Raw genomic sequence first — 57,671 nt, forward strand, 5'->3', positions numbered from 1 at the left:
AACCTCAGGATACACGCCGCTTTTCTCTTTTTCCACACTTTTTGAGGGTACCTCAACCACTCAAATGTGTATTGTAAACCATAGAAGTGGCCACATCATCACATATATTAGGCTCTGCAGGAAAATCCGTTTCAATAAAGTTGAATGAGTTATCGCAGTATTCCCAAACACCACTATAGAAAATTTCCTCTAAAATGACTACTTTATTATTGACAGGATCGTATTCAATATGTGCCGGTGATTGAATAACTTCTGGTATTATTAGATAGTCACTACCTTCACTATCGTAAAATACCATGTAATAGTTAGTTGAATTACCAAACACAAGTAAGATGATTCTCTCATTTACCGAATCATAAGTTGCATCAAGTATATTTCCACTAAGAGGACCTTTATCAATCCAATTATTATTCTCCCATTTCCCAACAATTGTGCTTCGAGTCCAATAGGGGAGGATGTAAGTAAAGATGAAGTCATAGAGTTCATTGTCAGCGTTGTGAAAAACAATATCTCCTTGCATCGTCACACCGCTTAAGCAGTTAGTTACATAATGCCAATGGCTTCCATCAAAGCGCCATGTTTGATATTCTTGATTGTCAGCATGTAAATTAACAATTACACTCTTCGTTGTTGGATCATATCCCGCTCTGAACGGTTCTGGATCTCCATCATGAATAAGCAATATTGGTGCTGAAATTGTCGGAATCTCCACCCACTTCCACCCTGCCAAGAGTGAAGTTGATATGAGTAGAAAAATGATGGTGGCAAGCTTTTTCATGATTCCACCTCGATAACCATCATTATAATCCTCTCTTCGTATCGGTGCATGCGATTCTCTTACGCAAAATCAATGCCGAGATACTTTATTACAAAATAGTCTTATAAAATAATGATATTCTCAAATCAGTGCTGATCTGCCTCCCCCTTAAACTGACCCTGGACATAAAAGTGCCCCGGGAAATCCCGGGGCGCTTTGTCAGTTTTCCTGATGGATTTTGCTTACTGGATCGTGAATTGCACCGGGCACCAGACCGGTCCGTAGACCAGGTCGCCCTGTTTCAGCTGGGTGAGAACTTTGGCAAAATCGTTATCCTTGTGGGCCAGTACCTCGAGAAACGATTTTTCCCTCGGGTAGACAACAAGTTTCACTGTTTTGTCCTCGGGGATGTCAGCCAGCTCCTTGGCTTTTTCCACGGCCGTCCAGAGCCCGCCGATTTCATCGATGAGGTTCAGATCCAGAGCCTGTTGTCCCGTCCACACGCGGCCCCGGCCGATTTCGTTAACCCGCTCTTCCGTAAGGCCCCTGGACGTGGATACCTCCTTCACGAAGCGGGCGTAGATGTCTTCCATGAATTTCGTTCGGATCGCCTTCTGCTCTTCCGTAAAGTTGTGGAGGGAGGAATACATGTCCGCATTCTTCCCTGCGTTCACTTCCCCGAAGGTGACACCGATCAGATCTCCCCAGAATTTCCGGGTGTTCATTTTTCCCACCACGACTCCGATGCTCCCGGTAATCGTACCCGGGTCTGCAATGATGGAATCGGCGGACATCGAAACCCAGTACCCGCCAGATCCGGCTACATCGGACATCGATACGACGACAGGTTTGGACTCCTTGGTCAGGACCACTTCCCGCCGGATGATTTCCGATGCGACGGCACTCCCGCCCGGGCTGTCCACCCGGAAGACAACAGCCTTGATGGAGTCGTCCTTCCGAACCTGCCGGAAGAGTTTCGCCACACTGTCGCTGCCCATCGTAGGGGAAGACTGGAAAGGACTTGTCGAACTTTCCCCGGTATGAATCGCTCCCATCCCGTAGACGACGGCAATTCGATCCCCTTTCTGGGAGACCGATGAAGCATAGGTGGGTACCGAAACCCAGTCGGCATCTTCCCCGGCCTGCTCATCGACCCACTTCTTCATCTCATCCCAGTACATCGTCCTGTCGATCAGCTTCTTTTCCAGCGCTTCTTCGGCAGAGTATGGTCCTCCGTCGATGATGTCCCTCACCACTTCGGGTTCCAGGGTCCTGGCATCGGCGATATCTTCCACCATCTGACCGTAAATGTCCTGGATCAGGCTCTCCATCATTTCCCGGTGAGCTTCGGTAAACTCCTTCTCCGTGAAGGTGTTCATCGCCGTTTTGTACTCCCGGATATGATCCATATCGGGTTCGATTTTGAGCTTGTCCAGTGTTCCGCGCAGAAAGGGAACTTCAGCGTGAAGGCCGATGAGGTTCACATCTCCAAGAGGGTTGACCGTGATGGAATCGCATGCGGATGCCAGATAATAGAGGCCATTCCCCGGAGAAAACTCTCCAATCGTATCCAGATAGGCGGCGGTCCACTTTCCCGATTCGGAGATCTCGCGAATCAGGGTTCGAAGCTCCTGGGCTTTGGCAAACCCCATGGATACGCCCTTGAAACGCAAGAGAAGCCCGTGAACCCGCTTATCTGAACGGGCATAGTGGAGAGCCGTGTTCAGCGTGTTCATCGTGAGTCGTTCTTCGCCGAACATGGCTTCGATACCGGATGTGGGCATATGCTCCGGAATGTCCCCCTGTAAATCGAGAACTAGAACGCTGTTGGATGAGATGGCTGGAGTTCGAAACATCAGCCACGCCGTGACGGAAAGAATGGCGACAATGATCAGAAAAAGAACGAGCAGAAAACGGAAAGTTTTCATCTAGACCTCCTCGTGCGTTTTACGGATGAGCGGGGGGAAAGGTTCCCGTTCTTCCGAAAGCTTCGATATACACCCCTCCAGTGGTGAAAGTGCTGGACCAGAGAAGGGTATGCCTCCAGGATGCAGTTCATCAGGTGGAGAACTTCAGGAAAGTGCTGGCGGGTGACCTGGCGTTTCAGCTTCAGGGTGTGGGGGGGATTCTGCATTCGGGCCAGTGATACCAGAATTTGCTGAAACGTATGATGAAGCCGTTTTGGAAAGACCAGAATATCCTTATGGTCAATGATTTCTTCGGAGAACTGCATCGCACTCGATGGGGTAAGAGGCTGGGTTCGATTCACCAGAACGGGCATGAAGAGAAGTGAAAAGATCAGGGTGTCGGATGGCTTGATCCGGGAGGATTGAACCAGTGAGTCCAGTTTGATAAGAGATTTCATCCAGGCGTCATTCTCATGAAGGAGAGCCTTTTGAACAGAGGGGAGAAGGTAGTGAAACACATCGTACCGGTAGAAAAGCCGGACCGTAGGTTCGCTGAACCCGTATCGAAAAACCTCGAGGATTTCCTCTGTCAATCGAGAGGGAGCTCCCCGCAATATTTCGGGCATCAACTGTTGAATGGCTTTTTCTGTTGAGGGTTCCAGGGTGAATCCAAGACGTGCGGAATAGTCAAGAGCCCGGAGGATGCGCACGGGATCTTCGACGAACCGGACATAGGGATCTCCGATCGTTCGAATGATTCCGCGGTCCAGGTCGGCAAGGCCCCCCGTATAATCAAGGATCGAAAAGGAGGAAATATCGTAAAAGAGTGCATTAATCGTAAAGTCCCGACGTGTCGCATCCTCCTCCGGGGTCCCGAAGGTGTTGTTCTCCGCAAAGGAAGCGTCACTTTCTTCGGTTGCCGGGTCGGCCTCATTTTCTATGGGTTCATCGGGGGTTTTGCGAAAGGTGGAAACTTCTATGATTGTCCCATCACGGAAAAAGACATGGACCAGGCGAAACCTTCGCCCGATGGTCCTGGAATTACGGAAGAGGCGCCTGACTTCAGAAGGATGGGCGTTCGTGGCGATATCGAAATCTTTAGGTTCCCGGCCCAGAAGAATGTCCCGGACACTTCCCCCCACAAGGTAGGCCAGGTAACCATGGTTGTGAAGACGATAAAGGACCTTGCGTGCTTCGGGATCAATCAGTTTCCGGCTCAGTCCGTGTTCGGAACGGGGGAGGACTACAGGATCCATGCAAGGATTAGGATGCCAAGTAACAGCGTCTGTGAAAAACAGCCGCCGGAGCGTTCTGTCTGGTTATGCACAGGTTTCTCGTTGAGGAATTGTTCAATATCATAGGCTTTGCTGGAAGGCGCGGGAGCAGAGATCTGGATGTCCAGCGTACCGGGTGCTCTACCTTTCCATGGGATGTCAGAACCGCAGTATTCGCAGTGAAACGTTTGATCCTCCGCCTGAGGAAAGGAAAGGCGAATGCCTCCCTTTTCCGGAAAGCCGGATCCAAGATGGTGAAGACGCAACGGAAAAGCACAGGAAGGGCAGGAGGAAATGGGAACCTCGGACAGGTCCCGGGCAGTGATCTGCCTCAGGGCCAGAGGAGCAAGGTGTTGAAGGTCTGCGGTCACGTCCCGTGTTTCCGACGGGGTTTCTGAAATGATCCGAATTGTAGTATTTGTCACCGGCTCGACACGAAGTGAGGCGGAACAGCGAAAACAGGCGGGAAAAGAGAGGGTCTCTTCGGGACCTACCGGTGCGGTGCAATGGGGACAGCGGATCATGGAGAGAGTCTTTTTATGAAATCTCGCACTGGAACGATTTTTCCCTTAAGGCTCTTAATTTTATCGGCCAGGGCTCGATCTCCGGTAACGATGGTTCGATTTCTCGGGTCAAGTTTCGTTTCTTTCAAAATGGCCGCATCTGCACTCGCCGGAAAGGCCAGGCGCACTTCAACGTTTCCAAAGGACGCCTTTTCTCTCGGGAAGTTCGAATCCGGCGATCCGTCAAAAAAAAGAACGACCCGGTTCTTTCGATTTCGGGCCCAGTTCATTACCTGCTGAAAAACCCCTTTTCTCTCCTGGGGATCATCGTAAAGATATCCGGCAAGATTGGAGCCATCAATCAGATACATTCGATAATGCCTGGGAAACCGGGACGACGGGAGGATAGGTTGATCCACGCCGAAAAATGGCCGGAACCGTATTTCGGGAAGACTCCGCCTGAGATTGAGAATTGTAGGTGCCCCAGAACACTTTGAAGCAGTCCCGTCCTTTAAAATCATAGGGAACATACCAGACATGGCTGTTTTCCGGGTCGGTGGCTTCTGCCTCCCGGATCGAATCTTCCACGCACGCAATCATGAGCTGGATGGTAAAACGGGCATCGGCCATGCCTCGCACCCTGGCCAGATGGGCTCGGGCACGATCATGGACCGTACCCGCGGGCGTTGCTTTTATCTCAGCTGGCGGGGTGGATGGCTTTGCAGGTTTCGGTGTTGACACAGGTGCCTTCTCGGGAGATCCGGCAGAGGCTTCAGGCTCTGTCTTGACCTCTCCGCCGGTATCTTCAGGGACGGGCACGGTTGGAGGTTGTTTCGGTTCTTCGATTACGGGTTTGGGCTGTTCCTGCTTTGGTTTATTCTTATGGTCGACAAAGAGGACAAACAGGACGGCAACAATGACAACCACGACGATTCCTGCCAGAGGATAAAGGACTAATCGCTGCTTATTTTTCTTCCGACGGGTGGTGGAACGCTGGATGAGCTCAGGTTCCGGCTTGATGACCTGCTTCGTGTTCGCCGAGGCAATGGGAGGGGATGGTTTGGAAACGGGAGGAGGCACGTCAATCGAACCTACATCAAGGGAGAGGTCCTCGGTTTTGGATACCGGGAGGGATACGGGGGGAGGTTCCCAGGGACCTTCCTCTTCATCATCATCCGTGGGGGGGGTGCCTTTCCAGGAGTCCGCAGCCGGGGCCGTGGTTTGAGGTCCACCACTATGAGAGGGCTCTGATGGGAATTCTCCCGGTCTGGTTCGTGCTGCCAGGCCAAGGGATAGAAAGAGAGCATAGAGACGATATACGTCAAATTCCTTCCATTTGCTCTGGGCAGCCATCTCCGCCATCGTACGCCGTCCGTCCATTAAAGCAACGAGTTCATCGGCGTCACTTCCCATTTCCAGGGACTTATACACATTGATTTTCGAATGTTCAAATGTGAGACCCACTTCAGGATTACCAAGGATGTCGATAACAAGGTCTCGATTGTCGGTCCGGGAAAAGAAATCCATGATTACCCGGGGAATGGGGTAGGTAAAGGTCAGGGTTCGAGCGGGTTTGTAGCCTTCCACCAGGCTGTAAATCGCTCCAGGACGGGAGATGATATGGGAAAAGAGGATCTGGAGCTGTTGAATAAAGGCATCCTGCATCTCCATCCGGGTCAGAAAACCCATGCCAAGGAGCTGCTCGGGAAGAGAGGCAAAGGAGCCTGATTCTTCAAGGGCCTGTCGGATATGGTCCCGGGTAATCTTTCCCTCGGATATCAGGATGTCGTCGATTTTTTCGTCAGGGTGATTGGAAGCCAGTGAGATGACTGCTCCTTCATCCACATAAATAATGCGATGGATCTCCCCTTCTTCAATCTTGACGGCCCCGGAAAAATTGGTTTTCCAGAGATGGGAGAGCAGGGTAATGGGATCCACAACACCGAATGTTCCCTCGGTTGGTAGTCCTTGCATGCATCTATTATGCGCAGGAGGGAACGCCTTGTCAACGCAGAATAGAGGAATACTCCTTCAGATGTTCAATCCGGCAGGTCCGGATGTCGGCTGCCGCCCCGTCAGGGGCTGCGAATCCGGCACGGGAAGTATTATCGAGATTTTTTCAGGAGGGAAAGATTTCTCACGAACATATCGAAGGTCATCCGACCCCGGCAGGTCCCCATGACCCACTGTCTGAATGCTTCTCTGTCAAGGTTTTCCAGCTGTGACAGCCGAGTCAGAGGAGGGGATGGACGATAATCCCAGGCGGGATCCTCACTCAGCCGGGTCGATTGATTATGGGGACAGACTTCCTGACAGATATCACATCCGAAGAGCCAGCCGCATCGGGCTCGGGTAGCTCCGGGGTCCGGGCTTCGATGCTCGATCGTCAGATATGAAATGCATCGACGGGCATCGATAGAATAGGGTTTTTGCAGGGCTCCGGTCGGGCAGGCGCGAATGCAGCGCGTACAGTTCCCGCATTGATTTTCGACGATGGAGGCAGGAAACGATAGATCGAGACTGAGGAGTGCACCTGCAAGAAAGAGATACGATCCGTATTCCGGATGAATAAGGCATGTATTTTTCCCTATCCATCCCAGCCCGCCCATGAGGGCTAGGTCCCTTTCCAGAACCGGGGCCGTATCGACAAAGATCCGATACTGGAAATCTCCATATCCGGGCTTCAGTTCTTCCAGGACCCGTGTAATCCGCTTTTTCAATACACGGTGGTAATCCCTTCCCCATGCATAGGAAGATACCAGTACTTCGTCTCCGCTCGCAGAAGACACCCAGTGACTCCTTCGATATGCAGTTCCGGTAATCAGGATACTGCGTGTTCCCTCCATCAGACGGTCCGGTTCCGTGTACAGCGGCAGACGTTCCTTCATGTAGGCCATGGAGCCATGATTCCCGGACTCGATCCATCTCCCCAGCGCTTCAATGTGGGGGAGGGAAGCAGGCGTAATGATTGCCCATGTGGAAAATCCGTTGGATGAAAAAAGCCCATGCATGGAGTTTTATTATACCGTTGCGCGCTGATTCCGGCTGTGATATAGTTTCCCTGCTGCCGAAGTGGCGGAATTTGGTAGACGCGCACGGTTGAGGGCCGTGTGGAGCAATCCGTACCGGTTCGAGTCCGGTCTTCGGCACCAACTTCTTCCTTACAATCAATTCCCCAGCGTGAACATTTTCAATAAATGATCCAGTGCCGGACTCGTCCTTAGAAGTGGATTTCGTGGGTAGACACGGATCGAGTCCGGTCTTCGGCACCAACTTCTTCCTTACAATCAATTCCCCAGCGTGAACATTTTCAATAAATGATCCAGTGCCGGACTCGTCCTTAGAAGTGGATTTCGTGGGTAGACACGGATCGAGTCCGGTCTTCGGCACCAACTTCTTCCTTACAATCAATTCCCCAGCGTGAACATTTTCAATAAATGATCCAGTGCCGGACTCGTCCTTAGAAGTGGATTTCGTGGGTAGACACGGATCGAGTCCGGTCTTCGGCACCAACTTCTTCCTTACAATCAATTCCCCAGCGTGAACATTTTCAATAAATGATCCAGCGCCGGACTCGCCTGCCATGCCGAAGCTGCCTGGGTTGCGAAGGCAGGTCCTTAGAAGTGGATTTCGCGGGTAAATGCGGATCGAGTCCGGTCTTCGGGAGCAAAGCCCTTGATTCTGCCCCATTTTCTTGACAATTTTGAGGATTTTAGGCATGATGTTCGGGTGACTCAGAAGGTGCTGATCGTTCTAACCTCTGCTGGCACGGAAGAACAGGCCGTTGCGATTGGAGAAGAGCTTGTATCCAGACGACATGCGCAATGTGTCAACATTCTTCCTGTTCCTCGTTCCATCTATCGGTGGAAAGGAAATATCTGCCACGATTCAGAATATCTTCTTGTAATCAAGACTTCTGAAAACCGCTTTGAGGAAGTGAAGGGAACGATCCAGGAACTGCATGTATACGAACTTCCCGAAATCATTTCCTTTCTTACCCATGAAGTGGAGGAAGAGTTCCGAAAGTGGGTAATCCAGGGCGTATCCCGTCCCGTCAAACTATCTTCAAAGTAACCTGACCGTCCCGGTTTCCATTGCCGCGTGTCCCTGGGTGTGAATCGGGACAGCGGTTTCCGTGTATATTCGGAACGTTGTCTTCCATGAGAATTGTCCAGACTTATCTTGTTGACACTATATATTGTATGATTTATGGCAATCTGCATCTCATATTGTGGTATAATGCATATGGGATGGATGAAGTTGCCGATCCATAACGATTGCCCCTTTCATAATCTCACTCTGAAACCTTGTCAGCCTTGACAAAGTAAACCGGTATCGATACACTGAACCGGTGGACAAAAGAAGTCAAAATAAGTAAAATGTGGCTTAAATGGGGTGAGGTAAAATGAATCGTCTCAGAGGCAATATCCCCGCTACGATTGATGTTAAGGGTCGGTTAAAGATGCCAACGGCCTTTAAGAGACATCTGGAGGAGCAGTTCGGGCGGGATGTCTTTGTGACTTCCCTCACGGGTTCCAGTGTCCTTGTCTATCCTCTTCCTGTTTGGACCGAAATCGAAACGAAAATATCGACACTTGCGCAATCTCATCCAAGCGTTCAGAAATACCGGAGGAACACGAGCTATTTCGGCCAGGAATGTTCGATGGATCCTCAGGGACGGGTTCTTATTCCGACGGTGCTTCGAGACTTTCACGGTGATCTTTCCGGTGAGGTCTGTGTATTGGGTAATTACGACCATCTCGTGATCTGGCGACGGGATCAGATTGAACGTTCAATAACTGAGGAGCCTTTCACCGACGAAGATTTTAAATCCCTGGCCGAGCTGGGGCTCTAGGATGACATGCATCACTCCGTCCTTCTCAATGAGGTCGTCGATTTTCTCCAGCCAGATGAAGGCCTCATCGTGGATGCGACTGTGGGACTCGGCGGTCATGCCGAAGCGATTCTCCGGGCATCCCCGAGAATCCACCTTCTTGGAATTGATCTTGACCCCCGTGCTCTCGAAAGCTGTTCCAAACGCCTGGCACCCTTCGGATCCCGTGTGCAGCTGGTTCAGGGCAATTATTCAACGATCAAGCAGTTCGTCGGGGAATCCGGGAGAGAGAGTGTGGAAGGTGTCCTTGCGGACCTTGGCCTCTCTTCGTTTCAGCTTTCCGAAGCGGAGCGTGGATTCAGCTTCGGGCTGGACGGTCCGCTGGACATGCGGATGGGTGAGGGAGATCTTCGCGCTGAAGACATTGTAAACACCTGGGATGTGACATCACTGGCCCGGATCTTTAGAGAATATGGGGAGGAACGCATGGCCTACAAAATTGCCAAAGCCGTTGTCGAACATCGCCCGATGCACTCAACGCGGGAACTGCGAGACCTTTTGCACAGGGTGAAGGGTGGGAGGGAGGCGAGGATCGATTCGGCAACCAGGATTTTTCAGGCATTGCGAATCGCGGTCAACCGTGAGCTGGACCATCTGGAACGATTTATCCCTTCAGCCGTTGAGGTCCTGGCGCCGGGAAGCCGATGTGCTGTTATTTCCTTTCACAGTCTCGAAGATCGAATTGTTAAAACACTCTTTCGGCACCTCTCCGGACAATGTGTATGTAACCGGGGACTCCTCTGTACCTGTGCCCCGACACAGGCTGTCTCGATCCTGACGCGGAAGCCGGTTCGACCTGCCGAAGAAGAACTTCAGAGTAATCCCCGCAGCCGCAGCGCCAAGATGAGAGTGGTCGAAAAACTGTGATCCCGCTGTATCTCCGCCCGGTGGACAATGTTTACCTCCGTCGGGAGCGGGATACTCGTGTCATCCCCTTTCTGATTGCCTCCCTTCTGGTTTTGCTTCCCGCCATTCTTCTCCTCCTCCTCCTGGTTCACTGGCAAAACGAAATTTACAAGATCGGATATGAGCTTTCGGTCCTGGAGCATAACCGTGCCAAGCTGGAAAATAGGAAACTGAGCCTTCTGGCCGAAAAAGAACATCTCTCGGCTCCTGCCCGCCTCGATCAACTGGCAATGGAACGGGGGCTGGTTCCTCCGGAACCTGAACAGGTGGTGATTCCCAGTGGACCGTAAGCGCCTTATTATCTTCCTCGCTTGTCTTTCCCTGTGGGGTGCCGTCATTCTCTGGCGGTTGGCCGATCTACAGCTCCTTTCCGGAGACCAGTACGCAAATGATGTTCTGAAGGCCCTGCAAATTGAAATTGAAGAAACTCCGCGCAGAGGGATGATCTATGACCGTGAAGGCCGGATTCTGGCCATGTCGCTTACGGTCCCGAGCATCTGTGCCTATCCTCCCTTTATTAAGGATGCCGACGATGTGGCATCCAGGCTTGCCCCTCTTTTGAAGGAGCGGCCCGAAAACATTCGAAAATCGATCCTGAGTCCGCGCCAGTTCGTCTGGCTGGCCCGCCAGGTTTCCCCTTCGACGGGGGATGCCATCTTTCGGATGAAGCTCCGGGGTGTCGGGATCCGATATGAATATAAGCGTATCTATCCCCATGGACTCCTTGCCGGAAAGGTTCTGGGAACGGTGGGTGTGGACCACCACGGACTCGGAGGGCTCGAATATGCATGGGATAAGCAACTGTCAGGTGTGCCGGGACGCCGCATCCTTCTCAAGGATGCACGCCGGAATGATATCGATCTCAACATGCTGGTCACGGCTCCCATCGAGGGACGGGATCTCCACACCTCCATTGACGCGGTAATTCAGCATCTTGCGGAAAAGGAAGCCATACTGGCTGCCGGCAACACCGGATGTATCGATATTTCTATCACGGTGATGGATCCGAGCAATGGAGAGATTCTTGCTCACGCCCTGGCACCGCCCACGGACCCATCCACCCCTGCGACTTACACGACGAACGGCCACCCCGACTGGCTGGCGAAAGGTGTGTACGAACCGGGTTCGACACTGAAACCCATGGTAGCCAGCTTTGCCTTCGAAGAGCATCGAGTGGATCCCCTCGAGTTGATCAACGGGGAAAATGGGGTCTTTGAATACAAGGGAAAAAGAATTCGAGACCATGAGCCCTACGGATTGATTACCTTTGAGGATGCCCTGATTCATTCCTCCAATGTTGTCTTTGCGAAGGTCGGGATGCGCCTTACTCCGGAGCGTTTTTACAGACGGCTCCAGGAATTGGGATTCGGGGATCGCACCGGCATTGATCTTCCAGGTGAGGAACGGGGCTTGTTCCCCCGATATGAAGACTGGCGGGAAAACACGCCGGCCTATATGGCACTCGGGCAGGAACTCGCCGTGACCAATGCCCAGCTTATTCAAGCCTACTCAGCGCTGGCAAGAGATGGGAGCAGTGTGGTTCCCCATTTCAACCGGGAGCTTGCACCGATTCAGCGAAGAATTATGGACGCGGACCATGTGGCCCGGCTCAAGATGATCCTTGTGGAAGTCACAAAGCGCGGAACGGGAATGAATGCGGCGCTCGCCTGGGCTCCTGTGGCCGGAAAGACGGGAACGGCCCAGAAACCCATTCCCGGACAGGGATATGTCCTGGGAAAGTATGTCTCTTCTTTTATCGGGTGGTTTCCGGTCGAGGAACCGAAATATCTGATACTTGTCATGTTGAACGAGCCCAGGGGCCGGTTCTACGGGGGCGATGTTGCTGCGCCGATCTTTCATCGGCTGGCCGATGCCATCTGTATTCGTGGGGAAATCCATGAAACTTGAAGCCCTCGTAAAGGGATGGAAGGTCAAAGGGTCCATACCTCAGAATCTGGAAGTTTTTTCGGTAGACGAGCGGGCATCCTCTCTGGAACAGAATTCTCTTTTTGTCGCCGTTTCGGGTACACGGAACCATGGACTCGATTTTGTCGAAGAGGCCCTGAAGCGCGGAGCCGCAGCCATCCTTTCCGATCGTGTCCCTTCGAAACCGCTTCCCGTGCCCGTTCTCCACTATTCCAATCCACGTTCCCTTATTTTACCTATGGAGCTGAGGCTGCGGAACCATCCGGAGCAATTCATGAAATTCGTTGGAATTACGGGAACGAATGGTAAGACGACGACAGCTTCTCTGGTTTCTCACGTGTTAGGCCCGGAGGCCGCGTACATCGGAACGACCCATGTTCAGGTGGGAAGAAAAACGAGGCCGGCACCCTATACGACTCCTCCTTCAAACGAGATCGCAGCGATTCTGTCTGAGGCGAAAGCGGCACCATGTTCGACCGTCGTCATGGAGGTCTCCTCCCATGCCCTTCAACAGGATCGCGTTAGGGGATTGCTCTTTGATGTGGGGGTCTTTCTGAATCTGCAGAGGGATCATCTCGACTATCACAGGACCATGGCCCGATACTTTGCTGCAAAGAAGAGGCTATTCCGGCAGATCGCTCCATCCGGACGAGCCGTCGTGAATGTGTCTGATCCATATGGGTGTCGGCTGGCAGCATCGATTCAACACGGACCGATCACGTTTGGCTGGAATCAAGGCAGTGACATTTACCCTCTCGATGTCCGATCAAGGAAGAAGGGAACCGATGTGACACTTCAGGTTCCCAATATGATCCTGAACATCGCTTCTCCATTGCATGGAGATTACAACGTCGAAAATCTGATGGCGGCCGTGGGAATCCTTTATACGCTAGGACGTGATCTGAAGGCTGATTCCAGAACCATTTCAACATTTCCCGGAGCCAGGGGAAGACTCCAGCGTGTACCGAATGAACTGGATTTAGACATCTTTGTCGACTATGCCCATACCCCGGAGGGAATCACCAAGGCTTTGACCGCAGTGAAGAAATCCCTGGGTAAGCGGATTATTTCCGTCCTGGGGGCAGGGGGAGACAGAGACCCCGGCAAGCGCGTTCTGATGGGCGCTGCCGCCGGCGAGATGAGCGATATCGTCATCATTACTACCGACAATCCCAGAAGTGAATCCCCGAGGGATATCGCGATGGAGCTGGTCCGAGGCGTGAAAAGGTCAGGGCAGGTAAAAGTGCTGACCATCCTTAATCGGTCTGAGGCCATACGGACTGCAATTCGAATGGCAAATCCAGGTTTTGTGGTCATGCTGCTGGGGAAGGGACACGAGTCCTATCAGATTGTCGGAAAGAAGCGGACACCCTTTAGCGATCATGACGAAGCCGTGCGTGCGGTACAGGAGATAGCCCATGCGGTTCACGTGTGAAGAAGTGACTCGTGTGACCCGGGGGAAACTCGTGGGGATGCCCTCCTGTGATGCACAAATGGAAGGTGTGGCCATCGATAGCCGGAATCTCCATCCCGGGCAGCTCTTTATTGCCCTGAAGGGTGAGCGTGCGGATGGCCATGATTTTCTATTGCAGGCGGAGGAGCGAGCTTCAGCGGTCATGGTGTCCCGGGGATCGACGTCCCGTCTTCCGCAAATTATCGTGGAAGACACGCACCGTGCGCTTCAGGATTTGGGAAGGCATGCGTATGCAAGGCTCAGGGGTGTTGTCATTGCCGTGACCGGGAGTGTCGGAAAAACAACGACAAAGGAACTTCTTTCCCTGGCCCTGAGCAAACCCGGAAGAACCGTGGCCGTATCGCCAGGAAATCTTAACAGTACGATAGGTCTTCCTTTGAGTCTATGCAATGTTCCGGAAGACGCCGATTATGTCATTCTGGAAATGGCAATGAGCCAACCCGGAGAACTGGATCGGCTCGGTTCGATTGCTCCGCCCCATATCCTTCTCTATACGGCAATTCGCCCGGCTCATACGGCCTTTTTTGCTTCCATGGACGAGGTGGCCCGTGCCAAGGGAGAACTTCTGCGGCACCTTATTGATTCGGGAACCCTTGTCTACAATGCAGAGGATCCGTACCTTCAAACCATTGCCGGAGAGTGGTCGGGCCCATCGGTTACCTTTGGTATAAAAAGGGGGGATCTGACTGGAACGGTGATCAACAGCCGCGGGTTTCTGGGTGCTGAATTGCAGGTGGCATCCCCCGGTTCAAGCACCGTTCTCACGTTGCCGGAAGGCCATGTTCCGGCAACAAACGTCCTTGCCGCCATGGCGGTTGGACATGCCATCGGTGAGTCCATGACCGAGTTGGCTGAAAGAATTCAAGGTTTCCGCCCCCTCCGGCATCGGGGGAACCTGATTCGTGCCGGGAATGGCATCACATTAATTGATGACTGTTACAACGCTTCTCCTTCAGCGGTTGAAGCCGCACTGGATCAGTTCAAAAGTACTCCGGTCAGGGGAAGAAAGATCTTTGTCTTTGGTGACATGAAGGAACTGGGAAAGAGGGAGGAAGAAGACCACAGGCATGTGGGAAGGCTTGCATCCTCCACCGTGCAGATCTTACTCTGCGTGGGCTCTCTTGCGCGTCTTGCAGGCGAACAATGTGGACCGGATGTTCAGACCTGCAATTTTTTGTCCGCAGAGGATGCCGCCCGTTGGGTTCGGAACCATGCTCAGCCGGAAGACTGGATCCTTGTGAAGGGATCTCGTTCCATGGGACTGGAGAGGGTCATCTCCTCATTCGAGGTGAAATCATGATCCTCCTGCTCCTTCCTCACCTGCGATCGTTTCATGGCGTCTTCAATGTCTTTCAGTACATCACATTCCGAATGGCGATGGCAGCTCTGACATCCATGGTCATTATCTTTGTCCTGGGTCCCTGGTTTATCCGTACCCTGAAATCTCTGCAGTTCGGCCAGGTAATTCGAAACGAAGGCCCCGATTCACATTTCCGTAAGGCGGGGACACCCACAATGGGCGGACTTCTTATCATGGTTTCGGCTATTGTTTCGATTCTCGTGTGGGCGGACCTGAATGTCATCTACACTCTCGTTCTTCTCATCGGAATGGCCGGCTTTTCTGCAATCGGCCTTATCGATGATGTGCTGAAACTGAGGCAGCGGCACAGCAAGGGGCTGTCCGCCAGAGGAAAGTTTCTGTTACAGATTGGATTGGCGGCTTTTCTCTGGTGGATCCTTCACGCATCCGCCATGCCTCATCTGGACACGCTTTTTCCCCCATTTTTCAAAGACTGGACGGTTGCTCTGGGAATTCTCTCGCTGCCATTTTTTGTCTTTGTCATGGTGGGAACGACCAATGCGGTGAACCTTACCGATGGACTGGATGGTCTCGCCATTGGATGCTCCATGATCGTAGCCGCAACCTATACGATCCTTGCCTATGTAAGCGGAAATGCCATTGCGGCTCATTATCTTCAGGTTGCCTCCATTCCGGGCTCGGGTGAACTCAGTGTCGTCTGCAGTGCTCTGGTGGGATCTGCTTTGGGTTTTCTCTGGTTCAACAGCCATCCCGCACAAATTTTTATGGGCGATGTCGGATCCCTGGGGCTTGGGGGAACGATAGGTCTGGCTGCTCTGATCACCAAACAGGAGCTTACCCTCGTTATCGCGGGCGGTGTCTTCGTGATGGAGGCGCTTTCTGTCATCCTGCAGGTGGGCTCTTACAAATTGTCCGGTCGCCGGGTCTTTCTCATGGCACCATTTCACCACCACTTTGAAAAGAAGGGATGGGATGAATCCAAAGTTGTCATCCGTTTCTGGATTCTTTCCATCATCTGCTCCCTTCTCGCTCTGAGTACGTTGAAACTGCGATGAGATATCTGGTACTTGGTTACGGAACAAGCGGCCGCTCTGTATGTCAGGCTCTCATACGGATGGGGGAAATTCCTGTGGTCGCGGATGACCGAGGCTCCTCCCTGGACCAGGCCAGAAAGGATGGATGCCTGGTTGCCCCGTTTGAAGATGCTTTGGCTCAAATTGACGGATTGATCGTTTCCCCGGGTGTTCCGCCCGGTCACCCCCTTGTCCGCGAAGCGGAGACCCGACGGGTTCCCATCGATACAGAGCTGAGCTGGGCCTGCCGGCACCTGAGCGGAGAATTCTGGGGTGTGACGGGGACCAACGGAAAGAGCACGACGGTTCACGTTCTGGCGTCTCTCCTGCGACACGCAGGCCGAAGAGCCGTCGCCGCGGGAAACATAGGAACTCCTCTTGCGGAATTTGTTGCACAACTCAACGTTCCTGAGATCTTTGTCTGCGAGTTGTCCAGCTTTCAGATTCATTACATGTCTTCCTTTCCGCTTACGACGGCAATCGTTTTGAACGTGACACCGGATCACATCAGCTGGCATGGAACTTTTGATGCGTACCGGGCTGCGAAGTTGAAGATCTTTCGCCTGGTCACACCGGAGGGGTATCGGATCTCGCACGCCTCTGTAAGCGTGGATGGCGTACTGACCTACGGACGTGATCCGCGATGCGATCTCTATGTAGGTGAGGATGAAATGATCTGGAACAAGACCGTCATGGCCCGGCGGGAAGATTTGCCGCTTCTGGGAGACCATAATTGGGAAAATACCGGTGCAGCCATGCTGGCCTGTTTTGTGAACGGTATCGACCCGGGTCTCGTTCGAGAAGGGCTCATGACCCTTTCCCCCCTGCCGCACCGGCTGGAAACCGTCGCCAGGAAGGCCGGGCGTATCTTTATCAATGATTCAAAAGCAACCAATGTGGATGCGGTATGTAAAGCTCTAACCGCATTTCAACAGAATAATGTCTGGCTGATCATGGGAGGGAAGGGGAAAGACGCGCCGTATGATCCTCTCCGAACTTCTGTTCAGAGGGTAGTTTGCGGCCTGATCGTCCTCGGAGAGGACGCCCCCCGTATCGTTCAGGAACTTGGAAGCGCCGCACCGGCCTGTATCCGGGTCCATACCCTGGATGAGGCCATGGATGCACTCATGCGGGAATCTTCTCCCGGGGATATTGTTTTACTCTCGCCCGGATGCGCTTCGTTTGATCAGTATCGGTCCTTTGAAGAACGTGGAAATCACTTTCGGGATCTGGTGGAGAAATGGCCAGAAAGCTAAAGACCAACCGGACCCTTATCGTTGTTATCTTTTTGCTCCTGGGCATTGGTCTCCTGACCGTGGCCTCTTCGGGGGCCCTGCTGAAGGGTACGGATCGAAATGTATTTTTCATCAAACAGGGTGCCGTTGCTCTTCTGGGGTTAATTCTTCTCTTTGCCGCGATGCGCATTCCCTACGACGCATATCTTCGCCCGCTGCCGGTTCGGATTCTGGGCGGTGCCAGTGTTGCGCTGCTTCTTTTGCTCTTTTTCCTTCCCAAATATAAGGATGCCTACCGCTGGATCGTTTTTCCGGGTTTCACGCTTCAGCCTTCAGAATTTGTAAAAATTTTCCTGCTCATCTACCTGGCCTACCGTCTGCCCCGGATCGATTTTTCTGGGGCGTGGTGGAAGGACGCAATCCTTCCCGCCGTGTTTACCGGTCTGATTGTAATGGAACCTGATCTTGGCACGGCCTTTATTATTCTGTCCATCACCGGTGTGATGTTTTTTGTGGCGGGGCTCCCAAGGCGATATGTGCTCCTCGCCTTTACGATGCTTTTACTCTTCCTTACTGCCGCGATCTTTTCCAAAGGGTACCGCTATGCGCGACTGACCGCATTCCTGAACATGGAGGCTCACGCAGATAAGGAGGCCTACCAGACGCTGCAGGCCATGAAGGCCATCGGAAGCGGGAAACTTATGGGTAAGGGGGTGGGGGGAAGTACACAGAAACTCTATTATCTGCCCCAACCCCATACAGATTTTGCCTTTGCGATTGTGGGGGAAGAACTGGGATTTGTCGGTGCCGTCAGTGTTTTGCTGCTTTTTGGCATCTTTCTCTGGCAGGGCCTCAAGGTGTCACGGGCTCACCCCAGACTCGAGGGAAGTTATCTGGCATTCGGGATTACGATCATTGTCGTGTTTCAGGCTCTGATTCATATCAGCGTGAATCTCGCCCTGATGCCTACCAAGGGGTTGGCTCTGCCTTTTATCAGTTATGGGGGATCTTCTCTATTGGCGACGTGCCTGATGGCGGGCATTCTGCTCAACATATCGGAGGAACGGGCATGAGTCGCCTCGTGCTGACCGGAGGAGGAACCGGCGGACACATCATGCCCCTTCTGGATGTGGGCGATGTCCTTTGCCAGAAAGGATGGAAGGTTCGTTTCATTGGAAGCCGGTATGGACTGGAAGGCAAACTCGTTCCCCAACGGGGTTACTCTTTGACACGGCTTCCGGTGAGGGGAATGATGGGCAGGGGGTTTGTATCACGAGCGGGCAGAGGTGTTCTTGTACCGATTGCGACAGCGATGGCGATTCTTGCCCTCGTCTTGTTCAGGCCGGACGCTGTCTTTTCTACGGGAGGGTATGCCGCCTTTCCCGTGCTGGCAGCCTGCAGAATCTGCGGAATTCCATACGTCCTGCTGGAACAAAACGCCTATCCCGGAAAGGTGAATGAGATTTTTGCAAAACATGCCCGTAAGGTATTTGTGGGATTTGAACCTGCAATCCGGTACCTGAATGGGGATGTGGAAATCACGGGGAATCCGGTATCTCCGGAATTTTTTCAGATTCCTCCCGCCGCTTTCCCGGATGGCCCGGTTCAGATGGTCATCCTGGGAGGTTCTCAGGGTTCCCGGGTTTTGAACCGTCTCATGGTTCAGAGTCTTTCGGCTATCCAAAGCTTGGGAATTTCCATCACTCACCAGACTGGCCCCGCTGAGCATGCAGGTGTGTCTTCAGCATACAGAGATCTGCAAATTCCCTCCAGGGTGGAAGCCTTTATTTACGGCATTCCCGAGCTTCTATCCCGTACCCATCTCGTCCTTTCCCGTGCAGGCGCCATGAGTGTCAGCGAGATCGCCGCTTCCGGGAGATCCGGTTTCTTTATTCCCTTCGCAGGGGCGTACCACGATCACCAGACCATGAATGCCCGCGCTCTGGTGGATGAGAATGCTGCATGGCTCCTCTCTGAGAGGGAAGCACAGGATGGGGCCTTTATTAAAGTACTCAAAGAAATACTCTCCGATCCGAACGAACTGGTTCGAAGGGGGAACCGTGCCCGGGAACTCTCCAATCCTCAGGCACTCTCCCGAATCACTTCGTTTCTGCTTGGGCTCGTTCAACCCGCGGGAGGCGCCCATGCTCTTTCATAGGATCAAAAGGATTCACATGATGGGGATCGGTGGCACAGGCATGAGCGGAATGGCTGAAATTCTTCTCTACCACGGATTTTCCATCAGCGGGTGTGACTCCGCAGAGCAGGAAATACTGGACCACCTGCGGGACCGGGGAGCCGTGATTTCAATCGGGCATAACCCGGATCATGTGATTGAAAGTGACGTGGTCGTCTACTCCAGTGCCGTCCCTACAGATCATCCGGAACTCGCGTTTGCCAGGAAATCAAGAATTCCAACGATCAAGCGGGCGGAAATGCTGGGAGAGCTGTCCAGGCTTCATGTCACCGTCGCCGTCTCAGGAACTCACGGAAAGACAACGACGACCTCTCTGATCGGATTTCTTGCTGATCGGCTGGAGCTGGACCCGACTGTAATTGTTGGAGGCCGTCTGATCTCCCTTCCCGGGCATGCTCGAGTCGGTTCCGGACCCATGGTGATCGAAGCCGACGAATTTGATCGATCCCTCCGTAATATTCATCCGACGCTTGCGGTGATGACCAATGTGGATCGGGATCACCTCGACTGCTATCGTGATTTTGCGGATATCTGCGAAACCTTTCTATCCTACCTCCAGCATGTGCCCTTTTTTGGAAAGGTAATTCTGAATGTGGACGATTCGGTGCAGACGTCATTTCTCCCCCAGATTAACCGGCCTGTAATCACGTATGGGACAGGGGGTCAGGTTGATTTCAAAATTTCCGAAGTTGAGAAAACAGAGGAAGGGACGTGTTTTACGTGCAGTGTAATTCCCGCAGATCAAAAGTACAGGGTGATGATTCCTCTCTTCGGGACCCATAATGTATACAACGCAACAGCCGCGCTGGCTGCTCTATGGGATCTGACGGGAAGCAAGGATCAACTGGCCGGCGCCGTACGTTTCATGAAAGATTTTCCCGGTGTATCCAGACGTTTTGAATCGATCGGCGCCATTGAAGGTCGACCGGTTATTTCGGATTACGCCCACCATCCAAGGGAAGTGCAGGCAGCTCTCGAAGCCGCAATGCAGGCTTTCCCGGGTCGTCCGGTGATCGCACTCTTTCAGCCCCATCTGTACAGTCGTACGCGATTGTTTTCCCACGAATTCTCCAAAAGTCTTATGGTCGCGGATCATGTGATTGTCCTTCCCGTATATCCCGCGAGGGAAGAACCCATCGTTGGAGTCACGGGGGAAAGCATTGTGCATGGGTTGCGGCTGGAAGGTCATGCCGGGGCGCTCTTTTTGCCCGATGTCGTTTCTGCAGTGGCAAAGGTGAAGCAATCCCTTCCCGAGGATGCGATTGTTCTGGCACTTGGTGCAGGGAGCATCCACATTCATCTGCTGCGTGAACTGGGAGGTGTCCATGCGAAAAAAAGATAGACCCTCCATTCTTCTGGCTTCTTTTCTTGCCTTTGCCATGGTTCCCCTTATCTCTTTGTCCATCCTGGGAATGCGGGTTTCCTCCATACAGATCGAGGGAATTACGGATCCCACACGAGTGCTTCTCATGAAACATCTTGAAAGACTGAAGGGGCTCAAACTCTTTTCCATAAACAGCGAGATGATTGAGCATCAGTTTGGCCATCGATGGGTTGTGTGTGAGTCCGTACGAAAGGTCATGCCGGGAAAAGTGATCATCAAGCTCAAACCGCGCATCGCCCTTGTGGATACGGGAGGAACCTGGCTCGATCGTGAGGGTAAGACGGTCATGCCTCAGCTGAGTCCGCCTCCACCCCTGTCACTCCAGGGAACCGTCACCTATCAAACACGGGAACAGCTTGTTACCCTGGCATCCAGTTACCCGGACTTTCTGGCTCAATTCCCCGTGATTCGAGTCCTGTCTTCCAGACACTGGATTCTTAATGATGACCATGGAAGCAAAGTCCATTTCGATCCCTTTCAACCCGATATCTGTATGACACGGTGGGAGGAAGTGGTTCCCGTTCTTCGGGATCTCCCTCAGGTTACGGATATCGATCTCAGATTCGCAGGACGGGCCTATCTCCGTTCTTCGGGAGGTGAAGATGAGCACGCTGCTGTCGGGCATTGATCTCGGATCCTCTGCCATTCGTGTTGTTGTGGCAGAGGTGTCGGATGACGGTACAATCACGGTAACCGGCCGCGGAGAAGTACCGACACCGCCCTCTGCCGCTTACATGGGAACGATCAGTAACCAGGAAACTTTTTCCAGTACCTTGCGGAAGGTGATAGAAGAAGTGGAGGTCATGGCCGGATTTGAAATTGATCGAGCCTTTGTCGGTGTTTCCTCCCCTCAGTTCGAAGGATTGAGAGCGATGGGAAAGACCCATGTGCAGGGGCGGCATCGGCGGGTAACCGAAGAAGATAAGAATCGGGTGCTGGATCACTGCACCTCGGTAAAACTTCCTGAAACGCACGAGGTGTTTGCCGTCATGCCGATGGAATTCCAGGTTGACGGCCAGCAGGGAATCCTGGAGCCGGTCAATATGGTGGGTCACGATCTTTCGGTACTTGCTCATATCATAACCTGCCCCAAGGGTCTGCCTTCCAATGTGGCCGCGATATGTAATGGCATTGGAATTCAGGTCATGGCTCTCATCTATGAGCCTATCGCGGCGGTAGAGGCTGTGGTGACGCAGGATGAACAGGATATGGGGTTTCTTCTCCTCGATATTGGATATGATACGACCCATGTGCTTGTGATGCGAAGGCAGGCGGTTCTGGCGAGTAAGGTCTATCGTGTCGGGGGACGTCATTTTACGACCGATCTGGCCCAGGTGCTTGGGATTTCTCAAAAAGAAGCGGAAACGATTAAAACGGCAAGAGCTTCCCTGATCAAGGATTCCATCGGAGAAGATGAAGCCATGGAGTTAACGACTGTAGGGCAGGGAAGGACCAAAGTCGTGACTCTGGCAAACATATCGGAAATTCTTTATGACCGTGCCGAAGAACTTCTTACCATGATCCATAAGGATCTGGCAAGACAGAGCCTGGATCAGGAAATCAAAGGAGGCTGCATCCTTGTGGGAGGGGGAAGCAAACTGGATGGTATCGCAGAATTGGTGGAACGAACCATGGGAACCAGTGCCCGTGTCGGCACCCCCCAGGACCTCCTTGGACTCACGGAGCTGATCAACAAGCCGGAATGGGCGACAGTGGTTGGGGTAATGCGCTACGGATACAAGCATCAATCAACCCTATGGAAAAAAGAGGAAGGTCTCTTTAAACGCATAACAGCGAAAATATTCAAAGGAGGAAAGAGATGATCATGTTGGACGATCAACCCCCGAAACAGCTCGCAATCGAGCTGGAAGAAAATGTGTGCCCCGCAAAAATTAAGGTAATTGGGGTGGGAGGGGGAGGCGGCAATGCCATCAACCGTATGATCCGCTCAGGGATCAAGGGAGTTGAATTCATTGCCGTCAACACAGATCTTCAGGATCTGAAGAAAAACCTTGCACCGACGAAGATCCAGATTGGAGCCAAGCTCACGCAGGGATTGGGAACCGGAGGTGATCCGACCCTCGGAAGAGAAGCCGCCATGGAAGACATGGACACAATTATGGAACATATCGAAGATGCCGATATGGTCTTCCTGACGAGCGGGATGGGAGGGGGTACCGGAACGGGAGCTCTTCCTCAGATTGCGATGCAATGCCGACAGCTGGATCGTCTCCTGACCGTGGCGGTTGTCACGCTTCCCTTCTCTTTCGAACTGAAGCTGAGGGCCCGGCGGGCTCAGGACGGCCTCGGAATCCTGTCGGAGAATGTGGATACTCTCATTAACATTCCCAACGACCGGCTTCTGGAGCTCACCGACAGAAACACTCTGCTATCCGAAGCTTTTGCCATGGCCGACGATGTTCTTCGACATGCCGTTCAGGGAATTTCGGATCTGATTGTCCATACGGGTACCATCAATCTCGACTTCAATGATGTTCGGAACATTTTGAAGGGCCAGGGAAAAGCCATCATGGGCATTGGTGAAGCCGTCGGTGACGATCGGGCGGTTGTGGCAGCCAAATCAGCAATCAGTTCTCCGCTTCTCACCTCTACGACCATTGAGGGAGCAAAGAGCATTCTGATCAACTTCAGCGGCAGGGATCTCAAGCTGATGGAATGCAGCGAAGCGTGCAAACTGATCGAAGAGATGGCCCATGAGGATGCGGAAGTCATGTGGGGAGTCGTCGAGGATGAAACTCTGGCTGAATCGATCAAGATCACCGTTTTTGCAACGGGATTTGACGGTAGCGCGATGAGAATCAAACCCAAGCCCGTAGCTCAGGTCAAACCTGGACCGATCTTTGCCCCGGTTGAAAGACCCGCGGAAGACCGGGCTGTTGTGGGAGGGAACTTTCAGTTCGCTTCCGTGGCCCATAAGGAAGAAGTGGAAGAAGAAACGGTCGCTCAGGATGAACTGGACCTCGAAAAACCGACATGGATGCGAAAAGGGAAAAAGAAGCTGTTCTGAACCTTACCCGATTGATTCAGGATTCTGTCCATACTACGGTGTTGACAGGGCCGGGACTGTCTCTTGAAGCGGGTATCCCCGGATTGTGGGGGATGACGGGAGCCTGGGAAGGCCTTCCCGTATTTCGCTATGTAACGGCCCGTCGATTAATGGAAGATCCCCGGGCTCAATGGGGTCTCTTTCGCGATCTGCATCGGCAGGCAAGGTCTGCGAGACCAACACCCATGCACTATGCACTGGCCAGGCTTGAAGCTTCAGGGGATATCGACTGGATCCTGACCCTGTCCGTAGATGATCTTCTGGAGAAGGCCGGATGCCGACGTGTCGTTCATCTATTCGGACGCCTTTCCCGTTTGCGATGTTCCCTGTGCGAAAAGGTGTCGAATGAAGTCGGGGAAGAGAGGCTCTTACCGGCCCCCTGTTCGTGTGGTGGTCTGTTCCGGCCAGACATCACGCTGGGGGATGAAACTCCGGATTCCTCCATTCTTTCCCGAGCTGTTTGCATTGTAAAACATACCCAACTCCTCCTTTGTATGGGGGTGACCGGTCTCGTGCCTCCGGTCACTCTGTTGGCGCACGCCGCCGCCTCGGGAGGTGGAAGGACCCTCTATGTGGAATCGGGGGTGACCTCCTTCCCCCGGAATGTGTCGTCCTTCCACCTCCGCCTTCCTTTTCAGCCATCGAAACCATCCGGTACACGAAGTCTTTCGCCCTCTTCGGGCTATTGAACGCTTGACGGAGGAGGGTGGAGCGAGTAGCATTAAAACATGAGGCACGAACGAGACCTTCTTGATATCCGTCCCATACGTTTTGATCTGGATTTTTTAAAATACCCTGATGGTTCCGTCCAGGTGTCCATGGGCGACACAAGGGTGATATGCACGGTCATGGCCGACCCAAAGGTGCCGCCCTTTGCGCAGGAAATGGGCCGCGGATGGATTACATCGGAATACGCCATGTTACCCGGATCGACGGACACCCGATCTTCGCGGGATGTTCAAAAAGGTCGTCCGAATGGAAGGAGCGCAGAAATTCAGCGTCTTGTAGGGAGAACGCTGCGTTCCGTAACGGAATTGCGCCTCATTCCGGAACGGACACTCTGGGTCGATTGTGATGTCATTCAGGCCGACGGAGGAACGCGAACCGCAGCGATCAATGGTGCCTTTGTTGCCATGAATCTTGCCTTCCTGAAGTATATCCAGCGCGGAGATATAGTCCGATGGCCCTTTTCTTCGTGGCTTGCGGCCGTGAGTGTCGGTGTCGTGGAGGGTCAGGTCTGTGTGGATCTCGATTACCGAGAGGATTCACGGGCTGAAGTCGATTTGAATCTCGCGGTGACCTCCAGCGGTGACCTTGTCGAGATTCAGGGAACAGCCGAGTCCGAGCCCATTTCCTTTCCCACTTTTCATACCATGGTGGAAGCAGGAATTCAGGGGGCCCGAACCATTATGAAAGCACAGCGTACGGCCCTCGAAGAAGCATTTCAGGAGTTGAAACCGGAAATTCGAGCCCTGATTCCGGTGGACTACCTGTCGCTTTGATCTTTCCGTTCCAGGTCCTCCATGCCTGAATGCACTGAAATTCATCTGCCGATTCTTGCATTCGTGGTTACGGAGGATAGTGTAAATACGGTTATTAAAGAAAATCATCTTCCCTTCCGGGTTATCCTGGAGAAGGAACGATTAATTCTTGCTTATGAAGGAGAAGACCACCAGGGGGGGGCCACATTCCAGGTGTTTTTCAGTGCTCTTGAGCTTCACTATCCGGAGATACATGCGACGATTGACCGCGTTACAGCCATGCATCGTCTTCCGGTGCCCAGATCAGCTCTTCACCTTGTTACCCGCCGTTACCCCTTCCTTTCCTTCAAAGAAAACAATCTGGTAATTCACCTCGAATCTCTGATTCCTGACGGAATCTCCTGTCAATCGGGTTCTTTCGAAATAGACTGGGGTTTACTCTCCATAACGGTAACCGATCTCCGGGTATCCACACGTTTGATTCGAGCTGCTTCTTCTGAAAATCCTTAAAAAAAACGGGGGACTGAAGTCCCCCGGAGAATAGACCATCAAACTGAAAATTTACTGCAATTCCCGGTACTGTTTGATATTCTTACAGTGTTGGGTCATGATCAAAATGGAAGCGCGCAGATCATGAACCTCAACGTCAAAAGAATTACTCCTGGCATGTGGACAGCAGGGCGGGAAGAAGTAATCTGAAAGAGGCACGGGCTCAATTGCGTGTCCGTACCCGTCGTTGATTGCCTCGATGAAGGCATTGGCGGCCAGCGCATATCCCAGACCGGTTAAATGGAATCCATCGTAGGAGAAGAGCCCTCCGGTCAGAAATTCTGTGTTGAAGGTCATCCCGGCAATTTCAATGCCGTGATGCAGTGCAAGTTCGAGCAGGGCCGCAAAATCATAGACCGGGATCCCGTGGGAAGAAGCCACGGCCTGTATGGAGTTGTTGAAATCCGCAACATACTCCTGAATTGTGGCAGTTTCCGCAGGAGTAAGAACAACTTCTGCCGGAAGCGGGATTCCTGTACCTCCAAGGGTTGCGGGAATGCCGTAGCCCATCTTGATGTAATCAAGCGCCGTCAGTAATACAAAGGTGTCAGGAGTGATGAAGATTCCACCCCCGTCATTTTGACCAAGAAAGGTCATAGGGCTGCCATCGGGGCCGATAACGGCCTCTCCGGTGGATGGATTAACAAGATAGGGAGGAACCGTGGTCACAAAGGGAAGTGTCGTTACGTCGGGTATGTTGCCTGCGACGATATCGGCGCTGGACCCTGCTGTCAGCGTGTCCATCAGATCCGCGTATTGAGCGGCAAAGACATCTTTGGGTGTCAGGGTGACCCCGGGGATTGCCGTTCCCATCAGAGCAGCTCCCAGTGCATCATTGTTTCCAATCCATACCAGCAGTAAGTCCGGCTGGAGGGAGAGAGCCTGCTGGACCTGGGTTCCAAGGCCCCGAAGGATAAGGTCGTGCATGCCGCCCTCATCGGTAATTGTGTTCAGGCAGTTATTTAGAGTCGCACCGGGAACCCCGAGATTGTCGTAGGGACGGGCCAGCGTAAGGTTCAAAGGAACGCCCCATTCGGTCGGATCATCGGTAATGGCCTCAATCGTGGGAGAGAGCTGGCCTGTTTCAGAAAGAAGGCCATGGAGTTCAAGGAGCGCCGGCAGGCCCGGTTCCGAAATCAGCGGTAGTTCGAAGGGCGAAATTCCCAGTTGACGCGCGACTAGTGCCGGGTACGAATTCAGTTGATTGGTTTCAACGAGCCCACCGGACATGAAGCCGGCCGTGAGGCTGTCGCCGATGGCAACGACCTTGGAATACTGTCCGAATCCGGAAAGACTCAAGCTAAGGATTACGAAGGCGAAAAGAAGTCTCTTCATGGATGTGCCTCCTTTTTCAGAAGCTGTAGGTGAAAGCTACACCGAGCAGATGGGCTGACGATGAAAAGGTGCCGTAATATTGATCCTGGCTTACCCCTGCCGTGTCACTTTCGTCAAAGGTGAGGTACATGTATCCAAGGTCAAAGATAAAGGACCCGGATGTGTATCCAAACCCGGCACAGTAACCTGTGCGATTGGAATCGGGAAGAACGGGGCCCACATCCCACAGAGGCTGGGGAGATTCGTCATAAACAATGCCCCCGCGCCATGCCAGCGCGTCATTGGGCCGGAATTCAAACCCGAACCGATAATTGTAAACATCCTCCCAGTCGGAAACGCGAACGGTGCCGAGCTCGGGGTCGTCTGTAATCTCCAGCGCGAGCTGGTCGAAGGAACTCCATCCGGCATAGTTGACATCGACTTCAAAGGTCCAGCGATCTATGGCTGTTGTGGCCAGCCCGATGGAGGCGACCGCAGGAAATTCAATCGATGTTGCCGCGTCGTGTTTCCCCCAGGGGATCGCCTGGCTGACAATGGCGTCAAAGTCTGCAAATCCCGTTGGAATCTGGGTGAATTTGGCGGTCCCGTCGAAATCGATATCAATGGCAGAATGATAGGAAAAGCCGAAAGACCAGTTGGAATTAAACTTGTAGAGAAGGCCGAAGTCGTATCCGATCCCCGTGTCCATACCGCCATCCATGCGGACGTGTCCGACATTGGTGATCATTTGCGTATAGGGGTTGATGGAGGGAACATACTGTTCCAGGGATACTTTGGCGCCGAAATAACTGATTCCAAAGGCAATAGAAAAATTATCCTGCGGTTTGTAAGCAATGGTGGGCTGAACCTTTCCAGCCCGGATCGCAGCCAGTGTCGAAATGTATCGGCCCGTAAACTGGGATGGATCTTCCCATCGGGTTCCGAGGCCGAATGGATTGTATGACCCTACGGCAAACGTCCATCGATCATTCAGAGGGTATACGATCGTACCGTTGCTGGGAAAAAATTTCTGATCCGGCATGGATTCTGAAACGCCATACCCGGGATAGGGGCCGACGCCGTCAAAGTCTGCGCTCGGCAAAATGGCCGTGGTTCCCATATAGAGGGACCGTTTCTGAAAGGCAATTCCTGCAGGGTTGTAAAAGAGGGCGGACGGATCATCCGCCTGTGCGGTAAAGGCTCCTGCCATACCTGTGGCCTTGGCGCCGTGTTCAAAAAGCCCGAACCCGGAACCGAACAGGAGTCCAGACATGAAACATAGCCCGGCAATGACCAATACTTTGGACCTCATAGCTCCTCCTTAGAAGTTAGGTATATGCTCGTAAACCATGGAGTGCCCCTAGCGTACCCCTATCCGGTCGGAATGTCAATAAGAGCCTTTAGTTATGTGGCTTTTTTCACAATTTACGTTCATCCACCGGCACTGGAGCGGCTCTGGTATCATAGGTATACAATGGTAACAAGGCGATCCTTTCTTTCCATGAGTGGATGTGCCTGTCTCGCCACGATGGCTCCGGCACAGGCACAAGACCAGGCCCCGGTACTGGTCCGTGACCCGGATCGTGAGTTTCCACCTCAGGAAGCGCGCTGGTACAAAAAGTTACCGGGAAAGAGAGTGGAGTGCGAGCTGTGTCCGAACCGTTGCCGGGTTGCGGACCGGGAGCGCGGGACATGCGGTGTCCGGGAAAACCGTGACGGTACCTACGTTACACTCATTCATTCAAGAGTCTGTTCGGTTCATATCGATCCCATTGAGAAAAAACCGCTCTTTCATTTTCTTCCCGGTACATCTGCATTGTCCCTCGCGACACCGGGATGCAACATGTGGTGTAAATTCTGTCAAAACTGGCAAATTTCCCAGTTTCGTCCTGAGCAGATCGACTGTATTCATGCGACCCCGGAAACACTTGCCCTTTCAGCTCGAAAATCAGGGGCCCCTACCCTGGCGTACACCTATACGGAGCCGGTTGTCGGAGCGGAGTACGTGTTCGATGCTGCGTCGGCTGGAAAACATCACGGATTGCGCAGTGTGATGATTTCAAACGGATACATAGAAAAGGACCCCCTCAAGGAACTTCTCGCGGTTCTCGATGGAGTCAAGATCGATCTGAAGGCCTTTTCCCAAAAATTCTACGAAGAGATAACGGGTGGAAAACTCGAAGATATTCTCAAGACCATTCTCGCCATTAAATCCTCCAGGACCTGGCTCGAGCTGGTCGTTCTCATCATTCCCACCTTGAACGATTCGAAAGAGGAAATTCAACAGATGGCGCGCTGGATCATGAAGAACCTGGGTCCCGACACCCCCGTCCACTTTACGAGATTTCATCCCACCTATCGGATGAAAAACCTCCCTTCCACACCAATCGCGACGCTGGAGCAATGCAAATCTGTTGCAGATCGGGAAGGCCTAAACTTTGTCTATATCGGAAATGTACCGGGTCATCCTGGAGAGCACACGTTCTGCCCGAAATGCAAGAAGCCGGTGATCCGGCGGTACGGCTTCACCATCCTCAGCCAGTCAATCCGAAATGGAGCCTGTGCCCATTGCGGAAAGACTCTGCCGGGTGTCTGGTCCTGAGAGGAAAGGATGTTGCCTCAGGCCGGAGGATTTTCTCCGGTAATCGCACGATAAGCCTCGCGGTACTTATCCAGAGTGCGGGCAATGACCTCGGGAGGCAGAGGAGGAGGCGGCGACGATTTATCCCACGGGGTGGATTCGAGGAAGTCGCGAACAAACTGCTTATCGTAACTGGGCGGGGAAACCCCGGGTTGATAACTTTCTTTAGGCCAGTAGCGGCTGGAATCGGAAGTGAAGATTTCATCGATGAGAATGATTTCACCACCCGAAACGCCAAACTCAAGTTTGGTGTCCGCCAGAATGATGCCGCGGTTCAAGGCATATTCTGAAGCCTGCCGGTAAAGAGTCAGGGTCAATTCCTTTAGCCGTCCAGCGGTCTCGACCCCCACCAGCTGCTCCATTTTTTCAAAAGAGATGTTCTCGTCATGACCTTCATCTGCCTTCGTGGCGGGAGTGAAGATCGATTCCGGCAGCCGGTCGGCCAGGCGAAGACCCCCGGGAAGAGAAATACCGCAAACAGCTCCGGTCTTCTGGTAATCCTTCCACCCGCTGCCCACGAGGTATCCCCGGGCGACGCACTCGACGGGGATCACCTCTGTTTTGCGCACGAGAATCGATCGCCCATACAGCAGGTCACGATAGGGAAACAACCTTTCGGGAAACTTCTCGAAATCGGTCTCAATCAGATGGTTGTGAATTGTGGACTCAAACTGGCGAAACCAGAAGTTTGAGAGCTGGGTCAGCAGAATGCCCTTACCGGGAATCCCCGGTTCCAGGACAAAGTCAAAGGCGGAAATTCGATCCGTAGCGACAAAGAGAAGGCTGTCGCCAAGATCGTATACGTCGCGCACCTTGCCGCGCTTGAACAGAGGAAATGTAAGATCGGTGGAAGTGATGGCGTTCATGGTGTGGATTGTAGCAACAGTAAAAAAAAATGCAAGTTCACCATTGGTAGATCAAGCCGGTTCAGCCACCAATAAGAACCGCGCCTCCGTTTACGTCCAGGGTGGCTCCGTTAATATGGCGGGCCCAGTCACTGACAAGGAAAAGAATGGGGTAGGCAATGTCTTCGGCGATGGGGATGCGCCGCAGCGGGATCGTGGATGTGATTGCCTCTCTGCGTTCGGGATCACGCAGTGTCCCTTCACTCATGGGTGTGTCTACCCATCCCGGAGCCACAACGTTGGTTCGGATCCCGTGGGGTCCAAGCTCGGCGGCGAGAGACTTTGCCAGAGAAATGAGCGCCCCCTTTGTGGCTGCATAGTGGCCGTGATACGCCTCGCCGCGACGCGCTGCAGTGGAAGAAACGAAAATGATTACTCCTGAACCTCTGGCCTTCATCCCGGGGACCAGCGCATTGGTAAGGTATCCCACCGCGTCAAGGTTCAAAGACATCATCTCCCGCCAGGTTTCCCACGCCATGGCACCCATGGTGCCGTCGTTCCAGATCCCGGCATTGTGAACTACGATGTCCGGAACGACATCGGCTTCACTCAGTGCGCGTAATACCTGGTCCCATCCTGAACGGTCACGAAGATCGGCTCGAATACAGGGAGCTCCGATGTCTCGGGATAGAGCTTCGGCGCTCTCCTGATGTCGATAATACGTGAACCAGGGTGTGATCCCTTCCCTGGCAAAAATTTCAACCGTGGCTTTTCCTATGCCCAGGGATCCTCCTGTGATCAGGGCGGTCTTACCCTTAACATTCAGCATGGATACCTCCAATCAAACTGGTCAGGGATGCCAGCAGGTCCTCAGAATCGAGATGGCGGCGTGTTTCCGTATGGAGACGGCCCAGGGAGATCATGATCCGCTCCAGCTGATCCGGGGAATAGGTCTGGACTGCCGCATACAGGTAGTACATGTAGTAGGGATTGTGCCAGTTTCGGGCCAGAGCGTCATCGAGCCCTGCGACAGCTTTCCTCTTCTCTTTAAGGTTGGGATGCAGATCATGGATGAACGCATTACGGGAAAGATTTCGTTTATCGTGCGGGATGAATCGTGAGAGAATCCACAATCTCCTGATTTCGCTGGATACCTGGGCAAAGATCGCCTGATGGTTGATTCCATGTTCTAAAAGCCTTCGGATACATCGTCCCAGGTCAGAAGGATTCTTCTTTCGAAGCGCGTTCTGAAGGCCAAAATCCTCCAGGCTGTCGTCCGCAACCAGGGAGATCACATGGTCCTTCTCGATCACATTTCCATCGGCAAATGCAGCCAGTTTGTCTACTTCCTGTGTCAGTCTCCCTGTGTTATCCCCGATTCGTGAAAGGAGCTCATTTCGAGCGTCACGATCCATCGATGCATCGGCACGGGCAAGGGCAGCATCCAGAAGATTCTGGAGGGCATGTTGAGAATCATTACCTTTGCCTGTTCCCACTTCCAGGAAAGTGCCCATTTCTTTCAGTTTATCGATCAGAGGGTGCTTCCGTGCCGATGTGGCACATAAAACAAGGGTATGACGGAGATGATCCTCAGTCAGAAGAGTCCATAAACGGTCAGCGAGACAGGGCTCTCCCTCGAGAAGATTATCTTCCGTGTAAAGGTAGGTGTGCTTTGTCCCGAGCAGGGAAAGGGAGGAGAGGCGAAGTAAAAATGTCTCCCGGTCCCATGAGTCGGGGACCCTGACTACGTTTCCCGTCTCCTCGGCTTTATTGGAGGCTACGCTAAGCCCGAGCTCGCGATCCGGTGCGACCACCAGCCAGATCATCAGGCTCCTGTGAATCGAATAGGATAGGGGTTCAGGCCCAGATCAGTGGGTTGTGTCTTTTCTTCAGGATAGTCGACTTCGATGGAATTCCATGACCCGCAGCGCGGGCAACGATCCGACCAGGTTGCTGTTCGCAACTTACATTCCGTGCAAAAATACTCGGTTTTCAGTGCCCCAATTTCGGAAATCACCCGGCGAAACGCCGCTGTGGCCTTCTCCGGCTTACCGGTACGTTCCTCCAGTACACCGATCAGATAATTCAGTGTCGGAGATCGGAACACTCTGGGCTTGATAAGATTAAACTCGCGAAGTGCCTCATCATGCATTTCAAGCCGGTAGTAGAGTCGTCCGAGGAAAAAACGGGGGATCGTGTCATTTTCCGAGGAATAAACAATATCGGCCAGAGTCTCAATGGCCTTTTCCGGTTGTTCCCGGTCCAAAAAGAGATCGGTGATCCGGTGAAGGAGAATAATCGCGTGAGTTTTTAAAAATCCTTCACGCCAGATTGAAACTGCCTTTTCTGCTTCATCTTCCTTGATATAAAGATCCCCGGTCATAACCCATGCGGGAATAAAGTGCGGGTGGTCTTTCTGAAGTACTCTCAGGATTGTAAGGGCAGGACGAAGGTTGTTCCCCGCAATGAGGTCCCGAGCCTGTTCATACTGCAGACCCACAAGCATGCGCCGATGGTCTCCCTTGTCCGCAGTCCGTGCCATGATCTTCTTCTCAATGGCAATGCTGTCCTTCCAGTCCCTCCGCGCTACCGCCAGGTTTCGTCTGAGTGTCATAATGGAAGTCTCAAGACCAGGAATGACGGGAAGGGAATCGATCAGCTTCTGGGCTTCATCCAACTGGTTTCGGCTAATCAATTCCGAAGCAAGCACAAGTTTTACGCCAGTAAATTCCGGGTATTTTGCGGTAAGTTCCTGTAAGCTTTCTATCGATTGGTCCTGATCATCCGGAACTGCTCCCACACAACGGGTAAGGAAAGACAGAAGAGGATGGTCCTGAGATCCGGCCAGGATTACATTTGCGGAAGGAGGTTCTGTTCTCCTGACCAGGATAGACCACACGAGCAGGGCAATCTTATCGTGAACCGACATTTCCCTCTGAAGAGTCGCTTTCGATTTTCGAGACTCACGGTCTCTTCTCCAGGATTCGAGGAGAAAGCGCAGGCCCATCGTGACAAATCCGGCCAGAAAGGCCAGGAGAATAAAGACGCCAATCGTCGTGGTGCTGGTTCGCGATAAATAAAAAGGTTCCCGGAGACTGTCGTAATTCAGAAAGGTAACATAGACACCGTAGATGACCACCAGCAAAATGAGAGTGGTGATCACTACTTTCCAGGTTTTCACGGGATCAGACCCTTTTCCTGAAGTTCCTGGCAGCTGACGCAGTGTCTGGCCCATGGAATTGCGTTAAGACGAGCTTCCTGAATGGGCTTGGAGCATTCGACACAAAGGCCGTAATTCGAAGATTCCATGCGTTTCATGGCTTCATCGATAAGCTTCAGAAGCTTCTGTTCATTATCCGTCAGTTGATAATGAAATTCTTTTTCATAGCTGGACAGGGCCTTATCGCCTGAATCAAGAGCGTTGGCTGCTGTTCCGATCTCCTCTTCCACCCACTCTTTCTCACTGCGGATGATCTGTTCTCTCCGCTCCTCCAGCATCGCTCTATATTTCTTTAATTTCCTTGAATCCATGGCAATGATCCTCACGTCGTTATTATTCATCCGCCCGTTTCCCGCTGGGCCGTCTTATGGTACTTGATTCCATGCCGAATGGTCAATGCCCTGTAAATCTGTTCGTAGAGCATGAGCCGGCAGAGAGTGTGGGGAAAGGTAAGCCCGCTTAGGGATAAGACGTGGTCGGCCTTTGCGAGAATGTCGTTATGGAGCCCGGCGGCGCCCCCAATGAAAAAGTGCAGTTCATGAGGAGGAGTTTCCAGCCAGTGGTTGAATTGCGCAAACCATAGATCGTTTTTCAAAGATTTTCCATCTCTCGACAGAATGATCCGTTGACCGGACGGAGGCCACCGTTTCAGGATTTGACGGGCCTCTCCTGCTATGGCCTCCAGACCGTCTCCCGCTCCCTTTATCCGGTGCTCTGAAAAGGAGGACATGGTTTGGATCCGTTTCCGGTATACGGTAAGAGCTTCATCCAGTGTCGAAGATTTTGAGGTGGAAACAAAGGTTACGGAAATGGTCAATCCCATCGATCACGGTTCCGCGACAGGCTAAATTTTAATTCCATACCGTTTGCGTTTCTCGAGAAGTGTCTTGCGGGAAATCCCGAGAACTCTTGCGGCCCGGGTCTGATTGAACTGGAGCAGATGAAGTACCTGCCGGATATAGGCTTCTTCCAGTTGTTCCAGGTTCCATTGCTCCCGGGTTGCATGTTGAATCAGATCCTCCTCGACAAAGGTATCCATGGGCAGATGGTGCGGGTAGATCCGATCTTCTCCGCACATGATTACAGCGCGTTCAATTGCATTTTTCAACTCACGGATGTTTCCCCTCCATGAGTGAAAAATCAAGATGCTGTGGGTATCTTTTGTCAGCCCCTGGATCTTTCTGGAGTATCGTGCAGAAATATCTCTGGCAAATATGGAGGCAAGATAGGGAATATCGTCTCGCCGTTCTCTGAGAGGTGACAGGGTAAAGGCAAGAACGTTGAGTCGATAAAAAAGATCCTTACGAAAAAGACCTTCACGAACCATCTGCTTTAAGTCCATAATCGACGAAACAATAAATCGAACATCGATATGAATGGTTGCATGGGATCCCAGCCGGGAAAATGTTTTATCCTCGAAAACACGCAGCAGCTTCGCCTGAAGATCAAGGGAAAGGGCTCCGATGTTATCCAGATAGACCGTGCCTCCCTGGGCCAATTCCAGCTTTCCCAGTTTGGTTTCGTAGGCATCGGTAAAAGCACCTTTTTCATATCCAAATAGCTCACTTTCAAAAAGGTCTTTAGGGATGCTGCCGCAGTCAACCTTTATAAAAGGACCATGGGAACGATGGGATGAGTGATGGACCGCTTCGGCAAGATAGTCTTTTCCTGTGCCACTTTCACCCATCAGCAGGAGCGGAGTGTCGAGTGATGTTACTTTCTGAACCTGCTGGATTAGGGTGCGATACGATTGATTGCGGGTCTGGATGTAATCCAGAAGGTTCTTAGGTGAGTAACTTTTCGGTGACATCAGGTGCATCCCCCCACAGTCGTTCCAGAGCATAAAAATCCCTCTGCTCCGGTTGAAAAATATGAATAATAAAATCTACATAATCCAGCAGAACCCAGGTGCCGGATGAATATCCTTCTTCATGAAGAGGTTTGGCTCGAAAAGACTTGAGGCGTTCCTGAACCGCATCACTGACCGCTTTGGCCTGTTTGTCAGAATGAACCGTCATGATCAGAAAATAATCGGTAAAGGATGTGACATCCTGCAGCGAAAGGATCAGGAGGTCTTCCGCCAGTTTCTCCTGGGCGGTCAGGGCGGCTTCTCGGACAAGCCTGGCAGAGGAAGGAAGAGATTTAGGTTTGGGCATAAAGTCTGTACCTCATGATGTAGTTCTCCACGGATTTGGGTGTCAGTCCCGTAACCGGCTTTCCTTCAGATAGCCGGGTGCGGATGTCGGATGATGACAGGTCAATCGGGTCGTGGGGAAAAGTGCGGATTCCTGACCCGAAGGGTTCGCAGACAGAAGCAAGTTCCTCTGGAAGTTTCTCTGTTGCGGATGCAAAAGGGCAACCGGGTCGGACGAGGACCATAATCCGGCAAAGAGAGATCAACTCCATGTGTTTATGCCAGGTATTCAGAATGGCCAGATTGTCCGATCCAATGAGTAAAAAGATCTCATCGGATGTTTCAGCACGGATCTGCTTCACCGAATCAATTGTGAAGACCGGCTTTTCGGAAATTATTTCGCGATTGTCGATGCGGGCATAGGGGATGGATTGGAGCGCGAGGGCCAGCATGGCATGGCGATGCAGGGGGTCTTCCAGCTTTCTTTTGGGTTTGTGGGGTGGCTGAAAGGCAGGTATATAGATGATTTGATCGAGGTTCAAGTAGGCTCTGCATTCCGCCACCGGATAGATATGGCCGAAGTGGACCGGATCAAAACTGCCTCCGAAAATTCCGGTTCTCATTGCTGAATCTTCTCTCGCAAAAACGATAGAAATTCTTTGATTCCCGACCGAGAGACTGCCGACAGGGCAAGAAAGGGCCAATCATGATCTCGAGCATATTGCGATGCCATGAGATAGTTGGACTGATCGGTAGATGCATCCAGCTTTGTACCCACAACGATTCGGGGAATCTCATGAATATCCTCGTGATAGGCAGAGAGTTCACGGTCCAGGGTTTCAAGATCCTTCAATGGTTGACTGCCATCGCTGATATCAACCAGGTGGCAGAGGAGGGAAACTCGTTCAGTATGGCGAAGAAATTGTAATCCCAGGCCCTTGCCTTCACGGGCTCCCTCGATAATTCCCGGGATTTCTGCAACGATGAATGAGAAACCGTCTTCAAAGGCGACGACGCCAAGTTGAGGCTGAAGCGTAGTAAAGGGATAGTCGGCAATTTTTGGCCGTGCGGAGGATATGCTTGACAGGAGAGTGGATTTTCCGGCGTTGGGCAGACCTACGAGACCGGCCTGAGCCATGAGTTTTAATTCAAGGTGAAGAGATCGTATCTCTCCCGGTTGACCTTCCTCCGCATGGCGGGGGGCCTGATGGACCGGCGTGGCAAAATTCATGTTCCCCCTGCCGCCCTTCCCTCCCCGGGCCACGACAAGCTTCTGTCCCTCCTCGACAAGGTCGCCCAGCAATTCCCCTGTTTCTGCATCTGTGACTACGGTACCCCTGGGGACAAAAAGGGTTACATCATCACCATTTCGTCCCCTGCACTGGCTTCCCATCCCGTGCTGTCCGCGCTTTGCCTTATGGTGAGGATATTTTTTAAAATGAAAGAGAGTGTTGTAGTCTCGGGAGGCTTGAAGTATCACGCTTCCGCCATCTCCTCCATCTCCACCCGAGGGTCCACCCCTTGGAACGTACTTTTCTCTTCGAAACGCCACACAACCATTCCCACCATCTCCAGCCTTCACGTGGATGGTCGCCACGTCCAGGAATACCCGGGGACTCACTGGAGAGAAGGCTTCCCAAGCTGCTGAATGGCAAGTTGTTGAAACTCACCGGAACCGTCCTGAGCGACTTTTCCGTAATATTCCCTGGCATGGCCCTTGTCCCCGGAACGTTCGTAATTCTGTGCAAGAAGGTACTGAATATCAGATCTTCCAGGAATCAGGTGGTCGGCCTCGGTGAGGTGTTCGATTGCCAACCGGGATCGGGACAGATTGGTTGCCGTCACGCCTGCAACGTACCGGGAGTAGAAGAAATGAGGGTCAATTTGAATCGATTGAACAGCCAGGGACAGACCCGCGGTATCATCCCGGGAAAGCTGATGCAGGTAAGCTTCGATGGCTGGAAAGATGGCATGGCCGGGTGCCCGCCTTTTCAGCGGTTTCATCAGTTCAAGGGCCCGGGGCACATCTTTCTGCTGGACCGCTTCTATGGCACTGTCCAGCACCTTATACGATTCCATTGTCCGCTCCAGATCGGCTATCGCTTTCTTAAAAGATTCTCTTCCGACATTCCCCCGTTGCGGATATCGTGTTTCAAGAAGCTGACGGGCGTTCGAAATCCTTTCAGCTGAAAGAGGATGAGTTTCAAAGATGTTCATAAATTTCGATGAGGTACCTCCTAGAGATTGGAGGATTTCCTGAATCTGCACCATTCCATGGGGATCATATCCGGCCTTTACCATGTACTCCATGCCCAGTGAGTCGGACTCCATCTCCTGCTTCCTGGAGAAATGAAGGAGGGTCAGATTGGATCCCAGAAGCGATCCCAGCTGCCAGTATTCCTTTCCCTTGACGTCCTCAATCTCCGTATACGCCATGACCCCCAGCAGAAAGGCCTGGGCCAGAATCTGTCTGGAATATCCGATTGCACTGTGCCGAAGATTTACATGAGCCGTTTCATGGGCAAGAACTGCAGCGAGTTGAGCCTCGCTCTCCATGTGATACAAAAGCCCGCGGGTGATCGAGATTTTTCCACCGGGCAACGCGAAGGCATTGACGGCAGGCGTATTAAGAAGATTGAATTCATAAGGGAATTTAGGTCTGTGACTGACAACCGATACGTTTGTTCCGACCTGTGAAATGAAATTGCTCACGGATCGATCCGGATAGGTGCCAAAACTCTCCTGGGTATAAATCGGGTAGAGTTCTTTGCCCGTTGCGATTTCCCACGTCTCATCCACAAGGGAAAACTGATTTTTCCCCGTCACGGGGTTTGTTACACATGTCATGAACAGGACCGTCGTGATCGCAACGATAAGGATACGGACGCCGTAATGTTTCATGACAACATTGTACACGATATTCTGCACGGATGTTACATTATGAAACACGGCATTCCGGGTATTGGAGTCCCGGGTGAAACCTGTGCCCTGGAATGGTCGATCGCTTATTATGAAGAAAGTGTAAAGGAATTTTTCCTTATGAAGCCCTGACTTTCTTATAATCCTTTTTCATCAGAGTAGTTTCGTAACGTGTCTTTTTGTTTCAATCGAGATTCAAACCGGTATCAGGCATAAACACCCTGTTTACGGGATATGGTATGGGTCCAGGTTTTTATGAAACTTGAAAGATCTTCTCTGTGTTTGATTTTGGCCATGGGCAGAATATTGGTCTTGAAAGGCTGAAACCGTAAACAAATTACTGTAATTCAAACATTAATAGTCATGAAGCCTTTTTTACGTTCATTGTTGAATTGTAAACACAATATTGAACTATTTCGTATATTCATATATACTTCAATCTAGACACACAGGAGGTTGAAATGAAAAGGAAACATCGTATTACAAGTATGGAAAGAAAAAAGAAGCTTGCCGGTCGTCGGCGATCGCTTTCCAGAAGGCATAAGGAATTACCCGATGAGCTGAAATCATCTCCCAGGCCCAAGCGATCCCGGTCTGGCTTGCGGCGCAGAAAGATAAGAAAACCTCGAACTACGGTATATGGCAAGCTTGGAGATCTGATACGGGACAGGAAGGGGCCGGAAACTCTTAAAGTTTCTTTTCTTGATATCGAAGCCGTACTGGGACGCCCTCTGCCGTCATCTGCGAGGAAGTATAAAGCCTGGTGGGCAAACAATCGATCCGCCAAGGCTACATCCAGACATTCAAGAGCCTGGATGGATCAGGGATATCTGGTTTCCGATGTCGATTTTCAGAAGGGTTACGTTGTGTTTTCCAGAGTCAGGGGACAGCGGCACGCTCTTCCCTATGCGGCCATGCTTATCGAATCCGCTCGCCATCTTGAAGAGGGGGGCAGCGTACCCTTTACGCGTAAAGCACTTTTTGCCGAAGTCGCACACCGACATCCAAAGGCTCTGATTCACAATCAGGCATTGAACCCGGTCATTCAGGCAATGACAGAGAGTTCGAAGAGTTCCAGGATGGTTGCCGAGCGCTGGCGCGGTGTCTTTTCAAGGGTTTCAAGGGGACAGTATCAGTTGAGTCAAAGGGGAAAAACACTGGACCTTCAAGCAAGGCGTCCCATCAAGGTGCGTGGAAAAACCGTCCGCACGCGTCTCCGTTATTACCTTCAGGCCACGCGAGGCTGGGATCTCGATACCGGAAGGTTAAAAGCTGGAAAGAATTTTCCCGAAATCCCCTTTGACCTGGTCGCCCGGGATGGTTCTGTTGCGGTTCGGATTCTCCGAAGTCGAGTACAGCGGGGAAAAGATCAGGGTCTGGGAGCCATTATGGAGGCTCTCTTCGCCCTTGACAAGGTTCCGGCCAAGAAGAAATTGCTGGTCCTGGAAGACCGCTCCTCAAGAAACCGGGAAAGGGGAATTGATTCCTTGATTCTTTCTCTTTCCGGTCTTTGCAGAAATGTTGAAGTGATGAAATATGTGGTGGGAAGCAAACCCGACAAGGATCATCTGATTTCAATCAAATGAGGGTTCTCTGGCTCCTCTTGTTGCTCGCCGGAGGTCAATGGGGAGAGGTGGTCACCGTTCGGTATGTCATGTTTAACGTATCGGTGACGGATGCCTATGGAAAACCGCAGACTCACCTGAGAAGGGACGATTTCACCATGTGGGTGGATCTGAATCAGGTGAGGTTTGATCACTTCTCTCACGATTTTTCAGCTCCCGTTTCAACGCTCATTCTGCTGGATGATTCCGGGAGTATGGATCTGGGACGCCGTCCCAACATGGTGAAGGCCGTGATCCAGCAATTTCTTCGTCAGTGGAGAGAGGGGGATGAACACGCGCTAATCTCCTTTCAAAACCGATCCATGCATACGGAAATCCCCTTTCCGGGGAGCAAAAGGGGCTTTTTTGATTTCCTGGCTCAATCCAAACCGCGCGGGCAGACGGCATTATACGATGCGCTTCTGGCAGTTCAGGATGAAATACAGAAAGGGTCCAACGAAAGAAAACAGATCATTTTAATCACGGACAGCCATGATAATTATTCCAGTGTCCCTCCGGGTACAGCGATTCAGATTATTCAGGAGCTGGAGGTGCCCGTTCATGTGATCTGTGTCCCTCTTTCGGAACGCGAACCACTTGAAATCAAGTTTTTACTTTCCCTGGCTAAATATACGGGAGGAACGCTTCATGTTCTGAAGAGAGAATCGGAGATCGAGGAAGCCGTATCTCAAATTCTGGCCCTCGTCCACCATCAGTACCTTCTGGGATTTGCTCCGGATACTTCAAAGGAGGTACAATATCGAAGAGTTCAGATCGATGTGAAAGGCAAGCATATTATTCGCACCAGAAAAGGTTATAAGGGCTACCCGCCCCGAACACAATAATAAACAGGGAGGATGTACCATGCGGATTCGTATTGCATTGTTGTTGATCGTCGCCGTGGCGATGGTTGGATGCGCCACCAAAACCTACGTTCAACAGGAAGTGTCCAAGTTGAACCAGGACGTTTCGACCCGGGTGGATGGTGTAGAGAAGAGTGTTGAGAAGAACCAGGCGGAGATCGATCAGCTCGAACAGAAGACCACGATCCTCGACCAGAAGACCGCTCAGGCAAGCCAAACCGCCCAGGATGCGCTGGATCGTGCCCAGGATGCTCATCGTCTGGCCCAGGGTAAACTTCTCTATGAAGTCACCCTTTCCGATGATAATGTCCATTTCAAGAGCAACTCTTCCGAACTCAGCCTGGAGGCCATGGCCGCGCTTGAAGCCTTTGCTGTAACCCTGAAGAATGAAAACAAAAATGTCTTTATTGAAATCCAGGGTCACACGGACTCAGTTGGATCTGAGGAGCACAATTATGAGCTGGGTCTCGGGAGGGCTGAAGCCGTGTTGCGGTATCTCCACATCGATCAGGGGATTCCACTGAATCGAATGCAGATGATTTCGTATGGAGAAGAAAAACCTGTTGCCGATAACGATACACCAGAGGGTAGATCTCAGAACCGTAGAGTGGTTCTGGTTGTTATGGAGTAGAAACCTTACGCATTATTGAATGGTACCGGGGGGGGCATGCGCCCCCCCCCTTCTATATTCCCTGAAGGAGTACAAATGGCAAGGATATCCTGGGATCACTATTTTATGGCGATTGCACGGCAGGTTTCATCCCGGTCAACGTGCCCCCGAAGAAGTGTCGGAGCCGTAATCGTTCGGGACAGAACCATTCTGTCGACCGGATATAATGGGTCGGTTCGCGGTATGCCTCATTGTGAAGATGTAGGATGTCTTCTTGAGAATAACCACTGTGTGACAACCGTTCACGCGGAGGCAAATGCAATTCTGCAGGCTGCCTTTAATGGTGTATCGATTAAAGATGCCGATATCTACTCCACATCACAACCATGCTGGAACTGCTTTAAGCTGATCGTAAATTCAGGTATTCGAAGAGTGTTTTATATGGATGCATATGCCGATGAACGGACGTTTCGTTTTGCGGAAGCCTCCGGTATTTCCCTCATTCACCTCCCGGAGACTCCGGATTCATGAATTCGTCAAGAAAGAGTTCCGTTCCCGTGCTTACTTCATGAAATGAGCAACCAAAGCCTCCTAAGGTCTCTCGAACAATGTAAGCCTCCTGCCGAATCTGTTTGGAATTACTGTTCCGGGACAGCTGAAAATCGAGCAGGATCAGCTCACCCAGGGGCGGGCGGTACACAGCTTCCATCTGGCAGCCATGGAGGGAGAGGTCCCGGATCGTCCCGGGCCATTTCTGCTCGTTCAGATAGAAATGGGCAGGAATGTCGACGACCAGCCTGGATTCCCGGCGAATGGGAAGATGAACATGGTTTTGAACGAGGGCCAGGAATCCATCTTCATCAATGGGTTTCTGGTGAAAGTCATTGGCTCCAGCCTGTAGCGCCTCGTCGCGGACACTCAGACTGGAAATAATGACAATCGGAATCGAACGCGTCTCCGGTAAATTCTTCAGAATCCTGGTCGCTTCAATGCCGTTCATTTCGGGCATTTCTACATCCAGTAGGACGACGTCCGGCAGGACCGCCCGCGCAACCTTGATGGCTTCGAGACCTGTGGTTGCAGTCACAATCCTGCAATCTGAACGCTTTAGAAAAGAACGTTCCAGATTGAGAAAATGCTTCATGTCATCTACGAGTAAGATGGTGATCACATGCCCTCCAGGCGGTTGATGCAACAAGTCTAGCACAGGGATCCGGGAGATCTCAACGGGAACCATCGGATCGCAGGCGGTCAATCAGTAAGGATCCGCTGAAGGAGGAGATTCGCGTAATCGGGACGGGGAGGCATGCCGAGCATGAGAGCCTGCTGGTATCCGTCCCACGCTGCTTCCACGTGTCCCGTGACGAAATAGACCTGGGAGAGATTGATGTACCCGGAATAGCTTCTCGGATAAGATTGGATGGTTCGCTTGAAAACCGATTCGGCCAGCTTCCATTTCCGGTTGCTCAGAGACCATCCTCCCAGCCGGTTCAGTAAATCATTTCCTGAGGACCCCAGGAAAAAGGCATGAAGATCTTCCCTGTGAGCCTCTTGCCCCCGCTGATTTCTTCGATCGATTTCACCCTTCAGAAGGTGAAAGAAGGGTACATCCCATCGCTGATCCATTGCCTCGTTCAGATATTCTTCCGCCAGATCCATCCGGTTGAGCTTCAGTGCGGCCAGAGACTGGCCGTGCAGAAGATAGGGATCGGGCGCCCTGCGGTCGTCGGGAACCCCCAGTGAGGAAAGGGTGAAGATGATGAGGAAGGTGAGAGTTGGTTTCCACTTTCCTTCCTTCATGATCATCCCGATTTTGGATAGAAATAATCCGCCAAAGATGCAGAGAACCGGAACCAGGGGAAATCGATGCCGGGATGAGGGGTAATAGATCAGGAGAGAGAGCGTGATAGTAAGAAGCCATAAAAGAAGCGGAGCGACAGTACTTTTCGCAGATCGGAAATATAATCCGGCCATGCCCGCTGCCAGAATGAGAGCGAAGGGAACCGGAAAGAATCTGGCTGCGAGGGGGCGCGTGCGGAACCATTGCTCGTTCAGGGCATATTCCCAGGTGTCCATGAGCCGCTGGATTTTGAGAGTGAGATTTCTGAGAAAACCGAGCGGATCACTTCTTCCATAATGAATGGCCTGTCGTATCCAGTATCGGTTAACCTCTCTGGGTGTGAGGGGGGCTGTCCCGGAAAGCTGTTCTGTCTTTGCCTTGAGCTGTCTGGCCATGTCGTGAAGTGAACCCTGCAGACCCAGGTTGTTCGTGAAGAGACCGAAGGATTGAGGGTTGTTTCCCATATAAAGGGCTACACCGGCCTGACCGGACGTCGCGAAGAACTGGCCGGTTCCGGCCAGTTGAAGCAGGGGAAGGAGAATAAGGACAGGTAGAGATGAGGCAAGGACGATAAGCCAGCGCCGATCCCGTAGACGAGACCACAGAAAAAGAATGGGCAGGAACAACAGGGCGTTGGGACGCAGAAGGATGAGTTCCCCCAGAAATAGACCCGCAATCATGAGGTAAACACGGTGGCGGGAAAAAAGCCCCAGGAATAACATGGAAAGAAGGACAGGCGTTACAACAGCCTCAGATAGTGCGTGGACTTCAAAAAAGGTGACCGGACCGTAGAAAAAGAAAAGGATCGTGGCACACCACGCGGCAGCATTTCCAAAGAGTCGGTCGGTCAGGAGAAACACTAAACCCAGAGAAAGGGTGCCCAGTATGATCTGGATGATGTAAAGTAAAGGAAGCCGGGCAAGGTCTCCTCCCGATATTATGGCCAGGAAAATGGAATAGCCGGGGGAAAGAAGGAAAATTCCTTCCGGTTTTGGAATAAAGAATCCTTCGCGAAATTGTTGGGCCAGTTCGAGGTAATATCGGCTGTCAATCGCAGGATCCGCAAGAGATGGAAAGGTGTGAAGGGCGGAATAGAGGTACCACCCCTTTACACACAGGGCCAGAACAAGGAAGAGAAAGAGGCAGAAGAAGCGCTTCATAGCTTAAGTTTACATCAGCTTTTCCTGGATGTGCTCAATTCGTGATCTCAAAAACCCCTACTTTTGGAGGATAGACATGGGACGAAGAAGTGGTTATCGTAAGGGTAGATACAATTCATGGGGCGGAGGCTGTAAGGTGGCCATAGGGCTTTTGAGATCATTTCCTGGCGCCCTCCGAGAAATTAATACTCAAAAGCCCTATTTTTTTGTCTAAAGCAGGGCGCACATATCCTGAGATCCTTTGAATACTTCAGAGCATAAGGTTGCGTGGTGGAAAGAGTAGCCGGTCATCTCCGCCCGTGCAGGGCGGACGCGCTGACTTCCCAGAAGAACACCGGACGCCTGTCCGAATAGAAGTTTCAACAGAAGGGCCGGGACTGGAATCCAGGACGGACGCCGGTACGAAGCCCCAAGCTGTTTGGCAAATTCCTTCTGGCGAAGAGGGGATGGGGAAACGACATTGAGGGGACCCGAAAGCTGGGGAGAAGCCCAGGCATGGAGCATCAGACCCATCGTATCTTTCATGGAAACCCATGAAAGCCATTGCTTTCCAGTTCCGACAGGCCCACCCAGTCCTGTGCGGAAAATGGGAATCAGATGGGCCAGCATACCGCCAGATGGATGCAACACGACCCCAAAGCGGAGAGTGACAACACGGGTACGATCGGTGGAAATAGAGGAAGCAGCCTCCTCCCACGATACGCACAGCTGACTGAGAAAATCCTTTCCTGGGCGTGCCTTTTCATCCAGCCAGGTGTCTCCCGCATCTCCGTAATATCCAATTGCAGAGCAGGAAAGAAAAACCGGAGGGGGAGAAGATGTCTGACGGATCTCCCTTGCAAGCCTCAGCGTGGTGTCCACGCGGCTATGAAAAAGCGAACGTTTTACTCTGGAAGTCCAACGGTGCCCCAGCAGAGGTTCTCCCGAAAGATTTACAACCAGATCACACTGCTCCAGATGCGAAGCAAGACAATCGTTCCAGGTAACTGTGGACAGGGAAGGCTGGGATGAGGAATAGGGCTTTGGAAATCGAGTGATAACTGTCACTGAGGATCCCAGGGAAAGGAGGTAATTCACAAAGAAACCTCCGATAAATCCTGTCCCGCCCGCAATTACAACACGTTCAGGAATCATCAGCTATATTGAGAGAAATACCGGGAGAAATCGAATGAATGAAATCCCCTATTTTCTTGGGCATTCCTTTTCGATTTGATTCATGACCTCCACTACCCCCTCTTCATCCTTTCCGTCCAGCAGGGAGGGAACAAGATTTTTACGGGTCATTCTGGCCAGCTGGGAAAGAACCTTCAGATGAAGTGCATCATAACGCAGGCCGAGGACAAAAAACACATGAGTAGGTTGATCGTCGGGCGCACCCCAGAGTATTCCTTCGGGGGACAGGGCAAGAAGAAGGAAGGGGCGCATGATGTTTCTTGGATTTCTATGCCGTGTATGAAGAAAGGCAACTCCTCCTTCCTGTGCGGTGGAAACCATCTCTTCTCTTTCTTTCAGGTTTGCGTAAAACCAGCCAGGGTCGGCGATGCAACCGCAGGTATGCGCAGTGCGCGTCAGTCTCTGAAGTACCTTGTCCTTTTCGGTTGTAGCCAGATCGACAAGGATGCCGCACCGGGGGATAAAGTTGATCAGAGGGACATCCAGCAGGGCCGGAGGCATCGATTCAAAATCAATGGCAAATTCCTCAGGAAGTTTCTGTTCAATCCAGAGGTCAATCTTCTCCTTGGGGAAGCGCCAGTCTTCGGCGACCTTTACGGCGGGAATATCTCCCTTGTCAGCCATGGAATTAATCTTGTCCTCACCCAGGCGAAGATAAGCTGAGAGTTCTTTTACAGTAAGCAACATGTCATCCATGGAACTATCATCGACAAAAGAAGGAGGTTTGTCAAGCATCAGCCTTCCTGAAATCAGAAGAACAAAGGCTGAAAAACTGATTAATAGGTTTTCCCGAGAAAGCGGGTAATTTCCTCTTTACCAAGAGTCTGCTCCACGACGGTACTGTCCATATCTTTGACAAAGGTCGATACATCAATGGGTTCAGACTCCACGACCTTGCCGTTGGCTATGCCTTCGAATTGGATGGAAGCCCTTTCTGGGATCTGGATGTTCATCCTGTAGACCAGCAGAGAGGCTCCCGGCGGAAACGTCTGATGACGAAGCAGGTTCACTCTCAGGTTATGATCGATCTTCATGTCGAGGGAACTCAGGATGGTCGTAAGATCGGAAGCACATGTGATCGTCAGGACGATATGACATCGGGAAGCATCAATACGATAGGTGGAAATATCTGTGAGAATGAAGGGACCCACCTGAATCTCTTCCTTCTTCGAATGGCACCCAAAAAGAGTCAGAAGAAAAAGTAGAATCAAAATCCTTCGAATCATGGAAAGCCTCCTTCAAGGATAAAAAAAAGCATATCATACCCTCTTTGTGATGTGATACACTAGAGATATGATACGTTTTGGTACCTCCGGCTGGCGTGCGATTATTGGTGACGAATTTACATTTGAAAATGTTCGAAAGGTCACACAGGCGATTGCAAATCATCTGATTAGGACCTCACCGGAAAATTTGAAGATCCTGATCGGCTACGATACGCGGTTTCTATCCGATCGATTTGCTCGAGAAGCCGCCGGTGTGTTTGCCGGAAATGGATTTGCCGTAGGGTTGAGCGACCGGGATGCACCGACACCTGTGATTGCCCATGCCATTCGAGAAGGAGGGTATCGGGGAGGGATCAACTTTACTGCATCCCACAATCCTTCTGTGTATAACGGACTGAAGTTTTCCACAGCGGATGGCGCTCCTGCTCCTCCAGAAATAACAGGAGCCATCGAAAAGGAGATCTGTAAGGTATCCGAGGTGCGTATCGCACCTCCTGCTTTGATGGATGAGAGGGTTCAGATTGTGGATTTACGACCTTCCTATCTGAAGAAGATCGAATCCATGATCGATGTCGATGTTCTTCATTCTTCCAAATTACGTGTTGGATACGATGCCCTGTACGGCACAAGCAGGGAGTATCTGGATCATTTATGCCTTGAAAACGGCGTGGAAGTCACCTCAATCCATAACTACCTGGATCCATATTTTGGGGGTGCGACGCCGGACTGCAAAGCCGAAAACCTTACAGAACTGAAGAAAATTGTGGTGGACAAGAAACTGGACCTGGGACTGGCAACCGATGGAGATGCGGATCGATTCGGGATTGTTGACCATACAGGTCACTATGTTTATCCCAATTACATTCTTGCCATGCTGGCCTTCTATCTGACCCGGGAAAGGAAGTGGAGAATGGGGCTCGGCCGTACTGTGGCAACCACACATATGATCGATCGGATCGCAGACTATTTTGACATCCCGGTATATGAAACCCCTGTGGGATTCAAATATCTTGGAGAAAAGTTTATTGCGGGAGAAATTCACTTTGGAGGAGAGGAGAGCGCCGGGTTGAGTGTTACAGGTCATGTTCCAGAGAAAGACGGCATTATTGCGGATCTCCTTGTTGCGGAGATGGTTGCGCGCGAAGGTGTTCCTCTTGAAACGCTGTTACAACGTCTTTTTGATCAATTCGGTCCTCTCTATTCCAAGAGGATTGATCTGGAACTTACCCCCCAGCGCCATGCGGAAGCTTCCAATCGACTTCAGGATGTCGGGGATCATCTGGGGGATTTCTCCATTGTCCGACGGGATGACACGGACGGTCTCAAATGTTACGGCGAAGATGGATCATGGGTTCTTTTCCGGCTTTCAGGAACAGAGCCTATCGTGAGAATTTACGCGGAGAGCGAAAAGCAGTCTAAAGTTAAGCGATTGCTTAATCTGGCAAAAAGCTACATGGAGGAGGACTAAATGTTCATAATCGAAGAGGTTTTTGCGCAGGAAATTCTCGATTCCCGGGGAAAACCTACCCTTGAAGCTACGGTTCTCCTCTCGGGAGGTGTGGAAGCCAGTGCCGCGGTTCCCTCCGGCGCATCGACGGGAAGCCGTGAGGCGCTCGAATTGCGGGATGGCGATGAACGATACGGAGGTCAGGGCGTGCTGAAGGCTGTTCACCACGTCAACGGCCCTCTGGCCGAAGCGGTGATGGGAATCGACGCCCGGGATCAGGCCTTTGTGGATCGTCTGATGATTGAGGCGGACGATACGGCCAATAAATCAAAGTTGGGCGCAAACGCTATTCTTTCCGTATCCCTTGCCGTAGCCAGAGCCGCCGCTGCAGCCAGTGACCTTCCTCTCTTCCGCTACATCGGAGGTCTCCATGCTACGACCTTACCCATCCCCATGATGAATGTAATCAATGGAGGAGTTCACGCCGATAATAACCTCGACATTCAGGAATTCATGATTGTTCCCCGGGGATTTCCGACCTATTCCCGTGCCCTGCGGGCTGCTGCCGAGACGTTCCAGGCTCTCAAAGTTCTCCTGAAGGCAAAGGGTCTCTCCACTTCCGTGGGGGATGAAGGCGGATTCGCACCTGATCTGGGCAACCATCGTCAGGCTCTCGATCTTATTCTGGAAGCCGTCGAAAAGGCCGGATATCGTTCCGGTGAAGAAATTGTTCTTGCCCTTGATGTTGCGGCGAGCGAGCTCTATCGGGATGGGAAATACTCACTCCCCACCGAGGGTATGAACGGTGTGACCGCGGAGGATATGGTTGCATTTTACCGGGACCTGGTGGAAGCCTACCCCATTGTATCCATCGAAGACGGGATGGCTGAAGACGACTGGGATGGGTGGGGCCTTCTCACGCGGGAACTGGGTGCGAAAACGACGATCGTCGGTGATGACCTCTTTGTTACCAATGAATCGATCTTAAAGGACGGAATAGAAAAAGCCATCGCAAACGCCATTCTGATCAAGCTGAATCAGATCGGAACCGTTTCAGAGACCATTCGAACCATTCAATTGGCCCGCCGACATGGCTATCTGACGGTCGTATCCCATCGAAGCGGTGAAACCGAGGACTCCTTTATTGCCGATTTTTCTGTCGGAATGACCGCATCGCACATTAAAACCGGATCCCTCTCCCGTTCAGATCGACTGGCAAAATATAACCAGCTTCTCCGCATCGAGCACGATCTGGGCGACGATGCACGTTATGCAGGAACAGCCTGGTAAATCAAGAGCCCTCTCACTGGGGCTTTTCGTTCTGCTTCTCTTTGTTGTCGGATTGTATATCCTGCACTCCAATGTTTCGTTGCGTCATCTCCTTGATCTGAAGGACCGGAAAGACTCTCTCCAATCAGAGACGGCAGAACTGATTAAGGATATCCACAAAATTCAATCGGATATCGAAGCCCTGAAAGATGATCCTGAAGTGGCCGAACGACTGGTTCGTGACAACCTCGGATATGCAAGAAAAGATGAAAAGGTGGTCTGGCTCCAGGCCGACGAAGTTAAACCTGTAACCGAAAACTCCAACCCCTGACTTCAGGCCGGCTCAGAAAAAAATGCGGCCGCCCGATCGGGCGGCCGCTTGCTGTCATGGGAAACTTGGGAGCTGCCTACAGAGGAAAGGTTCGCTCTTTACAGGTAATATGAAGGGTTTCGAGCTCTTCGAGGATGGGGTTGTAGAACTCGGGAAGGTTTGGCATGTGAACACCCTTCGTTGTAATGGCTCCATCCATGATCAGGTGCGTTCCGACCGCCGCCGGCAGAGATACGGTTCGAGCAACGGCCGTGTCTCCATTGGGAATGCCAAAATCGATCATTGTGGATGTGATCCGTTCTTTGCGATCCTCAAACTGGGCGATAAAATTATGGAAGAGGACGATCATGTCCCGCTCTCCTTCATGTATCGCAAGTTTATGGCTGAGCAGGGAGAAGAGAACGTCCAGGGGCGTGGAATTGCTCATGTTGATCGGCCGATCTTCAAAAACACCGGCCCATGCAAGTTTTTCCATCTCAGGACTGTCACCTTGAATCCCCAGTTTTTCAGCCGCTCTGGCTCTCACGTCATCCGATGGAGAGCATCCGACGAGCTCGGCCATGAACTGGCGGTAGGTCTTTCCGGTGACGTCGATTTCATTCAGAGTTAACAGACCAAGCCCGACGACCTTCTGCATCAGCGGGCACCATCCGGGATTTCGAAAGGTTCCGCGATACATGTCCTGAGTCTCATGAAGACCATAGAGGTCGATATACTGAACAGAATTTCGGTTGGGATAGGCTTCCAGTTCACCCACTCCGTCCACGTGAACCTTGTGAAAATCATAGAAGAGCCTTGCAGATGGAACGTCGACAACGGATCCATCCCAAAGATATTTTGCCGTATTCCCGGATGCTAAAAGGACCCCGCGGGGGGACCAGGTGAATTTGTATCCCCAGGGATTGGTGTTGGCCTCGGGAGCGGGCAATGCGCCACAGTAGGATTTAAAGCTGATGATCTTTCCTCCGCGATCCTCTACATCGTGGATGATCTTCATGGCGGACATATGGTCGATGCCGGGATCAAGTCCCAGTTCGTTCAGGATGAGGATTCCGGCCTCTCTGGCTTCACCATCGAGGGCACGCATCTCTGGTGAGATGTACGACGTTGTCACCATGTCCTTCTTGTACTTGATGCAGAGTTTGGCGACCTTGACATGGTATGCGTAGGGTACGAGGCTGATCGTCACGTCATGTTCCGAAACCAGGCGGTCCAGTTCGAGGTCATTCTCCACGTTGAGTGGAATTGCCGTACCCCTGGGATGCTTGTTGACAAGCTTTTCCGCTTTGGAAACCGTTCGAGAGGCAACAGTCACCAGGACGTTTTCCCTGGATAGCAGGTAGTCGACAATGGGTTTTGTGACAAGGCCGGCTCCCAGGATGAGTGCTTTCTTCATGATTCCCTCCTTCATTCAATAAATGTTTTCATATAACGGAAGGGAGCTGTAAACTCCCCACGATGAACAATGAGAGCCCGCATGAGCGGGTCGGGCAATCCCAGCGATTCTGCGGGTTTCGTGAAGTCGCAGGCAATCAGGGAAGGCATGAAGTCACGCAGAACACTGGAAAAATAGGTTGAAGCCTCAAAGGGTAATTCACACGGCAGATTATCGATGGCAAGGACCGCCGGGCCGTTTCCCTCAAATCCGTCAATGACCCTGTCCTCATCGGTGAGGTAGACATAGACCGGATTCCCGGAATCCGTGCAGTGAAGATTGAATTCGATCGAGCCGTTCGGGTCACAGCTGATGTCCGAAACCCCTCGGAATTTCGGCTGACCGGAAGCATAGAGATCCCGTACCTGCTGACGGGTAATCAGTCGGGGATAGGATGGGGTCCAGAAAATACAGTTGATCAGCAGGGTCAGATGGGGAAGGTACTGGTGGAACATGCCTTTGAATCGTTCCGGATGGTCGTAATATTCCTGTAATTCGAAAGGATGATCCGGCTCAAGCGGGGCTACGAGATGCTCTTCTTTGAAAATGACTTTGTAGAAGAGGGTCGAGTCAGGAAAACCGCTCTTTCCATAAGAAAGAAGGTCCGAAGGGGTAATGACTTTATGGGGGAGAACATCGAAGACTTCCTGAGCCCCTGCGGAAACATGGCCATATCCCGCAAACCCAAACACCATGGGTGTGAGAGCAGGAGGAAGAGGTGTGGCCAAACATTCCTGACCGACCGCAGCGATTGCCTTTTTGGCTTCCTCAAGGGAAGGGTATTCCTTGGCCTGGCGGATCTGCTCGAAAGGTGTGGAAAATCCCTCTGTCTTCAAACGCTGCCCCAGCATCCAGAGTCCATCGATCATGCCCGCGTACCCTGCATGAATGCCAAAGAAAACGAGACGCCTCTTTTGTTCGTCCTCAATTTTTTCGTAATCAATCAAGGTGCATTTCTGCTGGAGAAGTTTGCGGAGCATGGGCATGTTGTAGGATTGGCCCTTGATGGTATGGGAAAAGAAGATATAGGTTTTCCCCGAAAGAAAAACCTCCGAAGGCATTTCCTTGACGCCCATGACAATATTGCATGAGCTCAAATCCTCGCTCAGACGGGCTCCCGCATCCGCGTACGCCTGGTCCGTAAAAATACGGATCGGGGAAGGTTGGACAACAAATTCCGCATCAAGGCTCTGAATCAACGCTGCCACATCGTCGGGAGTGAGGGATACGCGCCGTTCCCACTGGTTCTTATCTTCCCTTCGAATTCCGATGATGTTAGGCATGACAACTCCTCTTTCAGGGGGTGAGCCGTCAGCGTAGCATCCTATTTTCACGAAGTCAACAGAACTCCTGGAACGCTCAGGTGTGTATAATACGGGGTATGAATACCCCCTTGAATTCCAAACCCGGGACACCCGATTCTTCACAGTTCAGCTTGGGCAAACGGAACCTTCCCTTCGTCTTTCTCTTTCTTTTGATCCTCACGGTTCCAAAAGATTCATGGGCCTACCTGGATCCGGGAACAGGGAGTTATTTTTTCCAGATGCTGATTGCCGCCCTTGTGGGTGGACTCTTTGCCATCAAGATGTTCTGGAAAAAAATCCTTATATTCTTTCATCGCCAGGCACCCTCTTCACCATCCTCAGAAGCAGATGAACAGGAGAAGGGGGAAACCAGTTCTCCTGAAGCCTGAACGACGAATTGGTTCCTCTGTGACATCCGGCCTTCTATCCTCACATCCTGCTTCCTTCCGTGATCCATCGGGAACGATCTTTCTCCATGGGGAGTCGATCCTTCGCTCCATCTCCCCCACCTACGCCTCCACATACACTCATCTGAACGAATCGGGCCTCTTCAAGGCTCTTGTCGAAAAGAAGATGCTGGTCTCCCATACTGAACTGGATGAAAAGGAATTCACTGAGGTAGAGTTCTGGAAAGTTATCGCCCCTGAAAAGATTCCCTTTATTTCCTACCCCTATGAATGGACCTTTCAACAGCTAAAGGATGCCGCTCTCCTGACTCTGAAAATCCAGTCTCTGGCCCTGGATCACGGGATGAGCCTGAAGGATGCCAGTGCGTACAATATCCAGTTCTTGAGAGGTCGTCCAATTCTGATCGACACCCTCTCCTTTGATCTTCTTACTCCCAATCGTCCCTGGGTGGCCTATCGGCAGTTCTGTCAGCATTTCCTCGCACCGCTCGCATGCATGGCTTATGGTGATTCCCGCATTTCAATCCTGCTGCGGGATTTCATCGATGGTCTTCCCCTCGAGCTTGCCGCCGATCTTCTGCCTTTTCGTACGCGTCTTTCTCCCGGACTTCTGCTCCATCTCCATCTCCATGCCCGGGCCCAGCGGCGAAAGGTGGAGCGAAGCGGCCCGGCGCCTCGATTTTCAGACATAGCCATGCGGGGCATCCTCGATTCTCTGACATCCTCCGTTTCCAGACTGCGTCCTGCCCGTCGCGCCTCCAGCTGGACGGAATATTACGATACCTTTTCGTATTCGGAAGCCCTCTTTGAAACAAAGAGGCGCACGGTTCAGTCCTGGCTGGAAAAGATTCGTCCTGAGAATCTGTGGGATCTGGGTGCCAATACGGGGGTTTTTGCCCGCCTTGCTTCCGGTATGAATATTCCCACCATTGCCTTTGACCTGGATCCGGCTTCGGTGGAATTGATGTATACCCGGCAGAAGAAGGAGAAGGACTCCTGCCTCCTGCCCCTTGTCATGGATCTGACCAACCCGTCGCCCTCTCTGGGCTGGCATCACCGTGAGCGACAATCATTACTGGACCGTGGTCCGGCCCATACCGTTCTCGCCCTGGCCCTCATTCACCATCTGGCCATAGGTAATAATGTACCCCTTCACGCCATTGCCTCGTTCTTTGCCGATGCCGGAAAATTCCTTATCCTGGAATTTGTTCCAAAAGAGGATTCCATGGTTCAGCAAATGCTCCGGCATCGAAAGGATATCTTTGATACCTATTCCGAAGAACATTGTGTCCGAAGCTTTGAAAAGTGGTTCGCCATCCAGGAACGTGTTCCGCTGGAAGAAAATGGAAGAACTCTCTTTCTGATGCGACGGCGGAATGAACCGTAATTCTTTTCCCTCTCTCCTTCATCCCTTCTTTTTCTCCATCTTTCCTGCCCTCTCCCTGCTGGCACACAACCTGACTCTATCTTCGTACAGGGAAATCCTCGTGCCCGTTGGGATCAACCTGACGATGACCGCTCTTCTTCTGGTCATCCTGATCGTGTTCAGAGTTTCCCACACAAAGGCCGGCCTGGCCGTCAGTATGTTCTGGCTTCTCTTTTACAGCTTTGGCCAGGTCCTGGGTGTGGTATTCGGAACGACGTACGGGGAAATTTCCCGACCGATCCTGATCATGGGTCTGGTTTTCTGGGTCGTCATCCTTATCGGTTCTGTGGTTGTGGTCCTTCGATCCAAGAAGGAGTTTCCATCCCTTGGCAAACTTCTGTTCGTCATCTCCCTCGTGGCCGTTCTTGTGCCAGCCGGAAGGGTTGCTTTGAGAAATCTTTCTTCTCCGGCATCCCTGTCCCAATGGGAAACGGTCCGTGAATCGGTCATTCAATCCATGCCCTCTTCTCCATTCATTCGACCGGATATTGTCTATGTCATTGTCGATGGCTACGGGCGGGAAGATATCTTGAAGGAGATGTACGGGATTCAAAACGAATCCTTTCTGCGGGAACTTGAGGAAATGGGCTTCTTTGTGGCGGACAGAAGTGTGTCCAACTACAACCAGACGGACCTCTCCCTGGCATCTTCTCTGAATATGGCCTATCTCCAGGATCTTCTCGTCCCGGGCTCGGTGAACCGGATCGATCTGATTCAACATTCCACGATCGTGGAGCTTCTCAAACGATACGGATATAAAACAGTCTCCTTTGCGACCGGGTACACGGAAACGGATATGCCCTTTACGGACAGATATCTCGGACCCGGTCTGGCCCTGACCGAATATCAGACCCTCCTTCTGCAGTACACACCGCTCCCTCCCATTTTTGATCTACTGAATATGGCAACCCCTTACGATCTGCACAGGAAGCGCATCTCGTACATTCTGGACCACCTCCCGGATACGGTTGCCGATCCCGGACCTGTCTTTGTCTTTGCCCATCTTCTTATCCCCCATCCGCCCTTTGTATGGGACGCTTCCTGCCGGCCCATCGATCCGCCCGTCGAGTTTTCCCTTCGCGACGGTCAACATTTCATGGCAGGACAGAGCCGGGACGATTATGTGAAGGGCTATGCCGGACAGATATCCTGTCTCAACAAAAGGCTGCTCCCGATGCTTCGACGTCTAATTCAAAACAGCAGTCGGGATCGTCCCCTGGTTGTCCTTCTGCAGGGCGATCACGGCCCCGGGTCCCAGCTTGACTGGGACAGTGCGGAACGATCCAATGTCACAGAACGGTTCTCCATTCTCAACGCATACCGGCTTCCCGGTGGGGATGATCAGTGGAGTCCCGGGAATTCCATTACCCCCGTGAATACCTTTCGCCTGGTCTGCAACCGGTATTTTGGTTCCGGGCTGCCCTATATCCCGAACGCGAGTTACTTTGTTCCGTGGGGCCCAAAGCTTATATCCACCGATGTCACGAAACGCCTTGGGATTGAGGGTGATCCATGACCGATCCCGTGAAGCAGGAGAGGCTGAATCGAAAGATTTCTTTTTCTATCGGTTTTTCCGCGTGGCTGGTCACTCTTCTTCTGACCGTAACCTGGGCCATGGGAATTCCCCTCCTCCAGAGGATTCCGGGATGGATCTGGCCCTTGACACGCAGACATGTTCAGATCCTTGGTCCCGGGAGCCTTCTGCTGGTTTTTGCCTTTCTCGCGGCAGGATTCAGCTTCAGGCTTCCCGGGGCTCGTGCGCGGATTGTTGTGCTCGTGATTTCTTTCCTCTCCATTCAGTATGGGCTGGCCCTTCTGGAGGGACGCGGTCTTCAGGCTCTCGATGATCGGCTTGTCTATACGGGACACGGTCAGCTTGCCCGGGCCAGTCTGACCGTGGAAAATCCCCTGGAAGTCCTCCGCAATTACGAATCCTATACCGAACAGGGAGCTCTGAGTAACTATGCTCTGACCAAGCCTCCGGGATACTTCCTGCCGTACTGGTTCACCGGCTGGCTGGCTCATCGACTTCTTTCCCTGTACCCGCGTTTCAACCTGGAGAGGCTTCAGGTGAGAATGGCTTCACTCCTCTTTCCCGTGCTCTCTTCCCTCATCCTTCTTTCCGTCTTTTTGCTGTCCCGGAAAACCATGGAAGAGAGTTCGGGTGTTCTTGCCATGGCCCTTTGCCTCACGATCCCGAGCCTGCAGCTGATCACTCTCCACGAAGATCAGTTTCTCCTCCCCTGGCTGTTCGGATTTGCCCTGTGGGTTCTTTCTCTGGGATGGAATCGAAGGGACCCCGGGTTGATGATCCTGAGTGGAATCCTGGCATACATCGTGATCTTTTTTTCCTTTTCCTGTATCTATCTTCTCCTTTTTCCCATCGCACTTTCTTTCTATGATCACGGTCGGATCGTGAAATTGTGGCTCTTTTATCTGGGAGGGGGGATCCTGGCATGGATTTCAGGGTGGATATTGCTCGGGTACCATCCTCTCAGCAGGCTTTTTACAGCCATGACCGTTCACTCGACGTGGAGTGAAGGAAAGCTGGAAGG

General features: G+C 52.0%; 57 protein-coding genes and 1 tRNA gene (1 of these 58 running past the window's edge). 31 read left to right on the forward strand and 27 right to left on the reverse strand.

The annotated features are described in order from the left end of the window. Positions 1-52 precede the first annotated feature (52 nt). The 7 genes from PLD04_04480 to queG all read right to left on the reverse strand — a co-directional run bounded on the left by PLD04_04480 (position 53) and on the right by queG (position 7,452). Positions 53-778 (reverse strand): hypothetical protein, encoded by a 726-nt coding sequence (locus PLD04_04480; protein ID HXK67577.1) that lies wholly within the window; start codon positions 776-778, stop codon positions 53-55. Between the two features lie 221 nt (positions 779-999). Continuing rightward, a complete protein-coding gene (gene sppA / locus PLD04_04485) occupies positions 1,000-2,685 on the reverse strand; it encodes a signal peptide peptidase SppA (protein HXK67578.1) in 1,686 nt (561 codons plus the stop codon). Further along, positions 2,682-3,920, reverse strand: a complete 1,239-nt coding sequence (gene pcnB, locus PLD04_04490; protein HXK67579.1) for a polynucleotide adenylyltransferase PcnB — start codon at positions 3,918-3,920, stop codon at positions 2,682-2,684. The genes sppA and pcnB overlap by 4 nt, the downstream gene beginning before the upstream one ends. Then, the gene (locus tag PLD04_04495; GenBank protein HXK67580.1) at positions 3,908-4,462 is read right to left on the reverse strand and encodes a hypothetical protein; all 555 of its coding nucleotides are present in this window, start codon (positions 4,460-4,462) and stop codon (positions 3,908-3,910) included. The genes pcnB and PLD04_04495 overlap by 13 nt, the downstream gene beginning before the upstream one ends. Beyond that, positions 4,459-4,812 (reverse strand): NYN domain-containing protein, encoded by a 354-nt coding sequence (locus PLD04_04500; GenBank protein ID HXK67581.1) that lies wholly within the window; start codon positions 4,810-4,812, stop codon positions 4,459-4,461. The genes PLD04_04495 and PLD04_04500 overlap by 4 nt, the downstream gene beginning before the upstream one ends. Next, positions 4,799-6,415 carry a hypothetical protein gene (locus PLD04_04505; protein HXK67582.1) on the reverse strand — a complete coding sequence of 539 codons (1,617 nt, stop codon included), beginning with the start codon at positions 6,413-6,415 and terminating at the stop codon, positions 4,799-4,801. Before PLD04_04505 ends, PLD04_04500 begins: the two co-directional genes overlap by 14 nt. 131 nt (positions 6,416-6,546) lie before the next feature. After that, positions 6,547-7,452: a tRNA epoxyqueuosine(34) reductase QueG gene (gene queG, locus PLD04_04510; GenBank protein ID HXK67583.1), complete on the reverse strand. Its 906-nt coding sequence runs from the start codon at positions 7,450-7,452 to the stop codon at positions 6,547-6,549. Between the two features lie 55 nt (positions 7,453-7,507). Here queG and PLD04_04515 point away from each other — a divergent pair. The 19 genes from PLD04_04515 to PLD04_04605 all read left to right on the forward strand — a co-directional run bounded on the left by PLD04_04515 (position 7,508) and on the right by PLD04_04605 (position 25,909). Next, a tRNA-Leu gene (locus PLD04_04515) sits at positions 7,508-7,593 on the forward strand. 577 nt (positions 7,594-8,170) lie between these two features. Then, complete coding sequence (cutA, locus tag PLD04_04520) at positions 8,171-8,515, forward strand: divalent-cation tolerance protein CutA (protein HXK67584.1); 345 nt, start codon at positions 8,171-8,173, stop codon at positions 8,513-8,515. Positions 8,516-8,846: 331 nt separating this feature from the next. After that, entirely contained in the window at positions 8,847-9,296 is a 450-nt protein-coding gene (locus PLD04_04525) for a division/cell wall cluster transcriptional repressor MraZ (GenBank protein HXK67585.1), read from the forward strand. Between the two features lie 6 nt (positions 9,297-9,302). Continuing rightward, entirely contained in the window at positions 9,303-10,202 is a 900-nt protein-coding gene (rsmH, locus tag PLD04_04530; GenBank protein ID HXK67586.1) for a 16S rRNA (cytosine(1402)-N(4))-methyltransferase RsmH, read from the forward strand. Next, a complete protein-coding gene (locus PLD04_04535) occupies positions 10,199-10,531 on the forward strand; it encodes a hypothetical protein (protein ID HXK67587.1) in 333 nt (110 codons plus the stop codon). The genes rsmH and PLD04_04535 overlap by 4 nt, the downstream gene beginning before the upstream one ends. Further along, positions 10,521-12,149: a penicillin-binding protein 2 gene (locus PLD04_04540; protein HXK67588.1), complete on the forward strand. Its 1,629-nt coding sequence runs from the start codon at positions 10,521-10,523 to the stop codon at positions 12,147-12,149. Before PLD04_04535 ends, PLD04_04540 begins: the two co-directional genes overlap by 11 nt. Next, entirely contained in the window at positions 12,139-13,602 is a 1,464-nt protein-coding gene (locus PLD04_04545) for a UDP-N-acetylmuramoyl-L-alanyl-D-glutamate--2,6-diaminopimelate ligase (GenBank protein HXK67589.1), read from the forward strand. The genes PLD04_04540 and PLD04_04545 overlap by 11 nt, the downstream gene beginning before the upstream one ends. Then, positions 13,586-14,941, forward strand: a complete 1,356-nt coding sequence (murF, locus tag PLD04_04550; protein ID HXK67590.1) for a UDP-N-acetylmuramoyl-tripeptide--D-alanyl-D-alanine ligase — start codon at positions 13,586-13,588, stop codon at positions 14,939-14,941. The genes PLD04_04545 and murF overlap by 17 nt, the downstream gene beginning before the upstream one ends. Next, positions 14,938-16,017: a phospho-N-acetylmuramoyl-pentapeptide-transferase gene (gene mraY, locus PLD04_04555; GenBank protein ID HXK67591.1), complete on the forward strand. Its 1,080-nt coding sequence runs from the start codon at positions 14,938-14,940 to the stop codon at positions 16,015-16,017. The genes murF and mraY overlap by 4 nt, the downstream gene beginning before the upstream one ends. After that, a complete protein-coding gene (gene murD / locus PLD04_04560) occupies positions 16,014-17,291 on the forward strand; it encodes a UDP-N-acetylmuramoyl-L-alanine--D-glutamate ligase (protein HXK67592.1) in 1,278 nt (425 codons plus the stop codon). The genes mraY and murD overlap by 4 nt, the downstream gene beginning before the upstream one ends. After that, entirely contained in the window at positions 17,276-18,343 is a 1,068-nt protein-coding gene (locus PLD04_04565) for a putative peptidoglycan glycosyltransferase FtsW (GenBank protein HXK67593.1), read from the forward strand. Before murD ends, PLD04_04565 begins: the two co-directional genes overlap by 16 nt. Further along, positions 18,340-19,428 (forward strand): undecaprenyldiphospho-muramoylpentapeptide beta-N-acetylglucosaminyltransferase, encoded by a 1,089-nt coding sequence (gene murG, locus PLD04_04570; GenBank protein ID HXK67594.1) that lies wholly within the window; start codon positions 18,340-18,342, stop codon positions 19,426-19,428. Before PLD04_04565 ends, murG begins: the two co-directional genes overlap by 4 nt. After that, positions 19,415-20,809: a UDP-N-acetylmuramate--L-alanine ligase gene (murC, locus tag PLD04_04575; GenBank protein HXK67595.1), complete on the forward strand. Its 1,395-nt coding sequence runs from the start codon at positions 19,415-19,417 to the stop codon at positions 20,807-20,809. Before murG ends, murC begins: the two co-directional genes overlap by 14 nt. After that, positions 20,793-21,479 (forward strand): hypothetical protein, encoded by a 687-nt coding sequence (locus tag PLD04_04580; protein HXK67596.1) that lies wholly within the window; start codon positions 20,793-20,795, stop codon positions 21,477-21,479. The genes murC and PLD04_04580 overlap by 17 nt, the downstream gene beginning before the upstream one ends. After that, positions 21,454-22,674: a cell division protein FtsA gene (ftsA, locus tag PLD04_04585; protein HXK67597.1), complete on the forward strand. Its 1,221-nt coding sequence runs from the start codon at positions 21,454-21,456 to the stop codon at positions 22,672-22,674. The genes PLD04_04580 and ftsA overlap by 26 nt, the downstream gene beginning before the upstream one ends. Further along, positions 22,671-23,879: a cell division protein FtsZ gene (ftsZ, locus tag PLD04_04590; protein ID HXK67598.1), complete on the forward strand. Its 1,209-nt coding sequence runs from the start codon at positions 22,671-22,673 to the stop codon at positions 23,877-23,879. The genes ftsA and ftsZ overlap by 4 nt, the downstream gene beginning before the upstream one ends. Then, the gene (locus PLD04_04595) at positions 23,846-24,607 is read left to right on the forward strand and encodes a Sir2 family NAD-dependent protein deacetylase (protein HXK67599.1); all 762 of its coding nucleotides are present in this window, start codon (positions 23,846-23,848) and stop codon (positions 24,605-24,607) included. Before ftsZ ends, PLD04_04595 begins: the two co-directional genes overlap by 34 nt. Before the next feature lie 39 nt (positions 24,608-24,646). Then, positions 24,647-25,420, forward strand: a complete 774-nt coding sequence (rph, locus tag PLD04_04600; protein ID HXK67600.1) for a ribonuclease PH — start codon at positions 24,647-24,649, stop codon at positions 25,418-25,420. A gap of 21 nt (positions 25,421-25,441) precedes the next feature. Continuing rightward, entirely contained in the window at positions 25,442-25,909 is a 468-nt protein-coding gene (locus tag PLD04_04605; protein ID HXK67601.1) for a hypothetical protein, read from the forward strand. 51 nt (positions 25,910-25,960) lie between these two features. On the opposite strand, the gene PLD04_04610 is transcribed toward PLD04_04605, so the two are convergent. Together PLD04_04610 and PLD04_04615 are read right to left on the reverse strand one after the other, a co-directional pair. Then, a complete protein-coding gene (locus tag PLD04_04610; protein ID HXK67602.1) occupies positions 25,961-27,283 on the reverse strand; it encodes an SGNH/GDSL hydrolase family protein in 1,323 nt (440 codons plus the stop codon). Between the two features lie 16 nt (positions 27,284-27,299). Beyond that, positions 27,300-28,574, reverse strand: coding sequence for an outer membrane protein transport protein (locus PLD04_04615; protein HXK67603.1), 1,275 nt, complete (start codon positions 28,572-28,574; stop codon positions 27,300-27,302). Between the two features lie 162 nt (positions 28,575-28,736). Here PLD04_04615 and amrS point away from each other — a divergent pair, with 162 nt between their 5' ends. Beyond that, complete coding sequence (gene amrS / locus PLD04_04620) at positions 28,737-29,864, forward strand: AmmeMemoRadiSam system radical SAM enzyme (GenBank protein HXK67604.1); 1,128 nt, start codon at positions 28,737-28,739, stop codon at positions 29,862-29,864. 17 nt (positions 29,865-29,881) lie between these two features. Here amrS and PLD04_04625 read toward each other — a convergent pair whose 3' ends face one another. The 11 genes from PLD04_04625 to PLD04_04675 all read right to left on the reverse strand — a co-directional run bounded on the left by PLD04_04625 (position 29,882) and on the right by PLD04_04675 (position 39,003). Further along, positions 29,882-30,769, reverse strand: a complete 888-nt coding sequence (locus tag PLD04_04625) for a phosphoribosylaminoimidazolesuccinocarboxamide synthase (protein HXK67605.1) — start codon at positions 30,767-30,769, stop codon at positions 29,882-29,884. Between the two features lie 61 nt (positions 30,770-30,830). Then, a complete protein-coding gene (locus PLD04_04630; protein ID HXK67606.1) occupies positions 30,831-31,577 on the reverse strand; it encodes an SDR family NAD(P)-dependent oxidoreductase in 747 nt (248 codons plus the stop codon). After that, positions 31,564-32,574 (reverse strand): hypothetical protein, encoded by a 1,011-nt coding sequence (locus PLD04_04635; GenBank protein ID HXK67607.1) that lies wholly within the window; start codon positions 32,572-32,574, stop codon positions 31,564-31,566. Before PLD04_04635 ends, PLD04_04630 begins: the two co-directional genes overlap by 14 nt. Continuing rightward, entirely contained in the window at positions 32,574-33,929 is a 1,356-nt protein-coding gene (locus tag PLD04_04640; protein HXK67608.1) for a hypothetical protein, read from the reverse strand. Before PLD04_04640 ends, PLD04_04635 begins: the two co-directional genes overlap by 1 nt. Then, entirely contained in the window at positions 33,926-34,309 is a 384-nt protein-coding gene (locus tag PLD04_04645; GenBank protein ID HXK67609.1) for a TraR/DksA family transcriptional regulator, read from the reverse strand. Before PLD04_04645 ends, PLD04_04640 begins: the two co-directional genes overlap by 4 nt. Then, complete coding sequence (locus tag PLD04_04650) at positions 34,306-34,791, reverse strand: 23S rRNA (pseudouridine(1915)-N(3))-methyltransferase RlmH (protein HXK67610.1); 486 nt, start codon at positions 34,789-34,791, stop codon at positions 34,306-34,308. Before PLD04_04650 ends, PLD04_04645 begins: the two co-directional genes overlap by 4 nt. 21 nt (positions 34,792-34,812) lie before the next feature. Next, positions 34,813-35,778: a sigma-54 dependent transcriptional regulator gene (locus PLD04_04655; protein ID HXK67611.1), complete on the reverse strand. Its 966-nt coding sequence runs from the start codon at positions 35,776-35,778 to the stop codon at positions 34,813-34,815. Further along, positions 35,753-36,124, reverse strand: coding sequence for a ribosome silencing factor (gene rsfS, locus PLD04_04660; protein ID HXK67612.1), 372 nt, complete (start codon positions 36,122-36,124; stop codon positions 35,753-35,755). Before rsfS ends, PLD04_04655 begins: the two co-directional genes overlap by 26 nt. After that, positions 36,111-36,725: a nicotinate-nucleotide adenylyltransferase gene (nadD, locus tag PLD04_04665; GenBank protein ID HXK67613.1), complete on the reverse strand. Its 615-nt coding sequence runs from the start codon at positions 36,723-36,725 to the stop codon at positions 36,111-36,113. The genes rsfS and nadD overlap by 14 nt, the downstream gene beginning before the upstream one ends. Continuing rightward, the gene (gene obgE, locus PLD04_04670; protein HXK67614.1) at positions 36,722-37,723 is read right to left on the reverse strand and encodes a GTPase ObgE; all 1,002 of its coding nucleotides are present in this window, start codon (positions 37,721-37,723) and stop codon (positions 36,722-36,724) included. The genes nadD and obgE overlap by 4 nt, the downstream gene beginning before the upstream one ends. After that, positions 37,720-39,003, reverse strand: coding sequence for a M48 family metalloprotease (locus tag PLD04_04675; GenBank protein ID HXK67615.1), 1,284 nt, complete (start codon positions 39,001-39,003; stop codon positions 37,720-37,722). The genes obgE and PLD04_04675 overlap by 4 nt, the downstream gene beginning before the upstream one ends. 479 nt (positions 39,004-39,482) lie before the next feature. Here PLD04_04675 and PLD04_04680 point away from each other — a divergent pair, with 479 nt between their 5' ends. The 4 genes from PLD04_04680 (at position 39,483) to PLD04_04695 (ending at position 42,629) form a co-directional block, all read left to right on the forward strand. Next, positions 39,483-40,607 carry a hypothetical protein gene (locus PLD04_04680; GenBank protein HXK67616.1) on the forward strand — a complete coding sequence of 375 codons (1,125 nt, stop codon included), beginning with the start codon at positions 39,483-39,485 and terminating at the stop codon, positions 40,605-40,607. A 47-nt stretch (positions 40,608-40,654) separates the two neighbouring features. Then, on the forward strand, positions 40,655-41,470 hold the full coding sequence (locus tag PLD04_04685; protein HXK67617.1) for a VWA domain-containing protein: 816 nt from the start codon (positions 40,655-40,657) through the stop codon (positions 41,468-41,470). Between the two features lie 19 nt (positions 41,471-41,489). Next, positions 41,490-42,119: an OmpA family protein gene (locus PLD04_04690; protein ID HXK67618.1), complete on the forward strand. Its 630-nt coding sequence runs from the start codon at positions 41,490-41,492 to the stop codon at positions 42,117-42,119. A gap of 75 nt (positions 42,120-42,194) precedes the next feature. Further along, positions 42,195-42,629 carry a cytidine/deoxycytidylate deaminase family protein gene (locus PLD04_04695; GenBank protein ID HXK67619.1) on the forward strand — a complete coding sequence of 145 codons (435 nt, stop codon included), beginning with the start codon at positions 42,195-42,197 and terminating at the stop codon, positions 42,627-42,629. Here the strand turns inward: PLD04_04695 and PLD04_04700 are convergent. From PLD04_04700 to PLD04_04720, 5 genes are all read right to left on the reverse strand, one after another. After that, complete coding sequence (locus tag PLD04_04700; GenBank protein HXK67620.1) at positions 42,598-43,269, reverse strand: response regulator; 672 nt, start codon at positions 43,267-43,269, stop codon at positions 42,598-42,600. The genes PLD04_04695 and PLD04_04700 overlap by 32 nt on opposite strands. Positions 43,270-43,349: 80 nt before the next feature. Continuing rightward, positions 43,350-45,098, reverse strand: coding sequence for a hypothetical protein (locus PLD04_04705; protein ID HXK67621.1), 1,749 nt, complete (start codon positions 45,096-45,098; stop codon positions 43,350-43,352). A 210-nt stretch (positions 45,099-45,308) separates the two neighbouring features. Next, positions 45,309-46,232, reverse strand: a complete 924-nt coding sequence (locus tag PLD04_04710) for a TIGR01777 family oxidoreductase (GenBank protein HXK67622.1) — start codon at positions 46,230-46,232, stop codon at positions 45,309-45,311. 48 nt (positions 46,233-46,280) lie between these two features. Then, complete coding sequence (locus tag PLD04_04715; protein HXK67623.1) at positions 46,281-47,006, reverse strand: PTS sugar transporter subunit IIA; 726 nt, start codon at positions 47,004-47,006, stop codon at positions 46,281-46,283. A gap of 41 nt (positions 47,007-47,047) precedes the next feature. Next, on the reverse strand, positions 47,048-47,497 hold the full coding sequence (locus PLD04_04720) for a hypothetical protein (GenBank protein ID HXK67624.1): 450 nt from the start codon (positions 47,495-47,497) through the stop codon (positions 47,048-47,050). A gap of 67 nt (positions 47,498-47,564) precedes the next feature. On the opposite strand from PLD04_04720, the gene PLD04_04725 reads away from it, so the two are divergent. Genes PLD04_04725 through PLD04_04735 form a run of 3 tightly spaced genes read left to right on the forward strand, consistent with a single transcriptional unit; the run spans position 47,565 to position 50,544 of the window. Further along, positions 47,565-48,965 (forward strand): phosphoglucomutase/phosphomannomutase family protein, encoded by a 1,401-nt coding sequence (locus tag PLD04_04725; protein HXK67625.1) that lies wholly within the window; start codon positions 47,565-47,567, stop codon positions 48,963-48,965. Continuing rightward, the gene (gene eno, locus PLD04_04730; protein ID HXK67626.1) at positions 48,966-50,234 is read left to right on the forward strand and encodes a phosphopyruvate hydratase; all 1,269 of its coding nucleotides are present in this window, start codon (positions 48,966-48,968) and stop codon (positions 50,232-50,234) included. Next, a complete protein-coding gene (locus tag PLD04_04735) occupies positions 50,215-50,544 on the forward strand; it encodes a septum formation initiator family protein (protein ID HXK67627.1) in 330 nt (109 codons plus the stop codon). The genes eno and PLD04_04735 overlap by 20 nt, the downstream gene beginning before the upstream one ends. Positions 50,545-50,620: 76 nt before the next feature. Here the strand turns inward: PLD04_04735 and PLD04_04740 are convergent, their stop codons facing one another. Together PLD04_04740 and PLD04_04745 are read right to left on the reverse strand one after the other, a co-directional pair. Then, positions 50,621-51,940, reverse strand: a complete 1,320-nt coding sequence (locus PLD04_04740) for a saccharopine dehydrogenase C-terminal domain-containing protein (protein HXK67628.1) — start codon at positions 51,938-51,940, stop codon at positions 50,621-50,623. A gap of 11 nt (positions 51,941-51,951) precedes the next feature. After that, positions 51,952-53,262 carry a bifunctional lysine ketoglutarate reductase /saccharopine dehydrogenase family protein gene (locus PLD04_04745; GenBank protein HXK67629.1) on the reverse strand — a complete coding sequence of 437 codons (1,311 nt, stop codon included), beginning with the start codon at positions 53,260-53,262 and terminating at the stop codon, positions 51,952-51,954. Positions 53,263-53,360: 98 nt separating this feature from the next. Between PLD04_04745 and PLD04_04750 the strand changes: the two genes are divergently transcribed. The 4 genes in view from PLD04_04750 to PLD04_04765 are tightly spaced (each overlapping or abutting the next) and all read left to right on the forward strand, a layout consistent with a single transcriptional unit that may run on beyond the window. Beyond that, entirely contained in the window at positions 53,361-53,672 is a 312-nt protein-coding gene (locus tag PLD04_04750) for a hypothetical protein (protein HXK67630.1), read from the forward strand. After that, positions 53,632-55,077 (forward strand): SAM-dependent methyltransferase, encoded by a 1,446-nt coding sequence (locus PLD04_04755; GenBank protein ID HXK67631.1) that lies wholly within the window; start codon positions 53,632-53,634, stop codon positions 55,075-55,077. Before PLD04_04750 ends, PLD04_04755 begins: the two co-directional genes overlap by 41 nt. Then, positions 55,067-56,632: a sulfatase-like hydrolase/transferase gene (locus PLD04_04760; protein ID HXK67632.1), complete on the forward strand. Its 1,566-nt coding sequence runs from the start codon at positions 55,067-55,069 to the stop codon at positions 56,630-56,632. Before PLD04_04755 ends, PLD04_04760 begins: the two co-directional genes overlap by 11 nt. After that, on the forward strand, positions 56,629-57,671 hold the 5' portion of the coding sequence (locus tag PLD04_04765; protein ID HXK67633.1) for a hypothetical protein. Its footprint extends 349 nt past the window's final position; only the first 1,043 of its 1,392 coding nucleotides appear in the window; it begins with the start codon at positions 56,629-56,631; its stop codon lies off the right edge, out of view. Before PLD04_04760 ends, PLD04_04765 begins: the two co-directional genes overlap by 4 nt.

The organism is Thermoanaerobaculia bacterium, from assembly GCA_035593605.1.
Lineage (GTDB): Bacteria > Acidobacteriota > Thermoanaerobaculia > UBA2201 > DAOSWS01 > DAOSWS01.

Coding starts and splice junctions, on each gene's coding strand:
- PLD04_04705 (HXK67621.1), bottom strand. CDS start 45,098: ATGAAGCGCTTCTTCTGCCTCTTTCTCTTCCTTGTTCTGGCCCTGTGT.
- murG (HXK67594.1), top strand. CDS start 18,340: ATGAGTCGCCTCGTGCTGACCGGAGGAGGAACCGGCGGACACATCATG.
- PLD04_04675 (HXK67615.1), bottom strand. CDS start 39,003: ATGAAACATTACGGCGTCCGTATCCTTATCGTTGCGATCACGACGGTC.
- PLD04_04695 (HXK67619.1), top strand. CDS start 42,195: ATGGCAAGGATATCCTGGGATCACTATTTTATGGCGATTGCACGGCAG.
- PLD04_04495 (HXK67580.1), bottom strand. CDS start 4,462: ATGATCCGCTGTCCCCATTGCACCGCACCGGTAGGTCCCGAAGAGACC.
- amrS (HXK67604.1), top strand. CDS start 28,737: ATGGTAACAAGGCGATCCTTTCTTTCCATGAGTGGATGTGCCTGTCTC.
- rsmH (HXK67586.1), top strand. CDS start 9,303: ATGCATCACTCCGTCCTTCTCAATGAGGTCGTCGATTTTCTCCAGCCA.
- ftsA (HXK67597.1), top strand. CDS start 21,454: ATGAGCACGCTGCTGTCGGGCATTGATCTCGGATCCTCTGCCATTCGT.
- PLD04_04710 (HXK67622.1), bottom strand. CDS start 46,232: ATGATTCCTGAACGTGTTGTAATTGCGGGCGGGACAGGATTTATCGGA.
- PLD04_04745 (HXK67629.1), bottom strand. CDS start 53,262: ATGCCTAACATCATCGGAATTCGAAGGGAAGATAAGAACCAGTGGGAA.
- queG (HXK67583.1), bottom strand. CDS start 7,452: ATGCATGGGCTTTTTTCATCCAACGGATTTTCCACATGGGCAATCATT.
- PLD04_04500 (HXK67581.1), bottom strand. CDS start 4,812: ATGTATCTGATTGATGGCTCCAATCTTGCCGGATATCTTTACGATGAT.
- PLD04_04505 (HXK67582.1), bottom strand. CDS start 6,415: ATGCAAGGACTACCAACCGAGGGAACATTCGGTGTTGTGGATCCCATT.
- PLD04_04605 (HXK67601.1), top strand. CDS start 25,442: ATGCCTGAATGCACTGAAATTCATCTGCCGATTCTTGCATTCGTGGTT.
- nadD (HXK67613.1), bottom strand. CDS start 36,725: ATGAGAACCGGAATTTTCGGAGGCAGTTTTGATCCGGTCCACTTCGGC.
- PLD04_04635 (HXK67607.1), bottom strand. CDS start 32,574: ATGATCTGGCTGGTGGTCGCACCGGATCGCGAGCTCGGGCTTAGCGTA.
- murD (HXK67592.1), top strand. CDS start 16,014: ATGAGATATCTGGTACTTGGTTACGGAACAAGCGGCCGCTCTGTATGT.
- ftsZ (HXK67598.1), top strand. CDS start 22,671: ATGATCATGTTGGACGATCAACCCCCGAAACAGCTCGCAATCGAGCTG.
- PLD04_04715 (HXK67623.1), bottom strand. CDS start 47,006: ATGCTTGACAAACCTCCTTCTTTTGTCGATGATAGTTCCATGGATGAC.
- PLD04_04725 (HXK67625.1), top strand. CDS start 47,565: ATGATACGTTTTGGTACCTCCGGCTGGCGTGCGATTATTGGTGACGAA.
- PLD04_04750 (HXK67630.1), top strand. CDS start 53,361: ATGAATACCCCCTTGAATTCCAAACCCGGGACACCCGATTCTTCACAG.
- PLD04_04615 (HXK67603.1), bottom strand. CDS start 28,574: ATGAGGTCCAAAGTATTGGTCATTGCCGGGCTATGTTTCATGTCTGGA.
- PLD04_04595 (HXK67599.1), top strand. CDS start 23,846: ATGGATGCGAAAAGGGAAAAAGAAGCTGTTCTGAACCTTACCCGATTG.
- PLD04_04565 (HXK67593.1), top strand. CDS start 17,276: ATGGCCAGAAAGCTAAAGACCAACCGGACCCTTATCGTTGTTATCTTT.
- PLD04_04625 (HXK67605.1), bottom strand. CDS start 30,769: ATGAACGCCATCACTTCCACCGATCTTACATTTCCTCTGTTCAAGCGC.
- PLD04_04580 (HXK67596.1), top strand. CDS start 20,793: ATGCGAAAAAAAGATAGACCCTCCATTCTTCTGGCTTCTTTTCTTGCC.
- sppA (HXK67578.1), bottom strand. CDS start 2,685: ATGAAAACTTTCCGTTTTCTGCTCGTTCTTTTTCTGATCATTGTCGCC.
- PLD04_04720 (HXK67624.1), bottom strand. CDS start 47,497: ATGATTCGAAGGATTTTGATTCTACTTTTTCTTCTGACTCTTTTTGGG.
- mraY (HXK67591.1), top strand. CDS start 14,938: ATGATCCTCCTGCTCCTTCCTCACCTGCGATCGTTTCATGGCGTCTTC.
- murC (HXK67595.1), top strand. CDS start 19,415: ATGCTCTTTCATAGGATCAAAAGGATTCACATGATGGGGATCGGTGGC.
- PLD04_04755 (HXK67631.1), top strand. CDS start 53,632: ATGAACAGGAGAAGGGGGAAACCAGTTCTCCTGAAGCCTGAACGACGA.
- PLD04_04680 (HXK67616.1), top strand. CDS start 39,483: ATGAAAAGGAAACATCGTATTACAAGTATGGAAAGAAAAAAGAAGCTT.
- PLD04_04650 (HXK67610.1), bottom strand. CDS start 34,791: ATGGGATTGACCATTTCCGTAACCTTTGTTTCCACCTCAAAATCTTCG.
- PLD04_04690 (HXK67618.1), top strand. CDS start 41,490: ATGCGGATTCGTATTGCATTGTTGTTGATCGTCGCCGTGGCGATGGTT.
- PLD04_04525 (HXK67585.1), top strand. CDS start 8,847: ATGAATCGTCTCAGAGGCAATATCCCCGCTACGATTGATGTTAAGGGT.
- PLD04_04735 (HXK67627.1), top strand. CDS start 50,215: ATGCAGGAACAGCCTGGTAAATCAAGAGCCCTCTCACTGGGGCTTTTC.
- rsfS (HXK67612.1), bottom strand. CDS start 36,124: ATGCCCAAACCTAAATCTCTTCCTTCCTCTGCCAGGCTTGTCCGAGAA.
- murF (HXK67590.1), top strand. CDS start 13,586: ATGCGGTTCACGTGTGAAGAAGTGACTCGTGTGACCCGGGGGAAACTC.
- PLD04_04630 (HXK67606.1), bottom strand. CDS start 31,577: ATGCTGAATGTTAAGGGTAAGACCGCCCTGATCACAGGAGGATCCCTG.
- rph (HXK67600.1), top strand. CDS start 24,647: ATGAGGCACGAACGAGACCTTCTTGATATCCGTCCCATACGTTTTGAT.
- PLD04_04480 (HXK67577.1), bottom strand. CDS start 778: ATGAAAAAGCTTGCCACCATCATTTTTCTACTCATATCAACTTCACTC.
- PLD04_04655 (HXK67611.1), bottom strand. CDS start 35,778: ATGTCACCGAAAAGTTACTCACCTAAGAACCTTCTGGATTACATCCAG.
- PLD04_04645 (HXK67609.1), bottom strand. CDS start 34,309: ATGAATAATAACGACGTGAGGATCATTGCCATGGATTCAAGGAAATTA.
- pcnB (HXK67579.1), bottom strand. CDS start 3,920: ATGGATCCTGTAGTCCTCCCCCGTTCCGAACACGGACTGAGCCGGAAA.
- PLD04_04740 (HXK67628.1), bottom strand. CDS start 51,940: ATGAAGAAAGCACTCATCCTGGGAGCCGGCCTTGTCACAAAACCCATT.
- eno (HXK67626.1), top strand. CDS start 48,966: ATGTTCATAATCGAAGAGGTTTTTGCGCAGGAAATTCTCGATTCCCGG.
- PLD04_04610 (HXK67602.1), bottom strand. CDS start 27,283: ATGAAGAGACTTCTTTTCGCCTTCGTAATCCTTAGCTTGAGTCTTTCC.
- PLD04_04545 (HXK67589.1), top strand. CDS start 12,139: ATGAAACTTGAAGCCCTCGTAAAGGGATGGAAGGTCAAAGGGTCCATA.
- PLD04_04760 (HXK67632.1), top strand. CDS start 55,067: ATGAACCGTAATTCTTTTCCCTCTCTCCTTCATCCCTTCTTTTTCTCC.